The organism is Bifidobacterium sp. M3-N-101 (assembly GCF_023656805.1).
Taxonomy (GTDB): domain Bacteria; phylum Actinomycetota; class Actinomycetes; order Actinomycetales; family Bifidobacteriaceae; genus Bifidobacterium; species Bifidobacterium breve.
In genome coordinates, this window is record NZ_JAMOKQ010000007.1 from 115,344 (window position 1) to 171,852 (window position 56,509).

Here is a 56,509-nt window from a genome sequence, read left to right on the forward strand (position 1 = left end):
CATCGACCAGAAGGAACGCCAGATCGACAAGCTCCGCAGAGAGGTGGACGGACTCAGGAAGATTCTTCAGGAAAAGAGCTGACTGAAACGGACCGCAGCAGGAAACCGGAACCGGTATATACCGGGACACCGGTTTACCGAGATACAGAAAAACCGGAATATTGAAAAACCAAAACCGGTAAAGACCGGCATCAAACGGGACAGGCCCCACACGTCTAAGTGTTGCGACAGCTACAGCCACAACGCTTAGACGCGTGAGGCACCCGCGGTCATAGCGCGAGGCAATGCCTGCAACCGACTGGATACCGCGATACCGGAACCGGTAGATACCGAAAAAACGAGATAACGAAATCGGCTTCAGCCCTCGGAGTCCATCACGGCACGCCCCTTGCCGAAGAGATGGTCGAATAGCTTCTCCCCGGCCTCCTCTCGGTCGTACACGCCGCTCTCGTACATGTCCAGGATGAAATCGGCCCTGGCGAACCTCTCCTTCACATCATCGGGAAACATTGGCGCGTCGCCTGCGGCCACGCTCATGGTCACGTCATGGGAACGCACCTCGCTCACACCAGCCGCCTCGACGCCGGCCGAATCCAGCAGAGGCACCCACCGGTCGTCGTCACCCCGCGGATCCGGGCCGGCGATATGCGCCCACACGCTCCCGTCGTCCATGGTTCGGGCATCGCCCGACTCGGGCTCGCCGTGATGGTTGAAGTTCACCCCATCTGACCGCGCCCATGTAACCGGCCTGTTCGTCATCCATAGCTCTCATCCTTTTCCCCTAAAACGGCACCATCGTCGCCGACAACACCGATTATAGAAGCTACGGTGTTTCCCGCACCAAGAGCAGACTTGACCGAGAAGCAGAAAAAGGAACAATAATAGTTGAGGCACAAGAACAGGAAGAACCGCTAAACGAAGCCAAAGCGGGAAAGATCCTCGACACCATTTATGAAAAAGCCCTGAACGGCATCCCCATGGTGAGCCGCTCCGTAGATGAAATCGCCGACGACTACCTATCCCACCACGACACGCCGGAAGCCGCCGCGCGAAGCCTGGCTCGATGGCAGGTCGCCAAATGCGGCACGTCGGGGTTCCTCAGCGGGCTAGGCGGCATCATCACCCTCCCCGTCACCATACCGGCGAACATCGGCAGCGTCATGTATGTGCAGATGCGGATGATAGCGGCCATCGCGAAGATGGGTGGATACGATGTGAACTCGGACCAGGTGCAGACGATGGTGTACATGTGCCTCACCGGATCGACAATCGCCGATATCGTCAAAGAGACCGGCATCCAGATCGGCACGAAGTCCCTCACCGCGGCAATCAAGAAAATCCCCGGAGCCGCGTTCACGAAAATCAATCAGAAGATCGGCTTCCGTTTCCTCACCAAATTCGGCGAGAAAGGCGCGATCAACCTCGGCAAGCTGGTACCCATCGCCGGCGGCCTGATCGGCGGAGGCGTTGATGTCGCCTCGACCATCGTCATATCAAGAAACGCCATACGCATATTCATCGAGGACGAAACACTCGACATGTCCGAACCGACCGAAGAAGAAACTAGCGACACAGAGGATACAACGGTCAAAGCCACAGACTGAGCGGCTCGCCGTCATCCGCACTGCCACTATCACAGGCCAATGCCTGGCACGAACCGAATCCCTGACGAAGCCGGAAGTATGACGCATGCCAAAATACCGGAACCGGTAAATACCGAAACCAATACAGACTGGAACACCGGAACCAATGAACCAGTCCAGGCAATGCCGTCCAGGCGTTGCGACAACCATAGCGGCAACGCCTGGACGGGATTGATGGATACCGCGATACCGGAACCGGTGAATACCGAAAAAACGAGATAACGGAATCAGTTTCAGCCCTCGGAATCCATCACAGTACGCCCCTTGCCGAAGAGATGGTCGACAGTATTAGTGTTGTGCATGAAGTAGTTTTAGGATCAGACACATTACGGACAAGATAATGAATGGAATAAAAGAAACCTTCGGTTTAATTTCTGAAGCCATCAGCACTATGACGGAAAGCAGCAACGACTGGCCCTACACTTTGGTGGCAGCTCTTCTCCTTCTGACTGTTGTTGCTCATTGTGCCATCAAGATATCGACTTTGATTGGAGACAACGCATATTCAAGACAGCAGAAGCGTCTTTCAAGACTGTCATCTCTTCGCCAGGCAAAGGAGAATCATCCTGATGTGCTTCTTGAAGCTGAAATCGACGCAGAGACAGCAAAAGTGAACAGATACGATGCATGGTGCCGTTGGCGACAAGAGAAAACACAAAAACATCGGAATGAACTAATCGAGAAGAAAACGTCTCGAAGAAGAGCCAGCTTCTTTTTTACTCTTTTTTCTCTTCTGCTCCTTCTTATCCTATGGGCAATACCCTTCTTGCTCAAATTCTCGGGATTGCTTTCCCCTGAGAAAAGCAGCATTTTAAGCAATATTAAAAAGGAAGACTTACTAGGCGTGGGTTTCCTCCTCGCTTTTCTTATCCTGCCGATAATCTGGATTCCTGTATATATCGTTGCTTACCGTTCATACCGGGCCGTCAAAGAAGCAAATAACCCAATATCGATATGGGGTTTTTCCTGGATGTCGACATCCATGTTGTTCTCGGCAACGATTGCAGTGTCAATTGAGACAGCCACGAAATATACTGCCAAACTCTTAGCCAGGGAGCTAATGCTGGTGGCAATCGCTGCCCTGTTTGTTCCTTTGAGCCTTGCCGTGGGATATGCCATCGATTACATAATCGATAGATGGAGATTCGCCAATCGTCCAGACTCGGAAGATCATTATCATGATTCGTTCTGTTCTCCCACACTTTGCCGCATGTTGGCTGGCTCTAATTTTGTATTCTGGCTATGTATTTCCATCTTATTTGAAGTGGTTTATTTCGAATCGGCTATAGATAATATCTGCGTATTAGTGCTTGTCATTATCCTAAGCCTTGTGGTTTTCTTCTCAATCGTAGTTTCTCTCATTTGTATTATTTCTTTTATCCGCGAGGATGAGTTTGCACTGCACGGCCATCATGTGATCTTCCATGATGGACAGAAAAGCAAGCTCAAAATAATAAACGAGCACAGAATAATAAGCTATGGTCTTTCGGCGAAAAGCGCGTACTATCAGCCTTCAAGTCGGAAGAAGGGACTCATCTTTGAAGGATGGAATACGCAAGAAGACGGTCATGGCGTAAGCATAAGAAACGCGGATGATTTTGACGCGATGGTCCCAAAAGACAAATGCGGGGAAATCAAACTATATGCCCAGTGGAAGGAACCATCTTCTCCTGGTCCGACCAGCGGTATCAGATCAGCGGCGAAATAGGATAAGGACCGCCGCCGACACCCGTAGGGGCCAAGGGTGAGCATCTCACATCGTATACGGAGACCCTCACCCCTGCGTATGGCCGACCGTGTATCCCCGACCATGAATGTTGCAACACTTAGACACCATGGAACATGCACGATCGGATAGAGACTACGGACCGGCTACCGGAACCGGTAAAAGCCGAAAGAACGAAATCGATTCTGCTTTCATTCTTTTACGCCCTATGCACGCCAAGCGCCATAACAATGTTTGCGATGAACTTGTCATACGTCAGTGCCGACGAAGGCTCATAGGCCACACCGTCCTCGGGATTCGCGAACACGAGCCAGACGGCCTGGTACAAGCTCTTTCGACGGAGTCGGTCACAGAGCAACAAAAAACGATCGAGGTACGACGCCCCCTCGAAATCAGGGTCAATCGGAAAATGCGCTGACCGCACCCCACGTCCGACAATCCGACTGTCCGGACAATCGTGAACTATCATCACATAGCCCATGACCGGTGGAATACTGCTGGAACCAAGCAGATTCTCATCGAACGCCGTATGCGCGTCAAATGCCGAGCCGATTGATTCCTCCGCGCGGTTGTTGGCGTTGTTCCCGAAGGAACTGTTAATGCTCTTCAATTCGATAGCGCTTACGAGTTCGCCGTTGTCAAGCGCCAGCAAGTCCCAGTTCTTGGTGGGACGGAACCAGCCCGGTAATGTGCACATGCGTCCTTGGTCATAGACCTCATCAGGATGGAAACCCGCATTAATGAGATCGTCACGAATGATAGCTGCAATCGGATCCAGGTGCTTTCCAGACGTGATCCCCTGACGTGCTCCCTGATCGGAATGCCCTGCTGCAGCCTGTGCCTCGCGGGCACGTCGAGAATCAGGTTGACAACCCATTTTTTTCGTATAGACAACACCGTGGTGCACAGATGCCATAATCCTCCTCCTGAAATCAGATACTCCTCAGTATCACCTATTAGAAACCGACAAGGAGTATCGGCCCGGCCCGTGAAACGCTGTCCTCAGACGGCCAAACACCGGAATCCCCAGCATCCCTTCCGCGGGCGGGTGGTTGTCCCTCAGCATGGTGGCGCGGGCGGAGCAGAAAAGTTCTCCGCGCGGCGTCGCATCTCGAATTCAGATATAGCTTCAATTCCGAACATCACGCCACTCCCTTTCTCCCTGATTCTCATTTCGTGGCCCCGGGCCTTCGGCCTAATGGCCCATATGGCGCCCAGAACCTTTGTGACTCGTCGTTTCAGAAAATAAATTCTACAGGCGCGAATCGAACGTGGGGGCGGCGGCCCGGCTCATGGCGCGACGTTCGGCCCTGGTGGGCCGTTCGAGCACCCATTCGGCGAACGCGCGGATGATGACGGAGGCGACGATCACGCCGATGGATCCCCAGAAGCACGGGACGAAGTCCGGCTTTGCATGGTCGGTCCAGAACCAGACGACCAGAGCGAGGAGCAGCGCCAGGCCGGCGGCCAGAGCGGCGAGCTTGTGGAACACGAGGGCGATCGTGCGGATGGGATGCGTGACCAGTCCCACCGCCAACGCGACGACGACGAGCAGGGCGACGAAGCCGGTGACGATGATGGCGATGCCCAGGTATATCGCGAGCATATAGAGTCCGAACATGATCGACCTTCCTTCTCTCTTTTCTATTTCGTTTCTTCAGGCAAGTAGGTGTAGGCGACGGCCGCACCCTCCGCCTCAAGCAGCGCGGCGGCCTCGCGAACGGCGGCGGCACGGCGCTTCACGGACTCCTCGGCCCGGACCCAGTCGGGCAGTCCCTCGGGCAGGCCGGAGACGCGGGAGAACGAGAGCACGGCCCTTTTCTCCCCCCTGTGCCGTTCCACGATAGCCGCGACAGCGCGCCTGTGTTCGGCAAGATAGTATTCGAGCATGGTTCTCATCCCCTCCGAGGGTTGGATCCGGTATTTCTCCGACTCGTATTTCTTGACCATGTCCACGGTAAGGTTCGCAAGCACGGCCACGTCGTGCTGGGTCATGCCGATGCGTTCGCGCGTCGCGCGCATCCACGCCTTCGCCTCGCTCCAATCCTCTTCCGCCATGACCCCTCCTAGATATAAGAAAGCCGGATCCGCCTGCGCGAACCGTGATTATACCTTTAGTATAATCGAGGTTTTCTACAGGGCGGACCCGGCGTTTCCCGGAGCACGGTCGAAGCTGTGCCCCGTTCCGTCACTCGGCCGATGCCGATGGATTATCGTCGGTCATGGTCTGCTGTGTCTCCGTCATTTCTTTTTCCTTTCCTTGTTGTTATTGCCGAAGTCGAAGGCGATGCCCTTGTCCTTGTCGATGAGGAGCGCGGCGTCGAACGTACTGCCCTTCCTTGAGGTGAAGCCCTTGAGGCTGACCTTCCGGCCGTCGAGCAGCCTGCGCATGGTCATGTCGGTGATGGTCTTGCCGGCGATGGTCGTCCAGGCGCGCCAGCCGCATCCCTCCGTGGTATTCCATGTGCCGTCGGGTTGTTTCTCTCGCCGGTTGGTGGAGCATTGGAACACCTTGCCCGTTTTGACGACGGGCTTGCCGCAGCGTGGGCAGTCTCCGAACGATTCCGCGTTCCGTGTTTTCGTCTGCACGTGGTCCTGACGGACGGCGGTCTGCGCGTCGGCCGGGATGCGGGCGGCGAGGTCGCGGAACTCCGTTTCGACCTGCGAGGCCGCGGCCTGGCTGTGTTCGACCTCCGAGAGGCGTCGTTCCATGCCTGCGGTCAGTGCCACGTCCTTGAGCTTCGGGGCGACCACGTCGATCAGGGATCGGCCCTGTTCGGTGGAGCGGAGCTGCTTGCCCTTGCGTTCCACGTATCCGGTGCGGATCAGCTTCTCGATCACGTCGGCGCGTGTGGCCGGCGTGCCGATGCCTCCGGAATGAGATTCGTCGTCATCCAGTGCGGCTTTGAGATCCTTGTCCTCCACCCAGCGGCTCGCGTGTTCCATCGCGGCGAGCAGAGTCGCCTCGGTGAACGGCTTCGGAGGCTTCGTCTTTCCCTCGGACAGAGTCGCCCCGCCATGTGGAACGGGGGCGATTGAGACTCCGGCGGCGAGGTTGGCGGGGATGATGTTGCCCGCGGCCTCGTCCTCCTCGCCATGGTCCTCCTGCGGGGCGGCATGCTCGATGGCGTGCCAGCCGAGGGAGACGGGCTGGTCGGAACGGCTGGTGAAACGGCATTCGCCCTCGGGCAGAAGTCGGCCTTCGTCCGGATGTTTCTCGCACCAATGCGGGTCGATGTTCGCGACGACGTTCGTCACGTCGTGCACGTAGTCGTCGCCCACGGCCTCCCACATGCGTCGCACCACGCGCGTCAGCACGAGACGTTCGTCGTCGCCGAGCTCGTCGAGCGCCGCCTTGTCGGCCTGCATGGTGGGAAGGATGGCGGTGTGGCCGGCCACCTTCGCGTCGTTCACGGTCAGTTCGAGATGTGGCCGTTCAGGTTTCGCGTCCGGTTCGATGAAGCCGGCGGCGAGCCGGTCGCCTTCGGTGAGGCCGCGCAGCGTGTCCAGGTCGTCGTGCGTGATGTACTGCGAGTCGGTGCGCGGATACGTCGCCAGTTTTTTCTCATACAGGGATTGCAAGGCGGACAGGGTGCGGGCGGCGGTCAGGCCGTGCAGCCGGCTCATGTCCTTCTGCAATCCGGTCAGGTCGTACAGGCGGGGCGGCGCGTCGTGCTGCTGCTTGCGTTCGGCCTTGAAGATCGAGAAGGCGAAGTCGTCCGAGTTGACGATCCGCAGCAGCGTCTCGGCGTCCTCCCGCTTGTCCAGTCGTTCGCCGGCCAGTTTCCATCCGCCCATCGGGGCGACGACCTTCCAGTACGGTCGGGCCACGTGGCCGGCGATTTGCCGGTCGCGGTCCACGATCATCGCGAGTGTGGGCGTCTGCACACGTCCAACGGTGAACCGAGCGTTGTAGACGAGGCTGTAGGCGCGCGACGCGTTCATGCCGATCAGCCAGTCGGCCTTCGCACGGATCATCGCCGAATCGGCGAGCCCCTGGTATTCCGTCTCGTCCTTCATGGACGCGAGGGCGTCGCGGATGGCGTCCTCCTCCAGGCTCGCGACCCACAGGCGTCGCATCGGCTTGGAGACGCCGGCATGCTTCACGATCCGACGGAAGATGGCCTCGCCCTCACGGTCGGGATCGCATGCGTCGACAAGCATGTCGACGTCGCCGCGGCGCATCAGTCCCGCGACGACCTTGTACTGGCGGTCCGCGCCCTTGTCCCGGCTGACCTTCCATTGCCAGTCGGGTGTCGGGTCGATGGGCAGCGTGTCGAGGCTCCACCTGTCCCAGTCGTGGTCCTTATATTCGTCGGGCGCGGCCAGGTCGACGAGGTGGCCCTGCGCCCAGGTGACCAGGTCGTCGCCGACCTGCACATAGCCGTCATGCTTTTCCATGTGCCCGCCGACCGCCTGGGCGATGGCCTGGCCGACCGAATGCTTCTCGGCGATGATCAGTCGCATCCCGCATCACGTCCGATCATCAGTAGTTGCCGGACGCCCATGCGGGCCGTCCGTCGTCCGAGGTGTCGGGTTCGGCGGCGGGCTCCTGCGGGGCGGGCTCGTCGTCCGCCTCCTGGACGTCGGATCCGGTCGTCTCCGGATCCGTCACGGCGTCGGCCGCCGGCGCGGCGGTGGGTTCGGCGGAGACGGTTTTTCTTCCGGCCGGCGCGGCGACGAGCTCGCCCTTCGCATCGAACGCGACGTTCTTCTCCGTTCCGGTCATTGCCAGCTTGTCCGCGATCATCGTCCGGCTCATGCCGGGGAACGCCTCCTCGAATTGCCTCGCCGCGTCGCGCAGCGCCTGCGCGCTTTTGCGGAAATTGTCGAGGCGGTTGTCGAACTTCTTCGCCGCCGTCTCCTTGCGCTTGAACGACTCGCGTTCGTCGCGCAGGAAGTCGTCCACGTAATCGGATGCCATGGTCCGTTTCCTTTCCAGTCTTGTTTTCATCGGTTCCCGGTTTCGATCCGGCTGGAACCATGGTCGCGCGATTGGACACATGCCGGTTTGGACAGTCGGGCTCCGCCAGGATCACACGCTTGTGATCCTGGCTTCGCCGGAAACGGAGCGCGGCCCTGGGCCGCGCGCTATCTTCGCCGACCCTTCCGGGATTTCCAGGCGTCGACGCCTGGAAGGGAACGGTCGGCCGGCCATGGTTCATCATCGCAGCCCCGCGCCCGCGTCTTCGGAACTGCGTGTTCCATGCTCCGCTCCGGGAGGGCTTCGCCCGATTATCCCAAAGCGGGCACGGCCCACGCGTCCTCCACCGCGCGGCGGGGCCGCGAGGCTGCCCCATGTCCGGCGAAAGGAAAACAGGAACGCCGGCAGGACATTGAAGGAGCGAACCATGCGGATGGAATCGATGGAATTGCAGCACGCCGTCTTCGAGACCGAAGAGAAGGGACGCGTCGACGCGATGTGGAGCGACGTGCGTCTCCACGCGGGCGACATCCCCGACGGATGGCACTGCTACGCCGTCAGGGGCGGCGACGGTGGATGGCCGCCATGCAGCATCGAGAAAACAGTATGGGTCAACCACGCGGGCGACATCATCACGCCCGACGACCTCGACCCGCTGCTCGAAAGGAACGACTGGATGCTCGTCATCAGGGACTGGTGGTTCACCGACGAGCCGTTCAAGCGTGCGGAATGAAAGGAGACATGGACATGAAGGAGAAGAACAGGGCCGAGGAATGGTTCCGGGCCAAACACGACGAGCTCGCCGGGACGGCGCGGGCCAACCTCGCCGCACACGACTTGGAACCCGGACAGGAGGCCTACCATCTGGACAGCCTCCACTATGCGACCGCCGAACAGATGGAGGCCATATGCCCGACGGGCATCGACTTCGACCGGTACGCGACTCTGGCGAACGGCAGCGTCGGATACGACGAGGCCGACGCGCATTGGGCCGACGCGGCATGGTGGGACGAACAGGCGCGAGCCATGTGGGACGAGGTCGACGACATTCCCGACGACGGCCTCTACTGGACAAGCGTCGAAGACTAAAACGTCATCGCCGTTCCCGGCCAAGGGACGCCCCGGGACCGATGCCGCCCGCATGACGCGGGCGGCGCCTCCGGCGGCCAGAGGACGACTACCGTCCTCTGGACCCCACGCGCCGGGAACCGTTCCCGGACCCGACAGGGCGTCGCCGTGGCACGGAGGCCACGTCTCGCCGACGGGAAACGGAGCACGACACCAATGCCGCGCGCATCCCGAGGATTTTCTTTTGACCGGCCGGCTGACGCCTTGATCATAGCGGCACGCGGAACCCGTCAACGCCCGCGCAGCGAAACCCGTGGTTTCGACGCGTTCTCATGACGGAACCCGCTACCACCGCTAGCGCTTTCGCTTGACCATCCGGTCAAAAGAAAAATATCCTAGAATGGAAGACAACGAAAACAAGGAGGCGGACATGCCGGTCATCAGCATGTTCTTCGGAATCATCATCACCATGAACGCGGACGACCATGTTCCGCCGCACATCCACGCCAGATACCAAGGCCACGAAGCGTCCTTCACCTTCGATGGCAACCTGCTCAAGGGAGACCTCCCGCGCAAGCAGCGCAAACTGGTCGAGGCATGGGTGCTGCTGCATGCCGAAGAGCTGGAAGCCGACTGGGAGCTGGCCTTCAACCTCGAGCACCCATTCAGAATCGACCCGCTACGCTGACAAGGAGGCAACGGACATGACCATCGACTATTCAATCAAAGTGACCCAATGCGAGCCCATGCCCGGCTACAAGCTCAAGGTCACCTGCTCCGACGGCGCGACCGGAATCTTCGACATGTCCCGATACATCGACCGCGGCATGTTCAAACCGCTCAAGGACCCGCAGACGTTCGACCGCGTGCGCCTCGCGTTCGGCGTGCCCTCATGGCCCGGCGACATCGACATCGCCGCGGAACGCGTCCGCTCCGACATGCAAATCATCTAGAAGCCCACGCGCATCCGCCCCGACCGTCATCAAGACGGCCGGGGCCTTTTCATGCCCGTATGCATGACGGACATGACGCGCCACCAACGACCCACCGGCCCCGCGATTTTTTCGCGGGGCCTTCTCGCTTCCCTGCTCCAAGTGTCCAAACCCATCGCCGTTTCCACGACGGACGATTGGCGTAAGACACCGGCCGTCCCCTCAAGGCCATGGGCGAAAGGAGCAAGGAGTGAACGCGATCATCCTTCACGGCATTGCGCAATCATGCCGTGCGAAATCACTCCCAATCAATGAAATTGATATGGGAGTAGCAAGCGACGTGATTGTAGCTACAATCACTCGATTCGCGGTGCGAATCGGCTTGCCGGGAAGACCCGTACCCCATGGTCGGCAGAGCCTCCAGACCGCTCACACGGCATCACAGAAAACCCAACTCCGCACCTCCCAGAGAGGTGTGGAATGAGCTGGGCAGCAGGCAGAGATCGGAACATCTGCAAGCGAATCACGTTCACGCCGGACGAGTGGGAGCGGGTGCGGAAGCTGTATGAGGAGCTGACCAGATACGCTCCGGAACACCGTTCGTTCAGCTCATACGCACGCAGGATGCTGTCCGAACGGCGCATCCACGTCACCGAGATCAGGCCGTTGACGGACCCCGAGCCGATCGCCCGCGAGATCGACCGCATCGGCGTGAACGTCAACCAGATAGCCCACTGGGCCAACGCGAACGAGCACATAACGCCCGATCAGGTGGAGGAGATCCGCGCGTCGTTCGACCGCATCGAGCAGCTGCTCGGCGACCTGTTCGCCGACAGGCGCGAAGCCCGGAAGGACGCGTGAGCATGGCGGTGGTCAAGCTCGGCAAACCCGTGAAATCGAATCTCGGCGGCGACAACGGGGCGATGGCGTACATCATCAACCCCGCCAAGACCGATGGCGGAAGACTGGTCAGCTCGAACTACGAACGGACCAGGACGGACCACGACGCGCTGGCCGAAGGCATGCTCGACGACAACCGCAGGTCGCCGAAAGGCATCCGGAAGAACAGCCGGCTGGCCTACCACATCAAGCTCAGCTTCAGCCCCGACGACCCCGTGACGCCCGAGCGGGTGCACGAGCTCGGCGTGGAGTTCGCGCGTAGGATCACGGGCGGCGAATACAAGTTCGTGGTCGCCACGCACACCGACCGGCACCACCTGCACGACCACATCATGGTGTGCGCCGCCTCCCAGTACGGGAAGCATCTGAAGGCCGAGCTGCCCAAGGACATCATCGACCAGTGGCGGGCGGTCAGCGACGAGATATGCCGCCGCGAGGGACTGAGCGTCGTGTTCAACCCCGTCGTGGAGGAACAGACGCGCAAGATGCGTGGCGGTACGACAGCCGCCGGCGACGCCGAAACGCCGCCGGCGCGCGACCCCGAACGCGTCGATGAAGCACCCATGCGGAGCGCGAACGAACCGGAGGCGACGTCGCGGAAGGCCTCGGGCGGGGAGCCGTTGGAACGCCGGTACGGCATGTCGATGGAGGAGATCTACGCGTCCGCGAAAGGCCTGGGCGTCAAGGACAGGCTCCGCATGCTGATCGACCTGACCTCGTCCACGGCGGAGAACTTCGAGGACTGGAGGGACATGCTCGACATCCGAGGCGTCGGCGTCGAGGTCCGCGGCCGGCACCTCACGTACACGCTCAAGGACACCGGCTTCAAGGTCCGCGACGAGAAACTCGGCCAGGCGTACGACATGACGAACATCATGGCCGGACTCGCGCACACGCCCGTCATCCCCATCACGTTCAACCGCAGACTCGTCGCCAAACAGACCAGGAAGACGGTCACCGTGTGGCTGCCCGGCACCCACCGGAAGAAGAAGATCACGTTCGACGCGAAGCGTCTCGTGGACGACGGCGGCTCCACGCTGCGCGCGTTCCTTCCCCGCGACCGCGACCAGATCATCCTCGACCCGTCCAACCGGTACGCCGGCAAGACCCCGACGACCGGCCTCTACCAGTGGTTCGGCGAGCCCACGAGCCGGCTCGAACCGCAGACCACGCCCGAACGGCTGCCCTTGCGCTACGGGGTGAGCCCCGCACAGCAGCGCTGGTACCAGGCACAGGCGCGCCGCCTCGACCGGCTCGCCGGCGAGGCGAAGGCGCTGAACGCGGCGATCCGATGGACCCGCCTCGCGGGCGGCGACGCCGCCAAGGGACTCAGTCTGCTGCGCGGGAAGGTACGCGAATCGCACGACGAACTCCAGTCCGCCGTCATCGCATTGCACGACGCGATCCAACAGGGCGACCCCGACCTCGTGGCCGAGACGCGCGGCGAGATGGAACGCCGCGAGGCCCTGTGCGACCGGTACGAGGACGAGCTGTCCGCCATCGAACGGGAGATCCACACGACCCGCGACCGCGAGCAGACGGAGACCGAACAGCGCGAACGGCAGCAGCAGCACAAGCGTGGACGGTCCATCTGAACCGTCCCAGGAAACACCATCCAACAAACAGAAAGGAAACCGCAATGCCAATCGAGGAACAGGCGGAGGAGAAGATCCAGAACGTCGTCCAGACCATCATCACCGGAGGCGCGAGGCTCATGCTCAGAATTCCCAAAGGCGTGGCCATGGCGCTGCTCCGCTCCGGCATGAAGCTCGCCAAGACCGGCGTGCACGCCGCCGGCGAGACCGTCAAAAACAAAATCGACAGCGGCGAGATGTCCGAGAAGCGATTGCAGAGGAAGAAGGACGGCGACCTGCACGAGCTGCAACTCGACGACTCGACCATGCGCGAGGTGCAACGCAGCCTCAAGACCGCCGGCATCGACTATCACCTCGAACGCACCGACCAGGGCCAGTTCATCCTGCACTTCGCCGGCAGGGACGAGGACCACATCCGAGCCGCCGTGCAACGCGCTTTCAGGAACATGGGCCTGGACGTCGCCGACGAAGACTTCACCGTCGAACAACAAACGGAGCAGCAGGAACGGACGACGGAACAGACCCGAAGCGAACCGGAAACCCCGGCGCGGGATACGCCCGTCGAACCGGAGGCGAAGCCCATGCCGACGCAGCGCATCGCATGGGACTTCGTGGATCCGGAGGTCATGGAGATGGCCGCGAACAGCCTCGCTGCCCGCCACCCCGAACTCTCATGGGACAGGCTCATGGGCGACACGGCATGGAACGAGCAGGCCGGCCGCGACTTCGCGGACCGGATCATCGGCAAGGCCGCCGCCGACCCGACATTGCGCGACGAGCTCGACACCATCCTGCGCGACGACTACGGACAGGGCGCGCAAACCCAGGAGCAGACCCGCGGGCGGACGGCCGAGCCAAGCCGGGAGACGCCGGCAACGGAGCCGGAAAACCAACCGGAACCCACACCGGACGAAACCCAGTCGAAGGACCCGCAACAGCAGACGCAGCACAGAACCAACGCTCCCAAGCCGGACGGCAAAGAGCAGAAGCCGAAGCCGATCCGGTCGAAGAAGGCACTGCTCGAACGGTTCAAGACCCGGCTCAACGAGAACCTCACCGAACAGAAGAATCACATGCCACCCACCCAGAACAGGGACCGCACGCCCCGCAAGGGCCGCTGAAAGGAAACCACAATGAACCAGCAGGAACAGTCGACGAAACGCGCCGCGATCTTCCAGGACACCATCAACGGGACCAACGACCCGACCCCATGGCCCGTGACCATGTGGGCCTCGTCCGGCGACACGATATGGACGGCCGGCACGGCGAGGACGGCCGGCGAGGACTCGGTGGGCATGATCTACGGTCCTGGCGAAACCATCGTTCACCGGAACACAATCGCCGGCGACACCACCCGCGCCACCGAATCCTTCGCCATCAGACCGGCGGACGGGCAAAGCCCGATGGACGCGATGCTCGCGGGCATCGAACAGTGGAACCACCGCCATCCCGACCGGTGGGACACCGTGACCACGCCGGGCGAGTACCGCATGATGGATCCGACGACGGGCAGGCCGCTCCCGATGGGATGGAGCGCCAGTCTCGCCGTGGCCGCGTCCGCGGCGGGCCGGCTCGACCCCAACCTGCTCCAGGCCAGCCTCATGCAGAACGCGGTCGAGCACGAGCCACGCCCCTGCGTGTTCTTCCTGGAGGACAACGGATACGACCTCATGGTCTTCTCCTGGCATCGAAACCAGCAGGGACTGTTCGACGCGATGAGCTTCAAGCACCTGCAATACGACGACCTGAGCATGCAGGTCACCTGCATCAGCCACAGCGAGGACATGAGGGAATCCTTCCCCGCCAAGACCATGAGCGACGGCGAACTGCTCACCCAAAGCCGTGTCTACCGGGACGAATACCAGTACTGGCGCGAACGCGACGGCGGCCCCGTCGTCCAGGGCATGACCGGCCGCGTCATGCGCAGCGGACTGCTCAAACCGGGACTGGAGCAGAAGCCGCTGCTGACCCTGAACGACGGACGCCGCGCACCGGACTGGAACGAGTTCATCGACCGGGCCGCCATCTCGATCCTCCAGGGCCGACCCGTCTCGCCGACGCCCACGCTCCCCCAGCAGGAACAACCGGAGCGGACCGCCGAACCCACGGCCGCGACACAGACGCCAGCCCGGACGGACGCGGCGACGAAACAGGTCTGGCCGAACGCATGGGTGGCGAACAGGCTCGCGCACACCTATATATTGCACGCGAAGGACGGCCGCGACTGGCCGAAGATGATCGTCGGCCTCCCCCGCGGCACCGCCATCGACGGACAGGACCTGACCGGCTGGGCCACCGACATGTTCATGAGCGCGAAGAACCGGAGGCAGAAGAGCGAGGGACGGGCCGTCAACCTCAGATTCAGACCCGGCACCCCGGTCGAACTGTTCACCGGCCGCGGCACGGAACGCCGCACCATGCAGGTCGACCCGCAGACGCTCGTCCAGGCGATCGCCGCCGCGCAGAAACGCAGCCGCGACGCCGAGCAGACGCTCGACACGGCATCGGTGGAACTCGCCTCGAAGACCGTAGAGGAATCCTGGCCCCAGATCGAACGCATGCAGGGCCGGTTCGCCGAATACCAGCGCGACGGCGCGTACAAGCCGGCCGTCGCAATGAAATGGGCGCGCCGCCTCGTCGACCGGACCGCCGGACCGGACAAGGACCGGTGGACCAGCCGCCAACGCCGCCAGGCCGCCAGACTGCTCATCCAGGAACTCGCCGGCACACAGGATCCAACGCGATCCACGGACGAGACACGGGACCGGCCGGCCGTCGGGCAAGCCGCGCCGGAAGCCGGCAGGACGTCCACCCCCACGAGCGCGAAACCGGACAAGACGACGGAACAGGCACGAGCCACCGGCACGACCGGATCGCCATCCCCGGCCGCCGACCAGGAAACGGAATCCGAAACGCCGGAACCGGCGCGCCATGACGGCCCGGAACGACGGCACGCGGACCTGAAGTCAACGCTCGACCGGTTCCGGACCAGGCTCAAGGAGAACCTCGACGGACTCAACACCACCCCGCCCGCCAGCGGCCCCGACCGGAACCGCGGACAGCGGAAAACCCTATAGGAAAGAAAGGAGCAGACCATGGCGAGAAGACGCCTATACGCGAAACGGACCGCCTCGGCCGAATACGAACAGCTCGACCTGTTCGGCATTCTCGAGGAGGAGCGGAAGCAGGCCGACAGGACGGCGGAACAGGTGCGCGGATACGAGATAACGGTGGGCCACACCGCGGTGCAACGGCTCCGCGCACGCGGAGCGGACGACGAGACGATAGCCGCCGTCGCGGCCGAATACCGGGAGAACCGGCTCCGCGGACTCGGCCGACGGGATGCGAGGATCGCCGCCGAGAACAGTCTCGGAGTCGGCGCCGCCACGCCCGACGAAACCACGCCGCAACCTGTGGTAAAACGTTTCACACAATCCTCCGGCATGGAAAACAACACTAAGGAAAGGAACGACGATGGACGAGATGACATGGACCGACCCGCAGCTCAAGGCACGCTACGAGAAGAACCTCAAGGCGATGGAGCAGCGCCGGGCGGCGCATCCGGAACTGTTCAACAAGTGGGCGCTGCCGTACAAGGTGTTCACCCGCAGCAGCCTGCACGGAATCCAGAACATGCGCATCAACTGGCTGATGGACAACCATCCGCAGCAGTTCAGGGAGATGATGATGGCCAACGTGCTCGAGGAGCATCTGCGGGACATCGAGGAGCGAACGAGGGAACGCCAGGCGCAGATCATGGACCGGCTGATGGAGTCCAGGCACCTGCTCAACCGGACGGACTGCCTGAAGGCGGCACCCCAGATGACCGACCTGGACCGGCTCAACGGGATGAACGAGGCGCAGGCGGAGTCGATGAGCATGGCGATCCACGAGATCGTGGAGAGCTTCTAGCATCCCTCGACGCGCAGCGCGCGCGTTCGCCCCGCGAACGCGCCGAGGCGAACATCCGCGCGATCCGGACGCTCAAGGCGCTCGACGGGAACGGCGACGAGCCGCTCTCCGCGGAGCAGCTGGACGCGCTGCGCGGATACTCGGGATGGGGCGGATGCGCGGACGCGTTCTCCGACAAGCCCGAATGGGCCGGGCTGAACGCCGAGATCCGCGACCTGCTCGACGACGACGAGTACGCGCAGGCGCGCGCCTCCACACTGACCGCCTACTACACGCCCGGCCCCGTGGTCAGGGCCATGTGGGACGCGCTCGACATCGGAAGCACACCGATCCAGGTGCTGGAGCCCGGGTGCGGCACCGGCAATTTCATGGCCGGCATCCCGGACGACGCCCACGCGCACGTGTCCGGCGTGGAACTCGATCCGATCAGCGCGCGCATCGCGGCCGCGCTGAACCCGGACGCCACCATCCTCAACGCGGACCTCGCGGACTGCACCATCCACCCGGGATTCGACCTGGCCATCGGCAACGTGCCCTATTCGGGCGACATCAGCCTCGACTACCGGACCATGGACGGCGGCACGTCCCGTCTTCCCCTGCACGACTACTTCATCGAACGCTCGGTGGACGCGCTGCGCCCGGGCGGCGTCGCCATGCTGCTGACCAGCAGGTACACGCTCGACAAACGCTCCGAGACCATGCGCGCCGACCTCGCGAGGAAGGCCGAGCTCGTCGGCGTGGTGCGCCTGCCTTCCTCGACGTTCGCCCGTCAGGCCGGCACCGAGGCCGTCACCGACGTGCTCGTGCTGCGCAGACGCGAACGGACGCTCGACCGCACGCCCGACGAGGCATGGATCCACTCCACGCCGATCGCCGTGCCCGGATACCAGGACGTCACCGTCAACGTCAACCAGGCGGTCGCCGGCGACATGGCCGCGCACGCGGTGGGCGACATCAGACCGGTGATCGGACGGTTCGGCGGCGACTCCGACGTCGTCTTCCAGGGCGACGCGGAACAGGTCGGCGACCGGCTCCGCGAACTGCTCACCACGCAGATCGCCCACGGAAGACCGCTGACGCTGGGCGGGACGGAACCGGACGGACGGGCGGAGATCACGGTCCGGCCGGACCACGTGGCACCGTTCGAATACTCCGTCGACCAGCGCGGCGTGGTCTGGTACGGCGACGGCACCACCGTCACCGAGATAGCCCACGGCCAGGGCGACGAGGCGCGCCGACTGCGCGGCATGATCCGCCTGCGCGACCTGGCGCGCGAGCTCCAACGTCTCGAACTCGACCCCGCCCGCGTGGACGACCCTCTCGTGGAGGACAAGCGCGCCGAGCTCGACCGGGCATACGACCGGTTCGCCGGCAAGTTCGGCCGACTGTGCGACCGCGCCAACCGGCGCGCCTACAGCGGCGAGGAATCCGGCTGCCATCTCGTCATGGCATTGGAGGAGACCGACGAAAAGGGAAGGTTCGCCGGCAAGGCGAAATGCCTCTCGCAGCGGACCATCAGTCCGGTGCCGCCCATGCCCGACCACGCCGACAGCCTGGACAACGCGCAGATCACCGTCACCAAGGACTCCCCCACGGAGACCACGGCGTCCGGCAAGCCCAAACGGGTCAAGGACCAGAAGGCCACGATGGCCGCCATCGAGAAGGCCAACGCGATCCGCGACGCGTGGAACCAATGGGTGTTCAAGGACCCCGACCGCGCGCAAAGGCTCACCGCCCTGTACAACCGCAGATTCAACGGCATGCGGCCCCGCCACGTCGACGGATCCTACCTGACCACGCCCGGCATCGCCCACGGCGTCGCCCTGCGTCCGCATCAGAAGGACGCGGTGGCCCGCGCCCTGCGCAGCGACGAGGGGACCCTCATCGCGCACGTCGTCGGAGCCGGCAAGACGTTCGAGGGCGTCGCCCTCTCCCACGAGGCGAAACGTCTCGGCAAGGCGTCCAAGCCGATGCTCGTGGTCCCCAACCACCTCGTGGACCAGTGGGCCGGCGACGTGCTCAGGCTCTATCCGGCCGGACGGGTCCTCGTCATGGACAAGGACGCGCAACGCAACCCCGAATCGGTGAGACGCTTCTGGGGCCGGGTCGCCACCGGCGACTGGGATGCGGTGATCGTGCCGGAGAGCCGGTTCAGCCAGCTGCACGTCAGCAAGGAACGACGGCTGAGGAACATGCGCGCCCGCGTCGACGAGTTCGCCCAGGCCGTCGAGGCCGCCGCCAAGGCCAGAGGCGACAAGGACCCCACCGTCAAACGGCTGGAGGCGGCGCGCAAAAGCGCCGAGACCGCCATGCAGCGCCTGCGAGACGGCAAGGAGTCGCGCGACGACAAGGCACTGGCGGGCATCGAGTTCGAATCTCTTGGCGTGGACATGCTCATCGTCGACGAGGCCCACCACTTCAAGAACCTCGGCGTGCCCGTCGCATCCGCCGACCTGGGCATGCAACTGTCGTCCGCCGCGAAATGCGAGGACCTGCTCGACAAATGCGAATGGCTGCGCGAGGCCAGGCACGGAGGCAACATCGCGTTCATGACCGGCACGCCGGTCTCCAACTCCATGAGCGAGCTGTACAACATGCAGCGCTACCTCGCGCCCGGAACCCTCAAGGCCCAGGGCCTCGACACGTTCGCCGCATGGGCTGGCGCCTACGGCCAGGTAGTACCCACCGTGGAACTGAAGCCCGAAGGCAACGGATTCCAGGTCAAGCAAAGGTTCGCGCGCTTCCAGAACCTGCCCGAACTGATGAACGCGGTGAAGCAGTTCACCGACATGATCACCAACGACGACATCCAGCTGCCGCTGCCCGAACTGGAGCAGGTGCCCGTCCCCGTGCCCATCACCGACCGCCAGAAGAAGGAGATGGAGGAACTGTCCGACAGGGCGGACCGCGTGCGCGACGGCGACGTGCCGCCGGAGGTCGACAACCTCCTGCGGATCACTGGCGACGGGCGAAAGATCGCCCTCGACCCCAAGCTCCTCAAAGGCCACGAGAACGACCGCCCCCTGGAGAACGGCAAGATCCAGGCATGCGCCGAGAACGTCGTCCGGATCTGGCAGGAGGAGACGCCACGCCTGGGCACGCAGCTCGTCTTCTGCGACTCGAGCACGCCCGCGTCGGGCGGATGGAACGCCTACCAGGACCTCAAGGACCGCCTCATCCAATTGGGCGTGCCCGCCGAGCAGATAGCGTTCGTGCACGACGCCGGCGACAACCCCGCCAGACGCGAGCAACTGTTCGCCAAAGTCAGATCCGGCGAGATCCGCGTGCTGATGGGAAGCACCCAGAAGCTCGGCACCGGCACCAACGTGCAGGAACGCCTCGCCGCGATCCACGACCTCGACTGCCCATGGAGGCCCGCCGACCTGGAACAGCGCCTCGGCCGAATCCAGCGCCAGGGCAACACGTACGACCACGTGCGCGACTACCGGTACGTGACCAAGGGCACGTTCGACGCGTACAGCTACCAGACCGTGGAACGCAAGCAGCGGTTCATCAGCCAGCTCATGAGCTCGAAGAGCCCCGCCCGCGAGGCCGTGGACCTCGACGCCGACGTGGTGACCCTCGCCAACATCAAGGCGCTGGCCACCGGCGACCCCGACATCCAACGCCGCATGACATTGGAGAACGAGATCAACCAGCTGAAGCTCCTGCGCGCCTCATGGGCGCAGCAGAAGGCCGACACCCGCAGGGACATCAACCAGCAGCTCCAGCCACGCATCGAGGGGATCCGCCAGGCGATCCGCGAGAAGACCGACGACAAGCCGCTCGCGTCCAAGGCCCTGAGCATCCACCAGACCGCACGCATGAACGGCAAGTGGGAGGGCATGACCATCAACGGCCGGCCGGTCGGCGACCGGCAGACCGCATGCAGGCTCCTCCACCAGGCCGCCCACCAGGCGCACGACGGGGACACGATCGCCGAATACGACGGACTGCCCGTCATCGCACGCAGGGCGGCCACCACCGGACGGATCACCCTGGCCGTCAAGGCCGTCCACGAGCACGAATCCGGTACCGAGATGCCCGGACCCTACCTGACCGGACCTTCCAGCATCGTCAGCCAGCTCGACCGGATCGTCAAGAACATGGCCACCGACCCCGGCAAGCTCACGGAACGGCTGGCGGACGCCGAAAGGGAACTCGCCGCCGCGCAGGAGACGCTGGCCGAACCATTCGCCCAAGAGGACGAGTACCGGCAAAAACAGGCAGAACTCGAACGGCTGACGTCCAAACCCGACGAACCCCGGGAGACGGAAAGTAGAGACCAGGAAACCAAGGAAAGGAGCGCAGGAATGCCATTGACAACGGAAAACGCCAGACGACTGCTCGAACAGGACCACGACGTCACTGAAGTCACCCAGGGCGGCAACGCCATGGGCCACTACCTCGAAGCGAGGCTCACGGACGGACGCGCCGTGCAGATCGACTTCCACGACAACCCCGCATGGAAAGACACGGACCGTCTGGCCGGCCGGATCGAGGTGTCCTACGCCAACCGGCCACAGGCGGAATGGCAATACGACGACAACGACATGGCCGACCGCGAACACACCGTCATCGACCCGGCCGACCCAGCCGCCGAGAAAACACTCGCCAAGGCGGTGGAGGGCTGGGAACGCGCGGGCGGCCTACACACGGCCCGCGCAGCCGGGACGAGCCATCTGGCCGCGAACCAGCCGCCGGAGGAATACGCCTACCGGTGGCGGAAACCCGGGGACCCCGACAGGCACATCGCATACCTGAGCACCGCCTTCGACCGCGACCAGGCGATGAAGGCGAGGGAGGACGCCGGATACGTCGTGACGAAGGTCGAGGAGGACCCGGCCATACTCTACGAGCAGCACCGCAAGGCGTCCTGCATGCGCGCGAGACACATTCTGGAACGATACGATTCCCCCGACCCGGCCGCGGTCGGGATCCTGCACGGAATCGTGGGCGAGGTCAACGCACACGACCCCGAGAACGACATCGCCGCATACCTCACCTACCCGTCAGACAAGGCGGTCCAGCTCGCCGGCGACGGCCTCACCGCCGCGGACATCGCGGAGAAACGCAAGATGGGCGGATGGAACCCGCAGACAGATCCGCTCATGCTCATCAACGAGCAGGGCGACTGGACGGGCGTCACCCAGCAGCAGGGCGACTGGACGGGCGTCACCCAGCAGCAGGCCGACCAGATCGTCTGGGACAACCGCGAGGAGATCCTCGAGCGCGCATCGGACGACAACGAACTGTCAACCTGGACGCTGAGCCGGCTCGACCAGCTGAAGGAGCACGAGCCGGACCATGCCCTGGACCGCGACCAGCCGGAACCGGAACACCAGGCGCCCGCACGGGAGCAACCCGCGCCCAGGCGCCACGGACTGGGACTGTAGTCCCACACCCACCGCAGGGGGCGGCGCGCGGCTTCGCACGCCGCCCCTCACCTTATGCAAACGACAGGAGGAACGCATGACAACGGAGGAACATCCCACCATGGAGCCCGTCATCTGGTTCGAAGGCACTCTCATCAGGGACCCGCAGCCGCACGGAGGACAGTACGACTGGCTGCTCGAAACACTGGCCGACGCCGACGGCGACGCGCCGAAGATCACCATCCGGGCCAGAGGCGCAGAGCACTCGGCGAACATCCGCGACAACGCGCACAAGGGATCCCGCCTCATGGTCAAAGGCGGCGCGGGCGACGAAGGATCCGGCATCGACATCGAGGCCACGAGCCTCGCGTTCGACCCCAGCCACGACGAGCCGGACGGGAAGCGATGACACGGACCACCGTCAGCGGCATCAGACCGGACAAGACCGGTACCGGCGAATGGATCGACATCAACAGTCACGTCGGCCGGCTCATGTCCACGCTCATGGCAGACGGCCGACCATTCAGCATCGACGCCGACCCGGCCGGCATGACCATCGTCACGCCCCTCCCACCCCCGGCAGCCGGCCCGGACGAAGGGCGGATCACCAGCAGGAAGACGCTGTACGAGCGGTTCAAGACCCGACTCAACGAGAACCTCGACGAAAGAAAACAATAGAAAGGAACAACCATGGAACGAATAAGAGGAATCGCCATCAAGACACTGACCATCCTCGCGGGATTCTGGATCGCCGACCTCGCGGCCGCACGCATCCAGGCCGGCATCGCCGCCGGTGAAAGCATGGAACGAATCATGGACGGCATGACGACCATGCTCCAGCACCCGACCGCCCTGGGATTCGACCGGACCAGCCTCCTATGCGGACTGGGCGGCGCGTGTGCAGTCGGCCTGTTCCACCTCTACCGGTGGAGCATAAGCCAACGCAACTGGCGAGAAGGCGAGGAATACGGCTCCGCACGCTGGTCCACCAGCCGGGAGATGGCCCCATACACCGACGGCGACACCAGGCAGAACCTCCAGATGACGGCCACCGAGGGCCTCAGCCTCGACGCCCCGGCCACGCGCCGAAACCTCAACACCACCGTGATCGGCGGATCCGGTTCGGGCAAGACCGCCACGCACGTCATCCCCAACATCCTCAAGGGCAGCATGAACTACGCCTGCACCGACCCGAAGGGCGAGCTCTACGCGAAGACCGGCGGAGACTTGGAGAAAATGGGCTACACGGTCAAACAGCTCGACCTGGTGGACCTGACCAGCGAGACGAAATTCAACCCCATGCGCTACATCGACCCCACGAAACCCGACGTGGCGATCATGCGCCTGGTCACCAACATCATGGACAACACCAACGGCTCCACACCCAAGGAGCACCAGACCGACGACTTCTGGACCAAATCCGAACGCAGCCTCCTGACCGCGCTCACCGCGTTCGTCTACTACCTGCCCGACGACATCCTCAAGGACTGCCTGAACATCGACTCCGGCCAGACCCTCAACGCCGTGGCCGACATGCGCGACCTGCTCGAAGCCAGCGAACAGGACGAGACCAAGGAAAGCCAGGTCGACGCCGTCGCCCGGACCGCCACGGAGATCTACGACGAGACCCGCGCCGAATGGGAACGCGAGGGCGCAAACCACGACGACCCGGACCTGCAGGAGGCATGGCGGCTCGCCCAGGGCCTGAAGTTCGCCGCCCGCCAGTACCGGCCCTTCACCCAGGGCGCCGGAGAGACCAAGAAGGGCATCATCATCAGCCTCGGCGTGCGCCTCGCCCCACTGACCGTCGGACCGGTCCGCGAGATCCTCTCCGACGACAACCTCGGCATCGACCGGATCGGCGGATACCAGGACGAGCACAAGGGCGGATACAAGCATCCCAACGGGAAGACGGCCATCTTCCTCGCCCTGCCCGACGAGGACCCGACCTTCAACTTCCTCGCCGCGATCTTCTACCAATGCCTCTTCGACAGCATCATCCGCCGCTGCCGCACCTACCCCGGCGAATGCCTCGCCACGCCACTGCACTGCTTCCTCGACGAGTTCGCCAACGTGGGACGCATCCCCAACTTCGACAAGCTCGTCGCCACGATCCGCTCGCGCAAGGTCAGCGTCAGCATCATCCTCCAGACCATCGCCCAATTGAAGACCATGTACAAGGACTCGTGGGAGACCATCGTCGGCAACTGCGACAGCGTGCTCTTCCTCGGCGGCAACGAGCAGTCCACCACCGAATGGCTCAGCAAGCTGCTCGGCAAGGAAACCATAGACATCCGCACCACCAGCGACTCTAAGGGCGTGTCCGGCAGCCACACCACCAACTACCAGCGCACCGGACGCGAACTGCTCACGCCCGACGAGCTCGCGCAGTTGGACAACGACAAATGCATCTACAACCTGCGCGGACTCCACCCGTTCCTCAGCCGCAAGGCATGGCCCGGAACCACCATCGCCAAACCGAAATCCACGCTCAAACACTCCGAGGGATGGAGGAAGGCCGCATGACCAGCGAACCATCCGCCACCGAAACGGCGTCAACCGGGCAACTAAGCGCACTCAACATCAACGTCGGGGCAAACGTCACAGAGCTTCGCGAGAACAAGCACCTAAGCATGTACGACGTCGCGAAAGCCATGAAGAAGCTCGACCACAGCTGGAGCAAGACCACGTTGTTCAACATCGAACACAACTCGCGTCGACTCCAAGCCGTGGAAGCCTTCGATCTGCTGAGGTGCATGGGCTACCGTCCGGAAACAGACCTCATGTTGCTGTACCGCGACTCCCCCTCACAAGTCGACCTTTCCATTGAAGATTGCGCATTCGCTGGCCACAAATGCGAAGTCTGCTGGAGCGAATACCGGAAATCACGCGAACTTGCGGAAGCCAGCCTCGATGAAGCCACCCAAGCCGGCACCATTACCAAAGAGCGTGCCGATAATTTGAGAATCAACTTACGAACATGGGAACAATCGTTCCAAGAGCTCATACAAGAAAATCGAGAGGCAGACGGCTCCGACTGCCATCCTCTGACCGCGGATCCGGAAGCCGGCAGCTTCATAAAAAAGGTTGACGCCATTGCACCAGCGCCAACCCGATGAATATCCCGTCTCCTACGCGTCTCTCAAAAAACTCATTGAAGGCTAAGCATCCGTACTTGGAAAGTATGAGGTCGCGTCAATGGGAGTTGACGCGACCTCAAAGAACCCATATCCATACGCGCTGCTGCTGGAAAACCGGCGCGAGACAAAAGGAACCTTACAATGATTGATTGTAACAAATAAAGAACAGTAATGGAAGCCCAATTTGGTGGCGGAAGCTCCTCAAATCGTTGGAATTATCCATTTTTACAGTATTTGCATTCTTCGCTCCATTTCGGTCATGCCGACCATCGCCAGCAGTTGCCTGTCGCGTTCGCTGAAATCGCTCATGGTTTTCCCCCCCATCGATATGCGGGCGCGCGAACCTTGAAGGCGGAGCCCGCCCCGCCTTCAAGGCCAGCCTGGATCCATCCCGATACGGAAAGAGCCCCCTGGTTTGAGCACTGTGAGTAGGCTTAGAAGGCTGCTGTTATCCACCATGCTATGCATGTCCTCATATTTTGAAAAGCCCGCGGCGCGTCCCGACCATGCTATGCATCCCAGGGCGATGCGGGTCTGTCGCACTCAGCCGACGGGAATGCGCTCCCGTTCCATGCCATGACGGACACGGTCGCTGGCGACCGATTCGATTCGGTCCTCGACGAAGCCGAATTCCATGCCCTCTTCAACCAGGCCGTCGGACCAGCAGTCAAGATAGCGGAACGGGATGGCGAGCTTGCCGGCCGCGTCGAAGGAACTGATCGCCTGCTCTCCGCCGATGCTTGAGCCGACTCCGAAAACGGCCTGGATCATCTGCTTGAGCAGCAGCGGATGCTCCTCCCCCACATTGACGGGTTCCTGTTTGCGCCATCCACGGCTGGACAATTGGATCTGCAAGGAACGATACCGTTCGGCGCTGATGATGTCCAACGTACGGGCCCGACTGATTGAAGCGGCAATTGATACTCCCCAACCCGATTTGACTTTGAGGAAGTCGCTTAACGTAGCGTTCCTCCGGATGGAGCGCGACATGTCTTCGGCGGACAGCAGCAACGCCCCCGCGAACAGATGCGCCTCACGCTCCATCTGCTGCGGTGTATCGGGCCTGCGGAACCGATGCAGTATGAGATGTCCCAGCTCATGCGCCTTGGTGAAGCGCTGCCGGTCGCCGCCGATGCGTTTGCCGGCGGAGTATCCGATGCACGGCATTCCCTCATACTGCGGATATGTGATGCCCTCGCTCGTCAGCCTTGTCTTCCCGTCATCGCTTCCGCCTGTGGTTTTCATCGGAGCCACCACGATGCCCTGCCTCTCCAGGCTACGGGTCAGATTTCCGACCGGGCCGATGGGGTCCAGTCCCATGCATGTCCTCGCCCGATTGGCGATGGAATCGATTTCGGAACCGGAAAGGTCTGTCTTGTGCGGGGCGATGTCCCGGATCCATGCGGGTTTGCCGGCAGGCATGCCCAGAAGACCAGCCAGTCGCGACACCGTGGCACATAGCTCGGAGTACTCAATCGAGACGGCAGCCAGCTCTCCCATGCTGGATTTGCTGGTCTTGCGGTACGTGACCGCCGTCATGGGCAATATGGGATCCTCACGTGTGAAATACGCCATTGGGAAACCCAGCGCCGCGGCAATCGCTCTGGCTTCGTTTTCCTTGAAGACGATAAAGCCGTTCTGCAGCTTGCTGAGTTTCGATTGGGAGATGTGAGAACGCTCGGACAATTCCCTTTGAGTCATGCCTTCCAGATGACGCGCCTGAACGATTCTTTCAGCGTTGTATTCCGTCATGGCTTTCATCTCCCATCAGTGGCGGAGCAATGAGGGAAGCCCATTCTATTGTTCCGTCCGAATCTCAATGTTCTCATTCTCGCTTGCGTCGTCGAAAACGAGGTTGGGCAGCAGGTTGTCGTCGTTGTCCTCTATAGGGGTGAAGTCCTTTACCTCCACCGGCTTGTCAAGCAGATCCAGACTGAAATCGTATTTCTTGGCCGGTCCCGCGTACGCGTACGGCATGACGTCCAACGGCCGGTATGCCGTGACCGAAATGGCCTTATCCGTTTCCTGCCACGCCAGGATCAGTTTGGTGTCGCTCAGATCCGGAGACACCTTGCCGTCGGGCGCGAACAGATCGTCCTGCGAAACCCTTTTGAGGGCCCCGGCCCCTTTGCAGGTTGCCTGCATGTAGTATGCGCGGGACGCTTTGGTGGCATTCGTCTTAGGCAGCTTGCCCGTCACCGGATCCACGCGGCGCAGAATCGCGCGCAGACCGGACGAGCCTTCTCTTAGGTGAAGGTATCCGCATTTGTCGGAAAGCACCCAGCTTTCGTCGTTCCAGATTCTCGCGCAGCGCTGGTTGATCAGACGCGGCATATTCGCATTGTTCTGATTGTCCCAGAACAGATCCGACGGATAGCGATCCAGTAGATCGGCCCTTGCCGCGTTCAGGGTTTCGTACAGCTTCGGGGCGAGGTCCTGCAACGAGTCGGTGAGGGCATGGGCCTCGTCCAGCTTCTTGAACTGTTCCGGCAGATAATACACAACCGCTCCTTTTTCCGCGCCGTAAGTTCCTAATGGAATATTTTACACCCTTATGTAACATTTCGGTATATCGGCATTTCGGTATATACCGATAGCAGCCATCGCCGTCAAAACGAAAAAACGGCTAAACGTGGCCGGCAATACGAACCAGCCGCGTTTAGCCGCGTAACTGTCGCCAATGCGACGATTGAGCGGTCTACAATGGCTCGGAAACAATGATACGCGGATCAGGGAGCATCCGCCAAAGGAAGCTCGTCCATCACCTATTCTTTCGTTCTCAGCCGACGGTCGCGCCGTCGGTGCCTGATGGCTTCGACGGGGTCGACGGCGCAGGCTGCGGGGTCGGTGTGGATGGCGTCGATGGGGCCGATGGCGCGGGCGTGGTGGTTCTTCCGGTGGTTCCCCCGTAGGTCCGGCCGGTGGTGCCGCCATACGTGGAGCCGCCGCTGCGGCGCGTGGTCTGGCCACCCGTGGACGGCACGGACTGCTGGGATTGCCGCGCCTGCTGCTGCGCGGCCTGTGCCTGGGCCTCTTCTTCCTTGGCTTTGTCGTCGTCCTGCTTGGCCTTGATGGACCGGTTCACCTTGTCCATGGCTTTGCGGATGGCGTCCGCGTCGCGGCTCTCCATCGCCTTGGCGAGGTCCGTGCGGGTGCTCTCGTCGGCGACCTTCCCAGCGGATTCGTCGTGGAGTTTTTTCGCGTCCTTCACGGTTTTGTCGAGGATGGACCGGTTCATCTTGTCCATCGCGTCGCGCAGCGCCTGGGTGCGGCGTTTGTATTCCTTGCCGGCCGTGGAGACGCGGCCGGTATCCGGGTCCGAGACGGGGCATGAGGGAAGCTTCGGGATGGCCTTGCCGGCGAGTTTGTCGAGGGCGTCGAGGGTGGATTGGTCCGTGACCTGGTCCTTGCCTGTGGCGGATGTGAGCCGGCGGGCCTTTTCCACCGCCTGTTCCAATGCGTCCCGCTGCCGGCCGGCCGTGTCGTGCGCCTGCCGGCAGTCGGCCGTCGCTTGGGCGAGCGTCCGCCGGGCCGTCTCCTCGCCGTGGTGGCGGGCGAGCATGACTCCCCCGCCGGCCATGAGTCCGACGGCGAGGAGTGCGGCGACGGTGATGCCGATGGCCTTCCATGGGATCGCGCGGCGCACCCTGACGTCGGCGAAGGGGTCGGTGTCCGTTCCGTCGTCCATCGGTGGTTCGGTTTCCGCCGGTTCCGGCAGGGGCGGGATGTCCATGGTGGACGGCTCGGTGTCGGCGACCCGTTCGAGCGCGGCGAAGTCGTCGTCGGCGTCGTCCAGGGCCTCCCGCATGGTCTCCGGTTCCGGCTCCTCGCGACGGTCGGGGTCCGGGGATTGCCGCCCGGCGTCCTCTTCCGGCTCGGGCGGGGACGGTGCCGGATCGGCGGCGAGACCCTCCTCCGATGCGAGGGGCACGGATTCCCATCCGTCGGTGGATCCGACGGGGTCGGCCGCTTCCGGCTCGGCCCCGTTCTCCGGCGGCAGCGGAGCGGCCGGTATGGCGACGCGGCGGCGGCCGCGCATGGATTCGGGCGGTTCCGGCGCGGCACCGGCCGTGTCGAAGCCCTGCTCCTGCGCGGTGCGCCACCAGTCAACGAGTCCGGGCCACGCGTTTGGATGTTCGGCGATTAGGCGCATCCATGGACGCCAACCGGGCTCGTTGGCCATGGCGTACAGCTGGTCGACCGTAAGCTTGGGGCTGAGAATCGGCTCACCCGTCTTCCTGTCGATCCTGGTCATTCCTCTCCGCCCTCGTCTTTGATGAGGACTGGCTGATCCTGTTCGTTTGCCTTCATCACTTTTGTTCCTCTGGTTTGCCTTCATGCACCCGGTATCCGCCTTCCAATGGGCCCTTGACCGCCGCGCATCGCCAGCCGTCGTCAGTGAGCGTGTAGTCAAGCACCCAGGATGCCTCCAGCCCGGTGGATACGGCGCATGTCGCCACCCGCCGCCCCGTGGACACGGGGAAGCCGGTGAACTCGGTCTCGGGCAATGGCTGCGGGGCTATGGATGATGCCGGTATGTCGAGGCCGGCGGCATCCGGCGTGAAGTATTCGCCTTCGAGTTGGCCTCGTTCGTCGCCCATGTAGACGCCGAGCGCTTTCGGCGCGAGGTCGGCGCACGGATCATCCTCCGTCGGCGTCGCCGGCTCGGTCTCTTCGTCTCCAGCCGTTTTTTGTCCGGGTTCGGTTTTCGTTCGCGGCCGGGCGACGGTGCTTTGCGTGTCCTCCGCGGTTCCGTTGCCGGCGCATATCACCGCGACGTTTCCTCCCAGGATGAGGAGCGCGACCGCAAATCCCGTCGCGGCGATGATCCTGTTCCTCTTTGGTTCCATGCTTGGTTTTCCTTTCAGTGGATGTAGCGGACGCCATTTCCGGCTGCGGCCAGTTGGGAGGCGCTGATTTCGCGTGTGGATACGACGCCGAGGCCAAGCGCGTTGGACTCGCTGATCAGGATCGACCCGTCCCCGCGGACCTCCTCGACCATGGCGACATGCCCGTAGTCGGCGGACGCGCCCAATACTCCCGGTTGGAACACGATGACGCTGCCGGCGGATGGGGAGCCGTCCACCGTGTAGCCGGCCGACGCCGCGGAACCTGCCCATGTGGCGGCGTTGCCCCACCCTGGTATCGGTTTTCCTATGTCGGCTCTTCTGGTCGCGGCCCACCAGGTGCACTGCCCCCATGGGTATCTCGTGTCCGGCGTGATGCCGGCCGTGGACACGATGCCGCCGGAGACCGTCAGTTTCGGTTCGAGGGAGCCGACCGTGCCACCCTCGGCGGTCCCCGTTGCGGTGTATTTGGTCGCTGCGAGTTCCTTGATCCGCCGCACATAGTTGATGGTTTCCTCGAAGGGCGGCACCATGCCGTATCTGAGCACGCTGCCGAGGCCGGCGTTGTACGCCGCGAGGGTCAGCTCCAACGTGTCGCCGGTCAGTTTCCCGGACTTCTTGGCCGTCTCGACCTGCGAGGCGAGGCCGCACATGTAGTTGCCCTGGCTCCAGATCGCGTCGTGCGGGTTCCAGATGTCGGCCTTGCCGTCTCCGTCGCCGTCCTTGCCTGCGGACGCCCAGGTGGACGGCATGAACTGTGCGATGCCCTGCGCTCCGGCGGAGCTGCCGGCCTTCGGGTTCCAGTTGGATTCCTGTTCGATCTGGGCGGCGATGATGCTCGGCGTGACGGTCGGGCAGATGGATCCGGCGCGGACCACGTCGGCCTCGTATTCGGCGGGCACGTTCGCGACGCCGGTGGATTCGCTGGCGCTGGATCCCAGGAACGCGCCCATGACGGCCAGGAGCACGCCGAGCACCGCGATCATGGCCGCGATGATCGGCAGGACGGGGAGGCTGATGGAGGCGGCCCCGGCGGCAATGCGGGACGCGGCCGCACGGACGAGGTTCGCGGCGGCGCGGGCCACGCGCGCGCCCGTCGAGGCGGCGGCTCTGACGCCGCGCACGGCCCTGGAGGGCGCGTGGCGGTGACGCCAGATGAACCGGGCGGACGAGGTGACTCCCCTGACGCCCTTCCGGACGGCCTTGAAGGTCAGGTCGCGTGTGGCGTCGCCCAGCTGCGACGCGGGGTCGTCGTCCGCGGCGGTGATCCGCGCGGATGCCTCGTCCATCCAGTCCAGGCCGGTCGAGCCGAGGCGTTTGACGCCCCTGCCGGCCTTTTTCAGTCCCCCGCCGACATGTTTTCCGATGCGCCGGCTCGCCTTGCCCTTGGCGGCGAACCCGCCGATGCGGGCGCTGGGCTTCGCGTCGGACAATACGATTGGTTTGCCGGCGCGTTTCCTCGCGTCGGCGACGCGTTTGGCCCTGGCCGCGCCCGGTTTGCCTTTCCGCAGCGCCCTGTCCAGCTGCCTCGCTGTCTTTTCCTCGGCCTTGTATACGGCGACCATGGCTCGTTGGGGACGGGTCATGACGTCGCGGGTCCGTCCGGCCGCATGGCCGACGGCGTACGCGCCCGTCGCGCCGGCGGCCATTGAGGCCCTGGCGGTCAGTTCCATGGCGGTGTGCCCCATGGTGTCGGCGATGTCGGTCCGGTCGACGCCGGCCTGCGCCGCGTTGGACACCGTCATGGTGGTGGCCCGGCCCAGCCGGTCGCGCAGGCCAGTCCCGCGACGGACGCGGATGCTGTCCGGGTGCGGGGCGACGGCATGGGCGCGGGCCGTGGCCGTCGTGTATCGTGTCGGCGCGACGCCTCGGAAGGCCCTCCGTCCTCCCGCCGTCCCGGTCCGGGTCGTCCGGTCTGTTCCCGCGGCGTGGGCGGTCCTTCGCCCGTATCCGCCGTGCAGGTGGTATGGGCTTCCGGTCCGGGCGTATGCGGTGTGCCGCGCGCCTGTCCGGGTGGCCGGCACGCGGGTCCGGCTACCGGTGATCCGGTATCGGTTCGACGTGTGGTCGTGCCGCCGTATCGGTGTCGTCGCGGCATGCGATTGCGTCTGGACGGTGTACCGGCGATGGCGGTGGGACTGGCCCGCGCCGTCGTATGACGCCCGGACCGGCTGCCGTTGCTGACGGCGTTGGGTGTATTCCGATCGGTATGGGGCCGCGGTGGCAGGCGACGGCTCATACCCGTGCCACGGGCCCGCCGCCTGTGGTCGGCGGCGGGCGGTCTGCCGCCACGCGCCGGCCGTGTCGACGCGGCGCGTGGCCCGGTAGGCGGAGCGTGCGCCCGCGTGGCGGGCATGGGCCTTGCTCATGATGCGCTACTTTCCTTCCTGGAAGCTGGTGGAGTACAGCCGGTAGAGGTCGCCTCCCGATGGGATGCGTCCGTCGAACGGGACGAAGGCGCTGCCGATCTTCATGAGTCCCTGGCCGGGCAGTACGCCGGTGAAGTACTGGCGTTGCTCCTCGCTCAGGTTCAGCAGCTCGCACAATGCGTCCGCGTCGGTGCTGTTCTGGCTCAGGAGCATGAGGAAATCGCTGTTGGACAGCATCTCGCGCGCGTCCTGCAGGTCGAGGATCTCCTCGACGTTCTGGGTGATGCCTGTGACGCCGAGCCCGTATTTGCGGGCACGCTTGTAGATGTCCTTGAACTGGGCGGCTGAGTACTGGTTGGAGAAGAAGCGGTGGAACTCGTCGACGTACAGCCAGGTGCGGCGGCCTGCGGCCTTGTTGCGGATCACGCGGTTCCACACCTGGTCGATGACGACCATCATGCCGAACGTGCGCAGCTCGCCGGACAGGCCGGACACGTCGAACACGGTGAACCGGTTGGAAAGGTCGACGTTGGTCTGCCCGTTGAAGCCGCTCATGCTTCCGGTGATGTACGGGTTGAGCGCGTCGGCGAGGTACCGGCCCTCGTCGTTGCCGCATGCCTGGAGCTCGTCGTGCAGGTCCTGCAATGTGGGCTGGGTGACGCCGCCGCCCTGGTTGCGGTAGCGCGTGTACAGGTTGCTGACGCACTGGTCCACCAGGCCCTTCTGGAGCGGGTCGAGTCCATCGATGCCTCCGATGAGCGCGCCGACCATGCTCACCACGTTGTTGGTCTTGTCCTTGACGGGGTCGGAGGCCGCGTCGTCGTCCAGGACGATGTCCATCGGGTTGACGCGCGTGCCGGTGCCGGCGCTGATCTGGATGATCTGCCCGCCGAACGCGGCCGCGAGGGCGAGGTATTCGCGTTCCGGATCGATGACGATCACCTCGTCGTCCCTGTTGAGGAACATGCCGGCGATCTCCTGTTTGACGGTGAAGGACTTGCCGCCGCCGGACGTACCGAGCACGAACCCGTTGGAGTTCATGTGGCTGCGCCGGTCCGCGAGGATCGGGTTGCCGGAGCGGGCGTTGCTGCCATAGAACAGACCGTGCGGCTCGAAGACCTCCTGCGTGGTGAACGGGATGAGGATGGCCGCGGAATTCGTGGTCAGGGTGCGTTTCATCGGCAGCGGGTTGTTGCCCAGCGGCAGTTCCGCCGTCAGCCCCTCCATCTGCATGAACTTGAGGCTCTCGGCCGTGCACGACTGGGCGTTGACCTTGGCCTTCACGTTCCTGCACGCGACCTCCAGCTCCTCCTGGCTCGCGGCGGACACGCCGATCACGATGATCGAGTCCACGAGCCTCTGGTTGGTGGTGCGCAGCTCGTCGCGCAGCTGGCCGAGCTGCTCCTGCTGGTCGGCGAGGTCGTCGGGCAGGTCGTCGGGGTCGAGGCCCTGCTTGCGGTTCTTGCGCCGCTGGTCCATGACCTGCATCTTGATCTCCGCGTTCTTGCGGCGCACGAGCGTCATGCTTTCGCCGCGGTCCATGGGCGCGAGGTGGATGCTCACGTCGACGCGGGCGCGCAGGCCGGTCAGGTCGTTGACCAGCTGGTCGCTCAGTTCCGGCGGCAGACCGGACACCCACATGGTGCGGTGCAGGAACTTCGACTCCAATGATTCGATGTCCAGTTGGATGGGGTTCCTCGCGTCGATGCTCCACGGGCATACGAGGTCCTTGGTGTCGGGCTTGCCGGGCGCGTGCTCGAACCGGCGTTCGTTGAACCGGAACTCCTCGCCGGGGCGGAGCACCTCGGCCATGAGCCTCAGACGGTGCTCGCGGTCGAGGCGCGTGGCCTTGCACGCGTCGATGGAGCGCATCTGGCTGACGAGGTTGTTGCACAGGGCGTTCAGGCTCGCGACGGCGGCCTGCTCGTCGCTTTCGCGGACGGTGACGGTGAGGGTCTTCACTGTGCTGGTGTCGCGGCTGACGGATTCGAGCTTGCCCTGGGCGAGCCGGTTGTAGTCGAGCCGGTAGTGGTCGAGGCTGTCGCCCTGTTCGTCCATCATCACGTCGGCGAGGATCTCCCGCACGCCGCGGGATCGCGTGTAGGAGGCGATCTGCACGCTCTGGCCGGCCTCGAAGCTGTTGATGAGCTTGGCCCACCGGTCGATGATCTCCATCTGGTGGGATTCCGGGCTCAGTTGGTAGTTGATGTCCTGGAAGAGGATGGTGGCGCTCCACCGGTCGTCGCCCAGGCTGGCGATTCCGCTGCGCAGCATCGCGTCGTAGCCGATGAGCTGCTTGACGCCCTTCGGCAGGTGCGTCGCCTTCTTCCTGCGTTCCCTCGTCCTGGCCTCGGCCGCGGCCGGGTCGCGGGTCTTCTTCTTGCCGAACATTCCTCACCTTTCCTTGATCGTTGGTTTCGCGCCGGTGCGGTAGGGCCCGCCCGGACCGTCGAGCAGGTATACCTCGCGCTGTGTGTAGTGGCGCAGGATGTATTTCAGGTATTTCTCGGGCATGAGCCCCTTGGGCCTCACCCATCCCCATACGGCCACGGGCAGGCCGGGCGGGAAGATCAGGTACATGGCGAGGTTGGGGTCGACGTCCAGGCCGAGCCACAGGCCGACGTATCCTCCCCCGCACACGACGGCGAGGATGACGGCGGCGAGGCACTGCCGCCAGCTCATCCCCATGAACACCTTGCTTTCGATGGTGGTCAGCTCCCTGTAGACGGGCATCTGCAACGCCATGATGATTGCTCCCCTTCCGTGGATTGCGTTGTGCTTTATTCGCCGCCGAAGAGCTTCTTGGCGACGGAGTTGGCCGCCATGACGATGCCGATGAGCATGACGCTCGCCAGGAGCAGGCCGGTGAAGTTGTCGAGCACCCAGCCGGAGAGGCTGTCGCCGTCCTTGTACTTGCTCGGGCTCAGCGTGCCGCCGACGAACGTGCGGTACATGAGTATCGCCAGGTAGAGGGTGGCGCACTGGAACACCAGCGACGCGTACTGCTTGAAGTAGTTGACGCCCCATTGGCGGGTCTCTTCCTGGGCGATGAAAGCGATCGGCAGCGGGTTGAACGCGGTGAGCATGTAGATCTGCACGAACCGCAGGAGGATCACGACGGTGACGACGATGGTCGCTCCCTTGGAGACGAGGAACGGGATGATCAGCAGGATCAGGCACGGGATCTGGCCGAACGTGCCGGCGGAGTCGATGGCGTCGCGCATGCTGTCGCCCAGGCCGAGGCCCGATGCGGACCCCGCGGTGGGGGCGGCGGTGTGGATGCCGCCCAGCACGCCCTCGCCGATCTCGTCGATGGCCTTGAGCATGAGTTCGCTGTGCTGTGCGGCGGTGAACACGAGCACGAGCTTGAACATCGCCATGGCGACGAGCTTGACGCCCAGCTCGCGGTCGCCGTCCGCCCTGGTGCTGACCCTGGCGAGCTCCAGGACGCACAGGATCGCGAGGATCGTGCTGGCGATGGGTTTGACGGCCGTGCCGGCGATGGTCAGGCTCAGCCTGTACATGCCGGCGTTGTATTCGGCCGGGGTCTTCAGCAGGTCGGCCACGAGGTCGTCGCCGACGCCGGACCCTATCGAGTTGAGGATGCCGACGATGAAATCGACCATGCGTGGCCTCCCGTCTACAGGGCGAGGGTGGAGAACAGGGCCGCGGCGGCGATGATCAGGCCGCCGCCGACGACCTGCCAGACGCCGGACTGGGTGGCCGGGCCGTTCTGGTCCTTCAGGCCGCCGGCCAGGGTGATGACGCCCCATACGGCCCACAGGCCACCGCCGATGATGGCGAACTGGCTGAACAGCTGCAGGGCGCTGGTGACCACGCCGCTGGATCCGGCGGCGAGGGTGATTGTCTCGGACATGATGGTTCCTTTCGACTAGGTTTCCGATGACATGCCCACGGTACGGCCGTGAACGGCGGCCCGGTTTGGACAAAAGCGAGGGTCCCGGCCGGCGCGGTTGGGCGTCGGCCGGGACCCCGGTGTGTAAGACGGTCGGGAATGCTCGTCTATCGTCTATTCGGCGACCTGTCCGCCGGCTTCGCCGGCGTCGCCGTCGGACGGGGCGTCGTCGGACGGGGCGTCGTCGCGTTTGCCGCGACGCAGACTGCGGGTCAGGCCCGCAGCCAGGCATGCGACACCGGCGGCGAGGAGCACGGCGACGACGCTGATCAGGCTGGACGTGTTCACGCCCGTGCTGGCGAGCCCTTCCACGGTCGCGCCGTCGGTGCCGGAGCGGTTGAGCGCCAGGGGCTTCTCGCCGACCTTGAGCGCGTACGTGGCCGTGGCGAGGCCGTCGGCGCTGGTGGCGGTAATCGTGGCCTTGGCGCGGTCCTTGTGGATGATGACGCCCATGCCGGTCGATTTGTCGAAGTCGGCGGACGCGGTCCAGTGGTCGATGTTGTCGACCTGCGTCTCGTACTCGTGTTTCGCCGGGTCGAAGCCGCCGATGGCCCTGCCGTCCACGATGATGGCCGTGATGGCGGCCTCGTGCGTCGCCTGGGTGAGGTAGGTGACGGTGAACGTGGGCGCGGGGCTGGCGAGGGTCACGCCGTCAGGTGCGAGGATGTTGAGCGTGTATTTCCAGGTCATGCCCTTGACCTTCGATTCGGAGACCTGCACGGTCTGGCCCTGCCTGCTCGCGTAGGCGAACGTGCCGCCCTCGGGGATGGTGTAGTCCGTGTCCTTCACGGCGCGGTATTCGCCATTCAGAATGTAGCCGTGGCTCACGAGCGTGGTGTCGTCGCGGCTCGCGGCGGGCGTGTGCCCGTCGGGGTCCTTGGCGGCTCCAGGTTTGAACGCCTCCTCGGCGGTCGGCGTCTCGTGGTCGCGGATCACGGTCACGCTGTATGTGCGGGACTGGCCGTCGGCCGAGCTTGTGGTCCAGTATTGGGTGGTGGCGTAGCCGGCGCGTCGCACGTCGCCGGCCTTGACGGTCACGTCGTCGGATGCTTCGGGCAGGATGTACGCGCCGGGGTCGTTCGCGCCGATGCGGATCGTGTAGTCGAGCACGTCGGGGTCCCATCCGTCGATCAGCGTGCCTTTGCCGGTCTTGCCTGTGAGGTTCACGTACAGGCCGGTCAGGCGCGCGTGCGGGTTGGAGGCCGTGGGCTTGGCCGTCTCGAAGTTCACGGTCACGGTGTAGGTCACGCCGTTCAGGGTGGTTTTGAGGATGCGGCTCGCGTTCGCGCCGAGGGTCGGGGCGATCGGCGTGCCCTCGCTGACGTCGGCCTTGTCGCCGGCGGCGCTGGTGTGGCCGAGGGTGTACTGGTCGGCGACGGCGTCGGCGGGCATGGTGATCGTGTACTCGTGCTTCGACGGGTCGAAGCCGCCGATGTCGTGGCGGCTGGTGGTGCCGTCCGGTTTGCGTTGGATCAGGCTCAGTCCGGCGACGTGGCCTTCGGTGCGCGAGGCGGTCACGTATACGATCCAGTGCTGGGTCCGGTCGGTGCCCGCGACCTTGACGTCGCCTTCGACGCGCCCCTGGCGGGTGTACGTGGTGGTGGTGTCGGTCGTGGTGGTGCGCACCTGGTCGCTCCAGGTGACCTGCACGCTCTGGCCGTCGATGGTCACGTCCGCGTCCTTGGGCTGGTTCGCATGGTCGAGGCTCACGGTGACGGTGGCGGACAGGTATCCGCTGCCTTTGGTGAAGCCGATGGCCTTGCCGTCGGGGCCGGTCGCCTTGACGCGCGTGCCGATCGTGTACGAGTAGTCCTGGCTCCAGGTGGCCGTGCGGTTCCCGTTCGGCACTGTGCCCTTGTAGTGGGCGGTGCCGGTGGCGCGGGCCACGCCCAGGTCCTCGTCCGTCAGCGTGGCCGGATCGTCGGTCTGGATCCTGGGGATGGTGGTGGATCCGAGTTTGCCCAGGGTCGGGTCGTTCGAAGTCAGCGCCACGGTGTCGCCGGGCGCGGTGTCGCTCGTGTCCGGGGCCTTGCCGTCGTAGCCCTGGCCCTTCTCGTGGGAGAGCGTCGTGCCGTCCGTCTTCCAGATGATCGTGTCCAGGTTGCCGACGGCTTCGGCGAGCCGGTCGCGCATGGCTTCCATGGCCTCGTCGGTCGCGCCGGTCCGGTCGAGCTCGCCGGCCTGGTCGATCGCGCCGGCCAGGTCTTCGAGGCTCTTGGCGGTGTATTCGCCGGCGCCCTGGTCGTATGCCTGGCGGGCCGCGCCGATGGCCTGCGTGAGGCCCGTGTGGTCGGTGTCTCGTTCGGCGGTCAGGGTGGCCTGCCATTTCTGGCCCTGGATCTCGCCGGAGGCGGTGCCCTCGCGCACGACCTTGCCGTCCTTGAGGGTGGGTTCGCCCCATGTGATCTCGTGTTTGGACCCGTCGGACAGGCCGATGTTCTTCACGGGCGGCTCGTTGTTGTCCTTCAGCGTGAGCGTGCGCCCGTAGGATGCCTGCCATACGCCGTCCTTCAGGGTGAACGGGGTGCCGTCGCTCAGCGTGGTCGCCGTGCCCGTGGTCCAGGTGGCGGGCACGTGGACGGCGGGGTGGCCGTCCTTCGCTTCGGCGGTCAGGATGCCGGTTCCCGTGGTCACGCCGAGGTTGGGATGCTCCTCGGCCGCGTCGGCGAGGGTCAGCGGGATGGTGGTGCCGTCGGATCCCTGCACGCTGGCATTGTCGGGGCGCTTGTCGAACGTGGGCAGGGACTGTCCGTCGGGCAGGGTGAGCGTGCCCTTGTCGTCGGCCGTGAGGACGGCGCCCATCAGCGTCCAGGTGGTGGTGTCACCGGCGTTTGTCTGGTCCTTGTCATCCGCGCCGTTGCCGGATGCGGATGAGGATGGGGCGGAGGCGGATCCGTCCGCGGCGAGGGCGGCCGGGGGCAGGCCCATGCCCGCCAGCAGCGTGGCCGCGGCGATCAGCGTCGCGGCGGGTTTTTCGAGACTATGTGGATTCTTCATCTGGATTTCTTCCTTTAAAGATTCGGTGGGAAAGGGAAAGAGCGGGTCCCGGCCGCGGTTCACATGGCCGGCCGGCCCCGCTCTTTCGTCAATCGGCCTATGTCAGGCGTGGCGTGCGTGGCGCTGCCGGCGCAGGATCATCAGGCATGCGCCCAGCAGGGTGGCCGCCGCCATGCCGATGGCGATCGGCGTGATGCCCGCGCCGGTCTTGCCGAGCTCCTGCAACGCGGCGGGGGCGGCTGGACAGCCGTCCTTGGCCTTCCACTGCGCGTACAGGATGGTGGTGCCGGTGAGCGGGTCGAGTTGGTCGCCCTTCTGGTAGGTCTTGCCCTTGCCGTCCTTCTGGGTGTTCCAGCCGGCGAACTCCTTGCACTCGTCCTTGTTGGTGAACTTGTTCTCGGAGGCTTCGGGAGTGTCGCCCACGTGGCCGTCGTAGCCTGGGGTCTGGCCCTCTCCGCCGTTGGGGTCGTAGGTGACCTTGGCGGGGGTCTTCGCGTTGCTCACGTCGCCGATGTTCACGGTGGTGTGCTTCGCGTCGATGGTGACGGTGATCGGCGCGCTGATGGGGTCGTGGCCTTCGGGGGCCTTGGTCTCCATGAGCTCGTATTCGCCCCAGTCGAGGCCGGTGAGCTTGAACGCGCCGTCCTCCCCTGCCTGGTCGAGTTCGCCGTTGTCGGTGATGGCGGTCGGCTGGCCGCCCTTCGGGGTGAGGGTCCATTCGCTGCCCGCGAGGACCTCGCCGGAATCCTTGTCGGTCTTCACCCAAGTCAGGGTGCCGGGGATCCGCTTCCATTGCGCGTACAGGACGGTGGTGCCGGCCGGCAGGGTCAGCTTGTCGCCCTTCTGGTAGGTCATGCCCTTGCCGTCGGCCTGGGTGTTCCAGCCCTGGAAGGTGTAGCCCTCGTTGGTGAAGCCGTTCGCCGCGATGGTCGCCTGGTCGCCCTTCCAGCCGGTGTGGCCGGCGGTCTCGCCGGTCGCGTCCGGCGAGTTCTTGTCATACACGAGGTCGGCCTTGCAGGCGGGGTCGCGCTTCCACTGCGCGTACAGGGTGATGTCGCCCTTCAGGGTGACCGCCTGCTTGTCGGTGTACTTGGTGCCCTTGCCGTCCTTCCGGGTGTTCCAGGAATCGAACAGCCAGCATTCCTTCGAGAAGCCGTTGGGCGTCAGGGTGGTGGTGTCGCCCTGGCCGCCCTTGGTGTCGTCGGTGGTGCCGGTGCCGCCGTTCGGGTCGTAGTGGATGGATGCGGGGATCCGCTTCCATTGCGCGTACAGGACGGTGGTGCCGGCCGGCAGGGTCAGCTTGTCGCCCTTCTGGTAGGTCATGCCCTTGCCGTCGGCCTGGGTGTTCCAGCCCTGGAAGGTGTAGTTGGCGTTGGCGAACTTGTTCGCGGCGATGGCCTGCTCGCTGCCGGCGGGCGCGGTTACCGCGTCCTTGCCCATATCGCCGGTCGCGGTCTCGGCATTCTTGTCGTATTGGAGTCTGGCGACCTGGACGGGGATGACGGGCTTGGGCAGGGTGCTTGTGCCGGTCGCGCCAGTGTTTGGGCTGGTGTGGGTGACGGTGTTGGTTCCGGTGTTGGAATACCAGCCGTGCTTGCCGGCGGACAGGCTGCCGGTGTCCGGGTCTCCCGTGTCGGGGCCGGGCTGTCCGGCGACGGCCTGCTGGAGGACCTTGTCAGTGGGTTTGACGGGGATCGTGACCGTGACGGTCTGGGAGCCCTTCAGCTGGTTCAGCAGTCTCACGCTGATGCGGTTGTTCGCGTACGTGTACTCGTAGTCCTTGCCCTCAACGAGGGTCGTCGCCTTGCCGCCGTCCGTGCTCACGCCCACGCTCAGGCCGGGACGGCCCTTCGTATCGGTGGAGACCGGTTTGACGTTGCCGCTCAGCTGGTCGGTCAGGGTCACGCCCTTGGCGAAACCGCCGGTCATCAGCTCATTTTCGACGTTGGATTCCAGGTCCTCGGAGACCTGGTCGCCGGTGGAGGAGAATTCGGTCTTCGCCTTCGCGCCGAACACGTCCTTGCTCAGATGCTCCAGCTTCGACAGGTCCTGGTTGTCGCGCTGCAAACCGATCGATGTGAAGTTCTGGATGTGGTCGCCGTACGAGGCGGCGAACTCCCTCACGCGGGACAGCGCGTGGGAATAGGCTTCTTCTTCTTTGTAGCCATCCGCGCCAGCCCATGTGTTGGGGTGTCCGTCGCTGAAGAAGAACACGTCCGTGGGCAGCTGCTCATGCGCCATCACGTTCGACGCACCGTCGAAAGCGGCCTCCCAGTTCGTGCCATACTCGGAGCCATAGAAGACGCCGTTATGAGTAGTAGTAGTAGTAGTAGAGACGGGCACCATGATCCTGTCCAGGTCCGCCGGGTTGGTGCTGTGGGTCACCACGTTCTCGTATCCGTCGTACCAGACCGATTCCTTCTCCTGCGCGCCGCCGGCGAACAGGACCACGCTCACCTGCACCTGGCCCGTCGCCATCAATCGTCTGCCCAGGCCGCGGACCATGTTCGCGATCTCGTCGTACTCGCTCTGGCCGACCGACCCGGTACGATCCAGGACGAACAGGGCGTGCTCCTTGTTCTTCGCGTAGTCACGGCCCGTGGCCGACAGGTTCACGTCGAACACGTTCGGCTTGTCAGTCGCGGTCACCGTCTTCGATGCCGTCAGGCCGGGCTCGTCGGTGTCGGCGGCCAACGCGGTGCCGGCGACGACGCCGCCGGTCAACAGGGTCGCCATGGCGGCCGCCGTCGCGGCCATCCGGCTCAACCATTTCCTCTGCTTCATAGGAATTCCTTTCAAGCGCCCGGATCCCTTCCGGGCATACAACTCCCATGAAACACGCTTCCGACACACCCCGGTTTGGACATCGGCGGAAACCCGAGGACAGGACCCTCCAATCGGTGTCCCAGTCCGCAAGCATCAGTTTGGACATAGAAAAATCCCCGTACCGGAGAAGCCATTACGGGGATCAGAAAGAAAACGAAAGAATCAGCCGATTGGATAGAAATACTTCCCGTCACAATTCGGATCGACGGTTAATGCGTCGACGGTATTCGCGCTCCTCAATCTCGAGGATCACGCCCGTGCGCGAGAGACAGGACCTCTCCCCCGGCTCCGGCGCAGCGTTCTTTTCGTTCATCTCATTCCTCGTTTCCGTCTTTCCATATCGTGCGGTCGCGCTCCCATTCCCAGTCGTGCCGCTCATCCTGATACCGCTTCCATTTCTCATGCTCGGCGTTCTGCCTTCTCTCGATGGCCTCTCGTTCCATGGCGCGGCGTTCGAGCATGCTCGGACGCACAATCAGCCACTCGCACAGTGCGCCGACCAGGGCGCAGCCGACCATGACTGCCACGGCGTCCCACTTCACGCCCTTGTTGTTGATGAGATCGGCGATCTGGAACATCGCGAGTATCACGAACAGTATGCCCGCGATCTTCAGCACGATCTTTGCCAGGAAACGTATCGGATGCGACAGGAACTCCAGAACCACGCTCAGGACCATCAACACGATGAACGCCATCAACACGATTCCGACTACAGTCAGCGGATTGCTCATGTCCATAGCCAACCCCCTTTAATATCTCTTCTCTGGATCGATTTTACGCGGTCGCGCCGTGTGCATAGCATTTCCCGGGTTCTAAATAGAAGTGCAACACCTTGTCTAGGGTTGGAAGTGTTCGAAGTTTCTAACTTAAGAAGGTGTCGCACTCATGGGTCAACAGTATTCGCACCTGTCGTCCGAGGAGAGGATCCTGATCGAGAAGCTGCATTGCGAACAGCATCCGGGCATCCGTCGGACCGCGGAGAGGATCGGCCGGGACAAGTCCACCGTGAGCCGCGAGCTGAGGCGCGGCCTGTGGTTCGCGTCCAACGAGAACGGGTCGTACCGCCCCTACCGGCCGAAACGGCTGAAGACCGGGCCGTGGACCTCGGGTCCGTTCTATTCGGCGCTGGCCGCGCAGAGGAAGGCGGACCTGCGCCGGCGCGGATCCCGCAAGCCGCGCCGCATGGACTCGGGCCCGTTGCGCGCCTGGGTGCTGGACGCGCTGCGCAGGGGGTGGAGCCCGGAACTGATCGAGGGACGGTTGAAGGCCCGGTACGCCGGCGACCCGTCGATGCGGATCAGCCACGAGTGCCTCTACCAGTGGATCTACGCCAAGCCGCAGCGGGCGCTGGACCTGCGCCATTACCTGGCGCGCGGCAGGAAACGCCGGACGAGGAAAAAGGGCAGGAAGGCGAAGGGGCCGCGCATCCCGATGCGCGTGCCCATCGCGGACCGGCCCGAGGCGGTCGGATCCAGGAAAGGGTTCGGCCATTTCGAGTCGGACACGGTGGTCGGCGCCGCGCCGTCGAGGCGCTGCATGAACACGCAGGTGGAGCGCAGGAGCCGCGGGCTGTTCGCCCGGCTCGTCGACGACAAGAGCGCGTCCGCCACGGCCAGGGCCGAATACGAGATCTTCAAGGACATGCCGCCGGCCGCGCGCGTCGACCGCACGTGGGACAACGGCACGGAGGCGTCCCTGCACATGCTGGTGGACGAGGCGCTGGGCATGCTCACGTACTTCGCCGACCCGTACAGCTCCTGGCAGCGCGGCAGCAACGAGAACAGGAACGGCAGGATCCGCCGCTACCTGCCCAAGGGAACCAGTTTCGAGGATCTCACGCAGGACGAGCTCGACGCGATCGTCGGGGAGATCAACGACACCCCCATGAAACTCCTCGGATACAAAACGCCCAACGAGGTATGGGACGAGGAGATGGCCAAGCTACAATCAAAACAAGCCGACCCGAAACCAGCCGTTGCACTTACAAGTTGAATCCGGGTTTGCATTCAACGATGGACATGACGCCGTCCCGGCCCCGCAGCAGGATGTCGTATCCACCGTCCCTGGAGGCAGGGGTCACCTCGGTCGTGTATCCGAGCGAACGGAACATGTCCGCGCAGAAACCCTCGAAACCAGCCGGATGGTCGGCGAAAGCGGCGATGATGCCATCGATATTCGCGGCACGCCGCCGCTGTCTGACCCGGAAACGTGAATCCCCGTGGCGGGGATCGTCACGGGGATCGATGGGTCAGGACAGATACGAGTCCAGAGCGTCCTCCAATACCTCCTGGATGCGCATGTCGTGCGCGGCGGCCCAGGTCTTGAGCCGGCGTCGGGTCGAGGCGCGAAGGCTCACGCTGGTCTTCACCCAGCCCTCCCCGGATTCCGGTTTTTCGTCCTTCCGGTTTTTCGTTTTTTCGGTATTCGGCATTGCGGTATTCGGTTTTTCGGTATCTACCGGTTCCGGTATCGCGGTATCCGTCCGGTCGCTGTTGAGCAGCGCGGTCAGGTCGCGCGGCCGGGGCGTCAGGTTCATGTTCCTCACAGGTCCTCCTCCTTGTCCTTGAGCTGTCGCATGGTCTGCTTGAGTTCGCCGGCCAGGTCCCGGTATTCGTGCAGGCGGGACCCGCGGGGCCGGGTGGATTTCGCGTTGAGGATGTCCTGGCGCTTCGGGATCAGCGTCTCGAAGCACGCGATGCCCGCGGCGTCGATCCATTCCAGCGCGTCGCGCAGGGCCGTCGTGTTGGCCTCGGTGCGGCACAGGAGGATCGCGGAGGGGACGCCGCGCCGGTCGCACAGGTTCTTCACCCCGACCGCCTGGTCGAGATCGATGCGGCTGGGGCTCGACGGGATGACCACGAGGTCCGCGTTGTTCACCGATTCGTCCAATGCGCGCCCGTATGGGGCGGAGTCGATCAGCACCCAGTCGACGGGGTCGTCGAGCCTGTCGTTGATCCCGCGCAGGTGCGTGATGTCGGCCGGCGCGGCGGACATCACGTCGAACGGCAACGGATCACCCAGCTCGTCGGCCCTGTACCACCAGTCCTTCGCGTCGCCCTGCACGTCCGCGTCGACGACGAGCACGTGCTGCTCGCCCCGGGACTGGTCCACGAGGGCGCAGGCCAGAAACACGGCGCTTGTGGTCTTCATGCTGCCGCCCTTGCCTGTCGCCAATGCGATGACCATCGGCTCGCGGTTCTTCTTGTCGTTCATCGGTTTCTCCTTATTTTGGTTTTACGGTTTTTCGGTATTTACCGGTTCCGGTATCGCGGTATCCAGTCGGTTGAAGGCATTACCTTGCGCTTCGACCTGAATACCTCACATAAGCGTTGTGGTTATATGCGCCGCAACGCTTAAATGGGATTGCCTGTGGCATGGTTCGTTGGTTCCGGTATTCCGGCCTGTACTGTTTTCGGTAAATCGGTTAATTGGTTTTTCGGTATCGTGGCCTGTGCCGCAGTCCACTCGGACTGCGGTGGCGGCGGTCAGAAGAGGCTGCCCTGGACCAGGCCGTCCGGCACGGGTTCGGTCGGGAGGAAGAGCGGGTCGTCGTGCGTGTATTCGCGGCGGGAGCGTTGGCGGCGTTTGACGGACCGCCAGTAGTCCCTGCCGTCCCGGCGCATGCGTTCGCCCCAGTCCGGGTTGGCGGCCAGCCATTCGCGGATCCGGTGCGGCGTGATCCGGTGCAGGCCGGACATGTCGATGTGCAGGTCGCGGGCGATCAGTCGGGCGAGGATCCAGCGGCTCGCATAGTCGAGCCCGCCGTACACGGCCTTGTCCTTCCAGCCGTTGACGAGAGCGCGGCTGATGCAGTCGAGGCGCATGGGGCACGCGGCACACAGCATGCGGCCCTTGCCCCGCATCCGTTCGTCGATCAGGTCCCGGCCGTCCGGGTCCGTCACGGTGTTCCACATTCGGTCGGCGAGGTCCGGGTCGACCGCGGCGATCCTCGCGCATGCCGGCATCACGTCCCGCCCGTTCATGGCCGACGCCCCGGCAAGGGCTCCTGTGCATGTGGCCGGAGCCGCCCTATGGCCGTTTCGCCGGGATTGCGGGCGGCCCATGCCCGGGCGTATTGGATCAGCAGACCGACGGCCTTGGGATGGCCGAGGCGCTTGTTGCGCCAGTAGACGGCGTGCAGCTGCCAGATCAGGTCCGCGTGCCCGTCGAGCTGCGGGTTGGCGAGGAGGAATTCGCTGAAGCCCGCCTCGGAACAGTCGATGCTCGTGGTCATGCCGTCGCCTCCCCTCCGGCCGTCGCGTCCTGGCCGTCCAATTCGGCCAGCGTCTCCACGGCCCAGTCGGGCAGCCATGGCGCAGCATCCGGCTCCGGCACGGCCGCCGGAACCGTCTGCGCGTGTGCGTCGCCGTCTGTGCGGCCGGCTGCGAGGATCATGTCGTCGTTGAGTTCGTCCCAGTGTCTGGCGAGGGCCCGGCCGGTGCGGATGCGTTTGGGCCACCAATCGCCGTTCATGGCGAAGCCGATCGCGTCGACCATCACGAGGGTGGGCCATTGCGCTCCCTGGTCGACGAGCCTGCGGTACAGGCCGATGATGGCCTTGCGGTCGGCTTTGGTCGGTGAGGGCGTGGCCAGGCCGAGCATCGAGCGCTGCGCACCGAGCGAGGCGAGGACCCGTCCGGCCGCTTCGGCGATCTCGGTGTCGTCCTCGTCGAGTTGTTCGGTTTTATTTTTTTCGGCGGCGGTCGCCCCGCTTGCGGGGAGATGCCCCGTAGGGGCAGAGGGGAAGGAGGGTTTACTCGGAGGGTTTACCTGGAGGGTTTTATCCTTATATAGCAGCCCTGCGGCATTTGCAGTGCTGGGGGTGCAGCTCTCGCAGTGCTGGAGGTGCGAGATTTGCAGTGCCGGTTCCGGGTCGTTTTCCAGCCCTGCGAGATTTGCAGTGCTGGGAATCGGCTTCGTTCCAGCGTTTTCCGGAGTCACGTCCTTGGATTCGCCGTTTTCCATGATGGTGGAGGCGGCGGGGTCCACGGTATTGCCCATGGTCTTCGGGTCGTGTTCCGCCGTGTGCGTCTCCTTGATCCATTCAAGGGTCGACGGGTCGGATTCGACCGCGAGGTCCCACACGATCTGGCAGTACTGGGGCAGACGGTTCCTGCCGCCCTTGCCGAGGCGCGCGTACCGTTGGTCGCCACGGCGGATGAAGCCGCGTTCCTGGAGAGTCTTCAACGCGGTGCGCACGGTCCGTTCCGAGAGTTCGGTGATGTTGACGATGGTCGCGATCTTCGGATAGGCTGCGGTGCCGTCGTCGTCCGCGCGGTCCGCGAGGTAGACGAGCACGGCCTTCGCGCTGGCGTTGCCCACATGGCATTTGAAGGCCCATGACAGTGCGATGTTGCTCACGGTCGGTCCTCCTCACGCTGCTGGGCGGCACGGCGTTCGTCGGCCAATCTGGCGGCCATCTCGTCGCCGAGACGTGCCGCCCGGCACAGGGCCAACGTCATCAGCCACGAGAACGCGACGAACACGATCAATACGATTGCAAGCCAGTTCACGCGAGTTTCCCTTCCATGGACGGGTGCGCCATCATCGACGCCAGGCGACGGGAATCGACGGAGCCCGGACCGTTGTGGCGGGCGAATGCCACCACGACCGGGAACGTCCAAACCGGCGCCTGGAAATCCCGGTTACACTCGGGAAACACAGAGCAAGACATGCGGAATGCTTTAGTAAAGTCGTTCATGTGTGATCACTACTCCAAGACAATGCATTGGGCGGCCACGGACCGGGATCCGGCAAGATACGGGATCCGCGGCCGCTCGGAATATTGGTTGCACCGCCCGTCCCCCGACGTTCCAGCATCGGGAACGGGCGTTTTTTTAGTTGCAGAGAAAGAGAGAAAATCGAATGGGATCAGACCATCGCACCACCTCCCTCGCCGTCGACGGGCCACGCGCCGCCGCAACGGATGGCGAGGCAAAGGCAATCAAGAGCCTGCTCATCAGGGACATCAAAGACTTCGATCAAAGCGTCCCAGCAGTCGTCAGACACGACGATGGAACGATCAGGCCTACGTACATAGGCGTATGGGGACAGGACCGTCTGATAGGCGCGGCCCTCATCCAGCCAGCCCTTTGCGTAGCCGAGACGCTCATATACCGCACCGGGACGAGCGGGGTCCATGCCGCACAGATACGAGAGGCTTTCGCCGAGCATGCAGCCATCATCGAAGGGATCGCGGTCGTCAGGAAGCATCGGCGCGAAGGCTTCGGATCGCAGATCAAGGCGTTCTGCGACTCCTGGGCGGCAGACCACGGCGCTGAACTGATACTCAGCATCCCCACCAACGAGGGCGCGCGCCTGCTCAACGAGAAAGCCGGATACACGGTCGTACCGCCCGACGGATATCTCACCATCAAGGTATTTGACGCTCAGGGACAGCCTCTTCACATTCCCTACGCCGACCAGCGGACCCAGGACAGAGGCACTAGCATGTGGGTGTACAAGCTCGTAGGGCAACGCACACAGCACTTCGAGATTGGCGTTCTCACCGCCTCCTGAAGTTCCGAAGACCATACCGTCGATGAATGTTCCCGACGGGTCGCGGGAGAAGACGAGTCTTCCGGCTTCGTCGCTCATGCCGTCCTCCCCTCGGTCAGCAGCAGGTTCGCCACCACCCGTTCGCGGACGGAGAGCTGTGCATCGACCTCCCGGAAGGCATGCGTGTAGGCATGCGTGGGGCGGAGCCAGGTGTCGGCCAGACCGCGGGTCTCGCCGCGGCGCAGGGCGCGCACGGCGCAGGCCGGGCAGAGCTCCAAAATCTCCGTGTCGCCCGGGACGCAGTAGTTGCGCCAGCCGTTACGGGCGAAATAAGCGTCGCGGGCGGCCGAATCGTAGTCGTCCCAGAACGTGCTCCAGACCACTGTGTGGCAGCCATCGCACACCGTGACGCAATCCCACCGGCTGTCCGGCCATTCGGACTGTTCGTAGATTCCACCAGCCATCACGCCACCTCCTCATGATCAGCATCAAACCCCAGCAAATAGTCGGTAGACACATGGAAGTGCTCGGACAACACAACGATGTCTGAAGTCGTCCAGCCAATGCGTCCCAAGAGTTTTCCATTCGCCGAAGTTTTCGATAAACCAAGCAATGAACCGAGTTGGGCACAAGTAAGTCCCTCATCCTTTACCAGAGCACTTATTCTTTGGGTCACTACATTCATAGTTCTTTCTTCCTGACTTGGTTCATTTTTACTGTACTTCAGCATAGCGTACAGTTTGACTGAACGCAAATCGTATGAGACACTTAATTAAGAAATTCTGAACCATTTTGGGAAGTGATCATATGTCCACATCGGAAGTCTCACCAGAAACACCTTTGGATAAAGGACAACGTGCTGAAGCGGCGATCCCGACCAACGTGAGAGTCTATCTAGGACTAAGCGGAAAAACACAAAAAGCACTTGGAGAAGCTTTGGGCATTACCAAAAGTGCTATGTCCATGAAGATGTGCGGCAAAGTTGGATGGTCAGTAAGCGATCTTGTAACGACCGCCGATTTTCTAGGTGTCACGCCGAGCGCCCTAATGGATGACACAATTCTCAGCAAAGCCGAGGCTGGATATGCAAAATCGGCCGAGTATGGAGTTTTTGCCGAGAAGCCAGGTGCTTTGGTAGGTGCTGGCTCCCCCAGGTTCCTTGTCAGTCCCTTCAACCCCGACGCCCCGATCGAGGGCAGAATCTCGGGTGCTGCTAAAGGCGCCTTGGCTGGTTTCGTGCCATCCGGGGTCCCGTCCGGCTCGAGTTTCCCGTCCATGCCCTCAAAGCATGACGGGATTGGGGTTCCCGGCCGGTCTCAAGCCCATGAGACACTTAAGACCATGACTACCGTAATCATGCGCACCTCTGAGGGCGATATCACCATCAACCTGTTCGACGACAAGGCCCCGAACACCGTGGCCAACTTCCTGGGCCTCGCCACCGGCGAGAAGGAATGGGCCGACCCGTACACCGGTCAGCCTTCCCACGGCAAGTTCTACAACGGTCTGACCTTCCACCGCATCATCAAGCAGTTCATGATTCAGGGTGGTTGCCCGCTCGGCACCGGCACCGGCGGCCCTGGCTACGAGTTCGACGATGAGATCGATCCGAGCCTGAAGTTCGACAAGCCGTATCTGCTGGCCATGGCCAACGCTGGTCTACGCCGCGGTATGGACGGCAAGGTGCACGGCACCAACGGCTCCCAGTTCTTCATCACCACCGTGCCGACCCCGTGGTTGGATGGCCACCACACTATCTTCGGTGAAGTTGCTGATGACGCTTCCAAGAAGGTTGTCGACAAGCTCGAGGCCGTCGAAACCGATCCGATGGATCGCCCGCTCGAGCCGGCCGTGATCCTCTCCGTGGACGTGGCTGAGTAAGACCCACCACAACCGACAACAAAGCTCTCTGATCGATTCCAATCAGAGGGCTTACTCGTTCTTGGCTCCCCTCTGGAGGGGAGCCAGAGTACGGTACGGACTACTTCATCTTGCGCATACGCGGCTCAGCGGACTCCTTGGCACCGGTCAGACGGTACACGTCAAACACGCCATCGATTTTGCGCACGGCGGCCAGCAGCGTGTTGAGATGCTGCGGATCGGCCATTTCGAAGCTGAACTGGCTGGTGGCCACACGGTCGGAACCGGTGGCAATCGTTCCGGAGATGATATTCACGCCATGATCGGACAGCACGCGTGTCACGTCGGACAACAGGTTGCGACGATCCAAAGCCTCGACCTGGATCTTGACCATGAACAGACCTTTGGTGCTGGTCCATTCGACCTCGACCACGCGCTCGGGCTGCTTGTTCTTCAGATCGATCATGTTCTGGCAATCGGTACGATGCACGGACACGCCCTGATTACGGGTGATGAAGCCGATGATCTGATCTCCCGGCACCGGCATGCAGCAACGAGCCAATTTGACCCACACGTCGCCCACGCCCTTGACGGACACTCCGGTAGAGCTGCTGGAGCTCTTACGCTCAACAGGCTTCAGAGGCAGGGCTTCCTGCTCAACTTCCTCATCGACCTCGTCGGCCCCGGCATCCTTGACCAGATGCGAGATGACGTTCTGCGTGGAGATCTGCCCATCACCGATGGCGGCGAACACAGCGTCGGCGTTCGGGAAATTGAGGTCGTCGGCCACACCGATCAGTGCCTCGGTGGTCAGCAGCGCATTGACCGGCAGGTTACGCTTGCGCATAGCGCGGGTCAGTTCGTCGCGGCCTTCCTCAATGGCCTCGGTACGACGTTCCTTCGAGAACCACTGGCGGATCTTGTTTCGTGCCTTCGGGCTCTTGACGAAGCTCAGCCAGTCGCGCGAAGGACCGGCAGTATCGGACTTGGAAGTCAGGATCTCCACCGTATCGCCGTTATCAAGCGTGGTGTCGAGCGGCACCAAACGCCCGTTGACACGCGCGCCCATGGTGCGGTGGCCCACTTCGGTATGCACGGCATAGGCGAAATCAACCGGTGTGGCATGAGCCGGCAAAGAGACGATCTTGCCCTTCGGCGTGAACACATAGACCTCGGACGAGCCAAGATCCTCTTTCAAAGAGCCCAAGAATTCGTTGGAATCCGGGGTTTCGCTGGTCCAATCGGCGAGCTGCTGAATCCACTTGAGGTTATCGGCCTCGGACAGCTCCTGATTGTTCACATCGCGCTTGCGGTCGGACTTGTCTGGCGAGCTCAGGGCACGACCGGCCTGGCCGTTCTCCTTGTACTTCCAGTGCGCGGCGATACCGAATTCGGCACGACGGTGCATGTCCCACGTACGGATCTGGATTTCGACCGGCTTACCGCCGGGGCCGGCCACCGTGGTGTGCAACGACTGGTACATGTTGAGCTTCGGCATGGCGATGTAATCCTTGAACCGGCCGGGAACCGGATTCCACCGCGCATGCACGGCACCAAGCGCCGCATAGCAGTCCTGAATGGTATCGACGATGATACGTACACCTACCAGATCGTAGATGTTCGCGAAATCATGGCCACGCACGATCATCTTCTGGTAGATGGAGAAGTAGTCCTTCGGGCGTCCGGTGACGTATGCCTTGATGTTCTGCTCGTCCAGATCCTCATTGATCTCGGCCAGAATCTGCTTCAAATACACATCGCGTTGACCGGCCCGACGAGCCACCAACACCACGATCTCGTTGTAAATCTTCGGGTAGAGCACCTTGAAGCTCAGTTCCTCGAGCTCCGTCTTGATGGCGTTCATACCCAGACGGTTGGCCAGCGGCGCATACACGTCGAGGGTTTCGCGCGCCTTCTTCTGGGCGGAGGTGGTCTTCACGTATCGCCAAGTGCGGGCGTTGTGCACACGATCGGCGAGCTTGACCACCAAGGTGCGCACGTCACGGCTCATGGCCACCACAAGCTTGCGGATGGTTTCGGCCTGGGCCGAATCACCCACTTCGAGCTGGCTCAACTTGGTGACGCCGTCAACCAGACCTGCCACAGTATCGCCGAACTCGGCACGGCACTGATCCAGTGTGTAGTCCGTGTCCTCCACAGTGTCATGCAGCAGACCGGCCGCCACCACGATCGGACCCATGCCCAGATCGGCAAGAATCTGGGAAACGGCCAGCGGATGGATGATGTACGGCTCGCCGGACTTGCGGCGCTGAACGGAATGCTGGATAACGGCACGCTGATAGGCGCGATCGAGGATGGACAAATCCTCTCCAGGGTGATGAGCCTTGCACACCTGCTTGATTGGTTCAAGCGGATTAAGCGGATCAGCACTGATCTCGCATCCCAGCTTACGGGCGGCATACTGCTCGCCATCGATCTCCGACATGCCAGTCACCTCCCTCATATGACACTCATTGTAGCCGTGTATCGGGGTTGACTGCGTGTTGGCAATCGCATCCAGACCCCGCCTACGGTTAAATCAGGACGCCACTCCCGTGGATCCGAATCCCCGTTCCGCCCTGTCTGAGCCGGGCAAGGTCTCGGCGGGGATGAATCGGGCTTCGACATAGCGCTGGATGACCATCTGGGCGATGCGGTCGCCCGGGTGGAAGACGGCGGTATGCTCCGGGTCGAGATTGATCAGCGGCACTTTGATCTCGCCACGATATCCGGCATCGACGGTGCCGGGCGCGTTGAGCACGGTGACGCCTTGCTTGGCGGCAAGGCCGGAGCGCGGATGGACCAGTGCCACATATCCTGCGGGCAGGGCTATAGCCACACCGGTGGGAACCAGTGCACGCTCAAACGGTTTCAGGGTCACGTCAACGGTGGTGATCAGGTCGGCGCCGGCGTCGCCCGCATGGGCGTAATATAGCCGGGCCGGGTGCTCGGGGTCAAGGCTTTTGACCAGGACCTCGGTGGACTCAGGCTCGTTGTAGGTCTCGTCAAACGCCATCAGGCGGCGCACTCCTCACACACCGGCTGGCCATCCTCATCGGTGTAGGCGAGCTGGCTGCGGTGCTTGACCAGGAAGCACTGGGAGCAGATGAACTCGTCACCCTGCATGGGGATAACGGTCACCGAGGAGTCCTCGTTGCTCAGATCGGCACCCGGCAGTTCGTAATCCTCGGCAATGGCGTTCTCATCATCGTCGATGTCGCTCGAGGTATTCTGCGCGGACTTTCCCAGAGCCTGCAGCGATTCCTCGTCCTCGTCCTTGTTACGGGGGGAATCATAATCCTGAGCCATTATGGTCCTTTCGTCGTCTACCGTTGGCGTTCGCGCGGTTTCGCCGCGTTGTACTCGCCCATAGGATACATGATTTGAAATACTTGTAAAGTTCGACACGTGGGGCATACTGGGAATAAGTAATGTCTTTGCGACGGAAAGTGGTGTGCATATGCCTAAGGATCGGCTCGAGAAGGCCCGTTTCGAGCGCGTAAGCGAAACGGGGGACCTCGTATTCTCCTTGGGAGGCCGTCAGTTCGCCGTCAGCTTGGACGACACGCTCGAACGGGCGATTCTCGAGGCCAAGCAGATTCGCAGCGAACAGCAGCAGCCGGAACAGCCCCATGAGCAGTCCACACTTCCCATCTCGCAGATCCAGTCGCTGATTCGTGCGGGCGCCGACCCGTCCCGCGTGGCGGAACGCTACGGACTGAGCACAACGCTGGTACGGCGTTTCTCCGCCGCGGTGGAAACCGAAAAACAGTATGCGATCGAACAGTTCCTGACGGTGCCCGCTCCGAAGGACAGCAAGGTGCGCACCATCAATGAGCTGGTCGAACGCACTTTGGCGGCGGCGTCCATCGGCATGGAGTCGGTGACCTGGAAATCCACCCGCCGTGGGCTGGAACCATGGCATATCGTGGCGATTTTCACTTCCGCCGGACGTGAGATCCACGCCGAATGGACCTGGAACATGCACGACAATTCCGTGGTCTGCCTGAACAATGCCGCACGCAAGCTGCTCGGCGAGCAGAATCCGAGGACCGAGAACGCAGGCGGCGCAAAGGCTTCGCCGGAACCTGCGCTGCCGGGCGATTCCGTCCGTTCGGCGCGTATCGAGCGTGCCGTGTCTGCATGGGCCGCGCCAAAGCCGTCTGCTCCGCAGACCCGTCCGGCGTCCTCGAATCCGGTGACCTCCACCGGCTCGATGCCTCCGATCGATCTCTCCGCCTCCGGGTCCATGCCGCCGGTCAAGCTTTCCGCACCGGTTTCGACCGGTGCCGCGAGTACGCAGACGCCGCCCGATGACGGCCGGATTCCGGCTGCCCAATCCGATGCCCCGGTCCATGACGAAGTCACCTCCGATTCCGGTGCGGCGCCAGCGGAAACCGGCAAAGCCGCAAAAAAGGAACAGACCGCAGCACCCGCCAAAGCAGCTCCGGCGGAACCCGCTGCGAAGCCGTCCAGAAGGAAGTCGGGACGCTCGGCGGTGCCCAGCTGGGATGAGATTCTGTTCGGCGACTGATTATTCGCTATATCTGGTATAGCCGGATATAGCCGCCTGACGATACGACTCTTTTCCCCGGAATCATATGACTATGCCATGTCGATATCGGTCAGACGATATCGGTCAGGCGACGTCAATCAAACAGGGAATATCCATCTCCATCATCGTCTGCGACCCATGCACGCTAGGCAAATGGGTGGCCTTATCCCCCTGAGTACGCGAATCCACGAATGTGGCCGCGCCGGCAGCCTGTACCATCACGTCGCCGAGGATCGGCCGAATACGTTCCGATACAGGGCCGAACAGCCCATCGGCACATGCCTGTTCCTTGGTACGCACCAACGCCGCGTCCCCCAAGCGGTCACGCCAGCGATCGGCTATGGCGTCCGGTGATTCGCCGGGTTCGGCGTACAGCATCAGAGAGCGCGGCTCTCCCCCCACCAGTTCCACGCCATGGATCAGCGAAGGCTCCGTCGCGATGTCGAGCCGCTGATCCATGTCGGTCTGCACCATGCCATGGTCGGCGATGATGACGATCAAGGTGCCGGCTGACGCGCTACGTTTCAATAATGCAAGCTGTGCGTCGATGTGTTCGAAAGCCGCCACCCAATGCTCGGAATCCCAGCCGTAATTGTGCCCCACCTTGTCCGCGTCACGGATATACAGATAGGTCAGGCCGGGCCTCCTGGCGGCGCGTGCTGCGGCGAGCACGCGATCACGCGGGGTGACATTGGCCTGATAATCAGTGCCGCGCAAGGCCGCCTCGGTCAGTGGAGAGCCGGCAAATTTGGGCAGTCCGGAACTGGTGACGCGCACCTCCTGACGGCGAAGCTTCTCGAACACGGTCTGTTCACGTTGCAAATCATGAGGATCGACCATGGGAGGGGTGGTGATTCTTGGATTGACGGGTTTGGGCGCCAGTGCATCCTTGAATTGGATGAGTTGGATGAGCTTGTGGTTGTTCGGCTCCAGCTGCGTGTATCCGGCCATACCGGTCAATCCCGGGCAGGTGCCGGTGCCGAACGTGGCCATGGCGGCCACGGTGGTGCTGGGTGCGCAGGTCGCGATGGGACGCTGGTTGGCGCTCTCGTTCATCAGCGAGCGCAGGTAGGGTGCATGGCCGAGGCGCATGGCGAGATTCCAGTAGCCAAGTCCGTCCACGAGCACCACGATGGCCGATGTGGCGTCAGGCAGTCCGAGGGCTTTTTTGCAGGCTTGAGGATCGGTGTGGACCTTGGTCGAGATCGGATGACCAATGGCGGCGGAAAGAGCCGGCAATACGGCGGAAAGGTGCAGCGCTCCCCCACGGCCCGCAGCTGTGTCCCCATAAGTCACTGTGGGCACCAACCGCAGCAATTCGTCCATATCCGGCGTCTCAACACTCATAATTGCTCATTATAAGGCTCACAGAAAACCGTGCCCCATTGCAAAAGTGTGAGCCAAACGCACAATATCAATCAATCGC

General features: G+C 63.3%; 54 protein-coding genes (1 of these 54 running past the window's edge). 22 read left to right on the forward strand and 32 right to left on the reverse strand.

The features are described from left to right. A protein-coding gene (locus tag NBH12_RS07150) for a tyrosine-type recombinase/integrase (RefSeq protein WP_003831770.1) crosses the window boundary here: on the forward strand, positions 1-82 show its 3' portion. The gene continues 1,235 nt to the left of window position 1, outside the view; only the last 82 of its 1,317 coding nucleotides appear in the window; its start codon lies off the left edge, out of view; it ends in the stop codon at positions 80-82. A 275-nt stretch (positions 83-357) separates the two neighbouring features. Here the strand turns inward: NBH12_RS07150 and NBH12_RS07155 are convergent, their stop codons facing one another. Further along, a complete protein-coding gene (locus NBH12_RS07155) occupies positions 358-759 on the reverse strand; it encodes a hypothetical protein (RefSeq protein WP_236716386.1) in 402 nt (133 codons plus the stop codon). Positions 760-977: 218 nt separating this feature from the next. On the opposite strand from NBH12_RS07155, the gene NBH12_RS07160 reads away from it, so the two are divergent. Together NBH12_RS07160 and NBH12_RS07165 are read left to right on the forward strand one after the other, a co-directional pair. After that, positions 978-1,604: an EcsC family protein gene (locus NBH12_RS07160; RefSeq protein WP_015713666.1), complete on the forward strand. Its 627-nt coding sequence runs from the start codon at positions 978-980 to the stop codon at positions 1,602-1,604. Positions 1,605-1,983: 379 nt separating this feature from the next. Beyond that, entirely contained in the window at positions 1,984-3,351 is a 1,368-nt protein-coding gene (locus tag NBH12_RS07165) for a hypothetical protein (protein ID WP_015713667.1), read from the forward strand. A 217-nt stretch (positions 3,352-3,568) separates the two neighbouring features. On the opposite strand, the gene NBH12_RS07170 is transcribed toward NBH12_RS07165, so the two are convergent. The 5 genes from NBH12_RS07170 to NBH12_RS07190 all read right to left on the reverse strand — a co-directional run bounded on the left by NBH12_RS07170 (position 3,569) and on the right by NBH12_RS07190 (position 8,293). Further along, positions 3,569-4,285, reverse strand: a complete 717-nt coding sequence (locus NBH12_RS07170) for a PaeR7I family type II restriction endonuclease (RefSeq protein ID WP_250819319.1) — start codon at positions 4,283-4,285, stop codon at positions 3,569-3,571. Between the two features lie 336 nt (positions 4,286-4,621). Then, positions 4,622-4,990 carry a hypothetical protein gene (locus NBH12_RS07175; RefSeq protein WP_003831769.1) on the reverse strand — a complete coding sequence of 123 codons (369 nt, stop codon included), beginning with the start codon at positions 4,988-4,990 and terminating at the stop codon, positions 4,622-4,624. Between the two features lie 23 nt (positions 4,991-5,013). Next, positions 5,014-5,427: a helix-turn-helix domain-containing protein gene (locus NBH12_RS07180; RefSeq protein ID WP_003831768.1), complete on the reverse strand. Its 414-nt coding sequence runs from the start codon at positions 5,425-5,427 to the stop codon at positions 5,014-5,016. Between the two features lie 183 nt (positions 5,428-5,610). Beyond that, complete coding sequence (locus NBH12_RS07185; RefSeq protein ID WP_052829007.1) at positions 5,611-7,836, reverse strand: type IA DNA topoisomerase; 2,226 nt, start codon at positions 7,834-7,836, stop codon at positions 5,611-5,613. A gap of 19 nt (positions 7,837-7,855) precedes the next feature. Continuing rightward, positions 7,856-8,293 carry a hypothetical protein gene (locus NBH12_RS07190; RefSeq protein WP_052790814.1) on the reverse strand — a complete coding sequence of 146 codons (438 nt, stop codon included), beginning with the start codon at positions 8,291-8,293 and terminating at the stop codon, positions 7,856-7,858. A gap of 427 nt (positions 8,294-8,720) precedes the next feature. Between NBH12_RS07190 and NBH12_RS07195 the strand changes: the two genes are divergently transcribed. The 14 genes from NBH12_RS07195 (at position 8,721) to NBH12_RS07260 (ending at position 25,194) form a co-directional block, all read left to right on the forward strand. After that, positions 8,721-9,026 carry an LPD28 domain-containing protein gene (locus tag NBH12_RS07195; protein ID WP_052790815.1) on the forward strand — a complete coding sequence of 102 codons (306 nt, stop codon included), beginning with the start codon at positions 8,721-8,723 and terminating at the stop codon, positions 9,024-9,026. A gap of 14 nt (positions 9,027-9,040) precedes the next feature. Next, the gene (locus tag NBH12_RS07200) at positions 9,041-9,382 is read left to right on the forward strand and encodes a hypothetical protein (RefSeq protein WP_209164187.1); all 342 of its coding nucleotides are present in this window, start codon (positions 9,041-9,043) and stop codon (positions 9,380-9,382) included. A gap of 379 nt (positions 9,383-9,761) precedes the next feature. Then, the gene (locus tag NBH12_RS07205) at positions 9,762-10,049 is read left to right on the forward strand and encodes a DUF4160 domain-containing protein (protein WP_003830718.1); all 288 of its coding nucleotides are present in this window, start codon (positions 9,762-9,764) and stop codon (positions 10,047-10,049) included. A 16-nt stretch (positions 10,050-10,065) separates the two neighbouring features. Further along, positions 10,066-10,314: a DUF2442 domain-containing protein gene (locus NBH12_RS07210; protein ID WP_008783351.1), complete on the forward strand. Its 249-nt coding sequence runs from the start codon at positions 10,066-10,068 to the stop codon at positions 10,312-10,314. Positions 10,315-10,773: 459 nt separating this feature from the next. Then, on the forward strand, positions 10,774-11,154 hold the full coding sequence (locus tag NBH12_RS07215; RefSeq protein ID WP_042991353.1) for a MobC family plasmid mobilization relaxosome protein: 381 nt from the start codon (positions 10,774-10,776) through the stop codon (positions 11,152-11,154). Between the two features lie 2 nt (positions 11,155-11,156). Beyond that, on the forward strand, positions 11,157-12,788 hold the full coding sequence (locus tag NBH12_RS07220; protein ID WP_052790817.1) for a relaxase/mobilization nuclease domain-containing protein: 1,632 nt from the start codon (positions 11,157-11,159) through the stop codon (positions 12,786-12,788). A gap of 44 nt (positions 12,789-12,832) precedes the next feature. Next, complete coding sequence (locus NBH12_RS07225) at positions 12,833-13,909, forward strand: PcfB family protein (protein ID WP_052790818.1); 1,077 nt, start codon at positions 12,833-12,835, stop codon at positions 13,907-13,909. Positions 13,910-13,921: 12 nt separating this feature from the next. Continuing rightward, positions 13,922-15,865, forward strand: coding sequence for a hypothetical protein (locus tag NBH12_RS07230; RefSeq protein ID WP_052790819.1), 1,944 nt, complete (start codon positions 13,922-13,924; stop codon positions 15,863-15,865). A gap of 397 nt (positions 15,866-16,262) precedes the next feature. Further along, on the forward strand, positions 16,263-16,700 hold the full coding sequence (locus NBH12_RS07235) for a TnpV protein (RefSeq protein WP_015713677.1): 438 nt from the start codon (positions 16,263-16,265) through the stop codon (positions 16,698-16,700). A 296-nt stretch (positions 16,701-16,996) separates the two neighbouring features. Continuing rightward, positions 16,997-22,096, forward strand: a complete 5,100-nt coding sequence (locus tag NBH12_RS07240; RefSeq protein ID WP_250819320.1) for a helicase-like domain-containing protein — start codon at positions 16,997-16,999, stop codon at positions 22,094-22,096. A gap of 76 nt (positions 22,097-22,172) precedes the next feature. Beyond that, positions 22,173-22,484 (forward strand): hypothetical protein, encoded by a 312-nt coding sequence (locus NBH12_RS07245; RefSeq protein WP_041473868.1) that lies wholly within the window; start codon positions 22,173-22,175, stop codon positions 22,482-22,484. Beyond that, positions 22,481-22,753 carry a hypothetical protein gene (locus NBH12_RS07250; protein WP_015713680.1) on the forward strand — a complete coding sequence of 91 codons (273 nt, stop codon included), beginning with the start codon at positions 22,481-22,483 and terminating at the stop codon, positions 22,751-22,753. Before NBH12_RS07245 ends, NBH12_RS07250 begins: the two co-directional genes overlap by 4 nt. Before the next feature lie 12 nt (positions 22,754-22,765). Then, positions 22,766-24,601, forward strand: coding sequence for a VirD4-like conjugal transfer protein, CD1115 family (locus NBH12_RS07255; protein ID WP_003831760.1), 1,836 nt, complete (start codon positions 22,766-22,768; stop codon positions 24,599-24,601). Beyond that, complete coding sequence (locus NBH12_RS07260) at positions 24,598-25,194, forward strand: helix-turn-helix domain-containing protein (protein WP_003831759.1); 597 nt, start codon at positions 24,598-24,600, stop codon at positions 25,192-25,194. The genes NBH12_RS07255 and NBH12_RS07260 overlap by 4 nt, the downstream gene beginning before the upstream one ends. Before the next feature lie 564 nt (positions 25,195-25,758). On the opposite strand, the gene NBH12_RS07265 is transcribed toward NBH12_RS07260, so the two are convergent. The 5 genes from NBH12_RS07265 to NBH12_RS07285 all read right to left on the reverse strand — a co-directional run bounded on the left by NBH12_RS07265 (position 25,759) and on the right by NBH12_RS07285 (position 31,807). Then, positions 25,759-26,976: a helix-turn-helix domain-containing protein gene (locus NBH12_RS07265; protein ID WP_269446235.1), complete on the reverse strand. Its 1,218-nt coding sequence runs from the start codon at positions 26,974-26,976 to the stop codon at positions 25,759-25,761. A gap of 36 nt (positions 26,977-27,012) precedes the next feature. After that, complete coding sequence (locus NBH12_RS07270) at positions 27,013-27,717, reverse strand: hypothetical protein (protein WP_015713682.1); 705 nt, start codon at positions 27,715-27,717, stop codon at positions 27,013-27,015. 277 nt (positions 27,718-27,994) lie between these two features. Next, a complete protein-coding gene (locus tag NBH12_RS07275; protein WP_052790821.1) occupies positions 27,995-29,470 on the reverse strand; it encodes a hypothetical protein in 1,476 nt (491 codons plus the stop codon). Between the two features lie 55 nt (positions 29,471-29,525). Beyond that, positions 29,526-30,065 (reverse strand): hypothetical protein, encoded by a 540-nt coding sequence (locus NBH12_RS07280; protein ID WP_003831755.1) that lies wholly within the window; start codon positions 30,063-30,065, stop codon positions 29,526-29,528. 14 nt (positions 30,066-30,079) lie between these two features. Continuing rightward, positions 30,080-31,807 (reverse strand): lytic transglycosylase domain-containing protein, encoded by a 1,728-nt coding sequence (locus NBH12_RS07285; protein WP_081293746.1) that lies wholly within the window; start codon positions 31,805-31,807, stop codon positions 30,080-30,082. A 183-nt stretch (positions 31,808-31,990) separates the two neighbouring features. Between NBH12_RS07285 and NBH12_RS07290 the strand changes: the two genes are divergently transcribed. Beyond that, complete coding sequence (locus tag NBH12_RS07290; protein ID WP_131221391.1) at positions 31,991-32,221, forward strand: hypothetical protein; 231 nt, start codon at positions 31,991-31,993, stop codon at positions 32,219-32,221. Positions 32,222-32,437: 216 nt separating this feature from the next. On the opposite strand, the gene NBH12_RS07295 is transcribed toward NBH12_RS07290, so the two are convergent. From NBH12_RS07295 to NBH12_RS07325, 7 genes are all read right to left on the reverse strand, one after another. Beyond that, positions 32,438-34,822 carry a VirB4-like conjugal transfer ATPase, CD1110 family gene (locus tag NBH12_RS07295; RefSeq protein WP_015713687.1) on the reverse strand — a complete coding sequence of 795 codons (2,385 nt, stop codon included), beginning with the start codon at positions 34,820-34,822 and terminating at the stop codon, positions 32,438-32,440. A 3-nt stretch (positions 34,823-34,825) separates the two neighbouring features. Then, complete coding sequence (locus NBH12_RS07300) at positions 34,826-35,176, reverse strand: PrgI family protein (protein WP_003831752.1); 351 nt, start codon at positions 35,174-35,176, stop codon at positions 34,826-34,828. A gap of 35 nt (positions 35,177-35,211) precedes the next feature. Then, entirely contained in the window at positions 35,212-36,057 is an 846-nt protein-coding gene (locus NBH12_RS07305) for a VirB6/TrbL-like conjugal transfer protein, CD1112 family (protein WP_003831751.1), read from the reverse strand. Between the two features lie 14 nt (positions 36,058-36,071). After that, positions 36,072-36,308: a hypothetical protein gene (locus NBH12_RS07310; RefSeq protein WP_015713690.1), complete on the reverse strand. Its 237-nt coding sequence runs from the start codon at positions 36,306-36,308 to the stop codon at positions 36,072-36,074. A gap of 153 nt (positions 36,309-36,461) precedes the next feature. Then, a complete protein-coding gene (locus tag NBH12_RS07315; protein WP_052789802.1) occupies positions 36,462-39,344 on the reverse strand; it encodes a hypothetical protein in 2,883 nt (960 codons plus the stop codon). Between the two features lie 102 nt (positions 39,345-39,446). Beyond that, positions 39,447-42,128, reverse strand: coding sequence for an InlB B-repeat-containing protein (locus NBH12_RS07320; RefSeq protein WP_052829006.1), 2,682 nt, complete (start codon positions 42,126-42,128; stop codon positions 39,447-39,449). Between the two features lie 356 nt (positions 42,129-42,484). Further along, positions 42,485-42,907, reverse strand: a complete 423-nt coding sequence (locus NBH12_RS07325; protein ID WP_052789804.1) for a hypothetical protein — start codon at positions 42,905-42,907, stop codon at positions 42,485-42,487. A gap of 148 nt (positions 42,908-43,055) precedes the next feature. Between NBH12_RS07325 and NBH12_RS07330 the strand changes: the two genes are divergently transcribed. Next, a complete protein-coding gene (locus NBH12_RS07330; protein ID WP_250819321.1) occupies positions 43,056-44,162 on the forward strand; it encodes an IS30 family transposase in 1,107 nt (368 codons plus the stop codon). Here NBH12_RS07330 and NBH12_RS10990 read toward each other — a convergent pair. From NBH12_RS10990 to NBH12_RS07365, 8 genes are all read right to left on the reverse strand, one after another. Further along, positions 44,152-44,415, reverse strand: a complete 264-nt coding sequence (locus NBH12_RS10990; protein WP_350448321.1) for a restriction endonuclease — start codon at positions 44,413-44,415, stop codon at positions 44,152-44,154. The genes NBH12_RS07330 and NBH12_RS10990 overlap by 11 nt on opposite strands. Positions 44,416-44,418: 3 nt before the next feature. After that, positions 44,419-44,706, reverse strand: coding sequence for a chromosome partitioning protein ParA (locus NBH12_RS07335; protein ID WP_041473869.1), 288 nt, complete (start codon positions 44,704-44,706; stop codon positions 44,419-44,421). 5 nt (positions 44,707-44,711) lie between these two features. Next, positions 44,712-45,383 (reverse strand): AAA family ATPase, encoded by a 672-nt coding sequence (locus NBH12_RS07340; RefSeq protein ID WP_015713697.1) that lies wholly within the window; start codon positions 45,381-45,383, stop codon positions 44,712-44,714. 272 nt (positions 45,384-45,655) lie between these two features. Then, a complete protein-coding gene (locus tag NBH12_RS07345) occupies positions 45,656-46,153 on the reverse strand; it encodes a WhiB family transcriptional regulator (RefSeq protein ID WP_003831747.1) in 498 nt (165 codons plus the stop codon). Further along, on the reverse strand, positions 46,150-46,404 hold the full coding sequence (locus tag NBH12_RS07350; RefSeq protein WP_015713699.1) for a hypothetical protein: 255 nt from the start codon (positions 46,402-46,404) through the stop codon (positions 46,150-46,152). The genes NBH12_RS07345 and NBH12_RS07350 overlap by 4 nt, the downstream gene beginning before the upstream one ends. Continuing rightward, positions 46,401-47,531, reverse strand: coding sequence for a helix-turn-helix domain-containing protein (locus NBH12_RS07355; RefSeq protein WP_003831746.1), 1,131 nt, complete (start codon positions 47,529-47,531; stop codon positions 46,401-46,403). The genes NBH12_RS07350 and NBH12_RS07355 overlap by 4 nt, the downstream gene beginning before the upstream one ends. Next, complete coding sequence (locus tag NBH12_RS07360; protein WP_015713700.1) at positions 47,528-47,683, reverse strand: hypothetical protein; 156 nt, start codon at positions 47,681-47,683, stop codon at positions 47,528-47,530. Before NBH12_RS07360 ends, NBH12_RS07355 begins: the two co-directional genes overlap by 4 nt. Next, positions 47,680-47,871, reverse strand: a complete 192-nt coding sequence (locus NBH12_RS07365; protein ID WP_250819322.1) for a hypothetical protein — start codon at positions 47,869-47,871, stop codon at positions 47,680-47,682. The genes NBH12_RS07360 and NBH12_RS07365 overlap by 4 nt, the downstream gene beginning before the upstream one ends. 164 nt (positions 47,872-48,035) lie before the next feature. Here NBH12_RS07365 and NBH12_RS07370 point away from each other — a divergent pair, with 164 nt between their 5' ends. After that, positions 48,036-48,689: a GNAT family N-acetyltransferase gene (locus tag NBH12_RS07370; RefSeq protein ID WP_250819323.1), complete on the forward strand. Its 654-nt coding sequence runs from the start codon at positions 48,036-48,038 to the stop codon at positions 48,687-48,689. A 74-nt stretch (positions 48,690-48,763) separates the two neighbouring features. Here NBH12_RS07370 and NBH12_RS07375 read toward each other — a convergent pair whose 3' ends face one another. Together NBH12_RS07375 and NBH12_RS07380 are read right to left on the reverse strand one after the other, a co-directional pair. After that, complete coding sequence (locus NBH12_RS07375) at positions 48,764-49,132, reverse strand: hypothetical protein (protein WP_015713702.1); 369 nt, start codon at positions 49,130-49,132, stop codon at positions 48,764-48,766. Beyond that, positions 49,132-49,398 (reverse strand): helix-turn-helix domain-containing protein, encoded by a 267-nt coding sequence (locus NBH12_RS07380; RefSeq protein ID WP_003830682.1) that lies wholly within the window; start codon positions 49,396-49,398, stop codon positions 49,132-49,134. Before NBH12_RS07380 ends, NBH12_RS07375 begins: the two co-directional genes overlap by 1 nt. A gap of 611 nt (positions 49,399-50,009) precedes the next feature. On the opposite strand from NBH12_RS07380, the gene NBH12_RS07385 reads away from it, so the two are divergent. Next, positions 50,010-50,549: a peptidylprolyl isomerase gene (locus tag NBH12_RS07385; protein WP_015438894.1), complete on the forward strand. Its 540-nt coding sequence runs from the start codon at positions 50,010-50,012 to the stop codon at positions 50,547-50,549. A gap of 100 nt (positions 50,550-50,649) precedes the next feature. On the opposite strand, the gene NBH12_RS07390 is transcribed toward NBH12_RS07385, so the two are convergent. The 3 genes from NBH12_RS07390 to NBH12_RS07400 form a co-directional block, all read right to left on the reverse strand. Further along, positions 50,650-52,974 carry a RelA/SpoT family protein gene (locus NBH12_RS07390; RefSeq protein WP_250819324.1) on the reverse strand — a complete coding sequence of 775 codons (2,325 nt, stop codon included), beginning with the start codon at positions 52,972-52,974 and terminating at the stop codon, positions 50,650-50,652. Positions 52,975-53,067: 93 nt separating this feature from the next. After that, positions 53,068-53,544, reverse strand: a complete 477-nt coding sequence (dut, locus tag NBH12_RS07395) for a dUTP diphosphatase (RefSeq protein WP_052790252.1) — start codon at positions 53,542-53,544, stop codon at positions 53,068-53,070. Continuing rightward, positions 53,544-53,837 (reverse strand): DUF4193 domain-containing protein, encoded by a 294-nt coding sequence (locus NBH12_RS07400; RefSeq protein ID WP_003830675.1) that lies wholly within the window; start codon positions 53,835-53,837, stop codon positions 53,544-53,546. Before NBH12_RS07400 ends, dut begins: the two co-directional genes overlap by 1 nt. 151 nt (positions 53,838-53,988) lie before the next feature. Here NBH12_RS07400 and sepH point away from each other — a divergent pair, with 151 nt between their 5' ends. After that, complete coding sequence (gene sepH, locus NBH12_RS07405) at positions 53,989-55,062, forward strand: septation protein SepH (RefSeq protein WP_015438895.1); 1,074 nt, start codon at positions 53,989-53,991, stop codon at positions 55,060-55,062. Between the two features lie 105 nt (positions 55,063-55,167). Here the strand turns inward: sepH and NBH12_RS07410 are convergent, their stop codons facing one another. After that, positions 55,168-56,430, reverse strand: a complete 1,263-nt coding sequence (locus tag NBH12_RS07410; protein WP_003831738.1) for an alkaline phosphatase family protein — start codon at positions 56,428-56,430, stop codon at positions 55,168-55,170. Positions 56,431-56,509: the final 79 nt, after the last annotated feature.

What these genes read in the sequence shown, in the direction of transcription:
- NBH12_RS07155 (WP_236716386.1), bottom strand. Translation starts at nt 759, where the DNA reads ATGACGAACAGGCCGGTTACATGGGCGCGGTCAGATGGGGTGAACTTC.
- NBH12_RS07160 (WP_015713666.1), top strand. Translation starts at nt 978, where the DNA reads ATGGTGAGCCGCTCCGTAGATGAAATCGCCGACGACTACCTATCCCAC.
- NBH12_RS07165 (WP_015713667.1), top strand. Translation starts at nt 1,984, where the DNA reads ATGAATGGAATAAAAGAAACCTTCGGTTTAATTTCTGAAGCCATCAGC.
- NBH12_RS07170 (WP_250819319.1), bottom strand. Translation starts at nt 4,285, where the DNA reads ATGGCATCTGTGCACCACGGTGTTGTCTATACGAAAAAAATGGGTTGT.
- NBH12_RS07175 (WP_003831769.1), bottom strand. Translation starts at nt 4,990, where the DNA reads ATGTTCGGACTCTATATGCTCGCGATATACCTGGGCATCGCCATCATC.
- NBH12_RS07180 (WP_003831768.1), bottom strand. Translation starts at nt 5,427, where the DNA reads ATGGCGGAAGAGGATTGGAGCGAGGCGAAGGCGTGGATGCGCGCGACG.
- NBH12_RS07185 (WP_052829007.1), bottom strand. Translation starts at nt 7,836, where the DNA reads ATGCGACTGATCATCGCCGAGAAGCATTCGGTCGGCCAGGCCATCGCC.
- NBH12_RS07190 (WP_052790814.1), bottom strand. Translation starts at nt 8,293, where the DNA reads ATGGCATCCGATTACGTGGACGACTTCCTGCGCGACGAACGCGAGTCG.
- NBH12_RS07195 (WP_052790815.1), top strand. Translation starts at nt 8,721, where the DNA reads ATGCGGATGGAATCGATGGAATTGCAGCACGCCGTCTTCGAGACCGAA.
- NBH12_RS07200 (WP_209164187.1), top strand. Translation starts at nt 9,041, where the DNA reads ATGAAGGAGAAGAACAGGGCCGAGGAATGGTTCCGGGCCAAACACGAC.
- NBH12_RS07205 (WP_003830718.1), top strand. Translation starts at nt 9,762, where the DNA reads ATGGAAGACAACGAAAACAAGGAGGCGGACATGCCGGTCATCAGCATG.
- NBH12_RS07210 (WP_008783351.1), top strand. Translation starts at nt 10,066, where the DNA reads ATGACCATCGACTATTCAATCAAAGTGACCCAATGCGAGCCCATGCCC.
- NBH12_RS07215 (WP_042991353.1), top strand. Translation starts at nt 10,774, where the DNA reads ATGAGCTGGGCAGCAGGCAGAGATCGGAACATCTGCAAGCGAATCACG.
- NBH12_RS07220 (WP_052790817.1), top strand. Translation starts at nt 11,157, where the DNA reads ATGGCGGTGGTCAAGCTCGGCAAACCCGTGAAATCGAATCTCGGCGGC.
- NBH12_RS07225 (WP_052790818.1), top strand. Translation starts at nt 12,833, where the DNA reads ATGCCAATCGAGGAACAGGCGGAGGAGAAGATCCAGAACGTCGTCCAG.
- NBH12_RS07230 (WP_052790819.1), top strand. Translation starts at nt 13,922, where the DNA reads ATGAACCAGCAGGAACAGTCGACGAAACGCGCCGCGATCTTCCAGGAC.
- NBH12_RS07235 (WP_015713677.1), top strand. Translation starts at nt 16,263, where the DNA reads ATGGACGAGATGACATGGACCGACCCGCAGCTCAAGGCACGCTACGAG.
- NBH12_RS07240 (WP_250819320.1), top strand. Translation starts at nt 16,997, where the DNA reads ATGTGGGACGCGCTCGACATCGGAAGCACACCGATCCAGGTGCTGGAG.
- NBH12_RS07245 (WP_041473868.1), top strand. Translation starts at nt 22,173, where the DNA reads ATGACAACGGAGGAACATCCCACCATGGAGCCCGTCATCTGGTTCGAA.
- NBH12_RS07250 (WP_015713680.1), top strand. Translation starts at nt 22,481, where the DNA reads ATGACACGGACCACCGTCAGCGGCATCAGACCGGACAAGACCGGTACC.
- NBH12_RS07255 (WP_003831760.1), top strand. Translation starts at nt 22,766, where the DNA reads ATGGAACGAATAAGAGGAATCGCCATCAAGACACTGACCATCCTCGCG.
- NBH12_RS07260 (WP_003831759.1), top strand. Translation starts at nt 24,598, where the DNA reads ATGACCAGCGAACCATCCGCCACCGAAACGGCGTCAACCGGGCAACTA.
- NBH12_RS07265 (WP_269446235.1), bottom strand. Translation starts at nt 26,976, where the DNA reads ATGAAAGCCATGACGGAATACAACGCTGAAAGAATCGTTCAGGCGCGT.
- NBH12_RS07275 (WP_052790821.1), bottom strand. Translation starts at nt 29,470, where the DNA reads ATGACCAGGATCGACAGGAAGACGGGTGAGCCGATTCTCAGCCCCAAG.
- NBH12_RS07280 (WP_003831755.1), bottom strand. Translation starts at nt 30,065, where the DNA reads ATGGAACCAAAGAGGAACAGGATCATCGCCGCGACGGGATTTGCGGTC.
- NBH12_RS07285 (WP_081293746.1), bottom strand. Translation starts at nt 31,807, where the DNA reads ATGACGGTGTCCAACGCGGCGCAGGCCGGCGTCGACCGGACCGACATC.
- NBH12_RS07295 (WP_015713687.1), bottom strand. Translation starts at nt 34,822, where the DNA reads ATGTTCGGCAAGAAGAAGACCCGCGACCCGGCCGCGGCCGAGGCCAGG.
- NBH12_RS07300 (WP_003831752.1), bottom strand. Translation starts at nt 35,176, where the DNA reads ATGGCGTTGCAGATGCCCGTCTACAGGGAGCTGACCACCATCGAAAGC.
- NBH12_RS07305 (WP_003831751.1), bottom strand. Translation starts at nt 36,057, where the DNA reads ATGGTCGATTTCATCGTCGGCATCCTCAACTCGATAGGGTCCGGCGTC.
- NBH12_RS07310 (WP_015713690.1), bottom strand. Translation starts at nt 36,308, where the DNA reads ATGTCCGAGACAATCACCCTCGCCGCCGGATCCAGCGGCGTGGTCACC.
- NBH12_RS07315 (WP_052789802.1), bottom strand. Translation starts at nt 39,344, where the DNA reads ATGAAGAATCCACATAGTCTCGAAAAACCCGCCGCGACGCTGATCGCC.
- NBH12_RS07320 (WP_052829006.1), bottom strand. Translation starts at nt 42,128, where the DNA reads ATGAAGCAGAGGAAATGGTTGAGCCGGATGGCCGCGACGGCGGCCGCC.
- NBH12_RS07325 (WP_052789804.1), bottom strand. Translation starts at nt 42,907, where the DNA reads ATGGACATGAGCAATCCGCTGACTGTAGTCGGAATCGTGTTGATGGCG.
- NBH12_RS07330 (WP_250819321.1), top strand. Translation starts at nt 43,056, where the DNA reads ATGGGTCAACAGTATTCGCACCTGTCGTCCGAGGAGAGGATCCTGATC.
- NBH12_RS07335 (WP_041473869.1), bottom strand. Translation starts at nt 44,706, where the DNA reads ATGAACCTGACGCCCCGGCCGCGCGACCTGACCGCGCTGCTCAACAGC.
- NBH12_RS07340 (WP_015713697.1), bottom strand. Translation starts at nt 45,383, where the DNA reads ATGAACGACAAGAAGAACCGCGAGCCGATGGTCATCGCATTGGCGACA.
- NBH12_RS07345 (WP_003831747.1), bottom strand. Translation starts at nt 46,153, where the DNA reads ATGAACGGGCGGGACGTGATGCCGGCATGCGCGAGGATCGCCGCGGTC.
- NBH12_RS07350 (WP_015713699.1), bottom strand. Translation starts at nt 46,404, where the DNA reads ATGACCACGAGCATCGACTGTTCCGAGGCGGGCTTCAGCGAATTCCTC.
- NBH12_RS07365 (WP_250819322.1), bottom strand. Translation starts at nt 47,871, where the DNA reads ATGAACGACTTTACTAAAGCATTCCGCATGTCTTGCTCTGTGTTTCCC.
- NBH12_RS07370 (WP_250819323.1), top strand. Translation starts at nt 48,036, where the DNA reads ATGGGATCAGACCATCGCACCACCTCCCTCGCCGTCGACGGGCCACGC.
- NBH12_RS07375 (WP_015713702.1), bottom strand. Translation starts at nt 49,132, where the DNA reads ATGGCTGGTGGAATCTACGAACAGTCCGAATGGCCGGACAGCCGGTGG.
- NBH12_RS07380 (WP_003830682.1), bottom strand. Translation starts at nt 49,398, where the DNA reads ATGCTGAAGTACAGTAAAAATGAACCAAGTCAGGAAGAAAGAACTATG.
- NBH12_RS07385 (WP_015438894.1), top strand. Translation starts at nt 50,010, where the DNA reads ATGACTACCGTAATCATGCGCACCTCTGAGGGCGATATCACCATCAAC.
- NBH12_RS07390 (WP_250819324.1), bottom strand. Translation starts at nt 52,974, where the DNA reads ATGTCGGAGATCGATGGCGAGCAGTATGCCGCCCGTAAGCTGGGATGC.
- dut (WP_052790252.1), bottom strand. Translation starts at nt 53,544, where the DNA reads ATGGCGTTTGACGAGACCTACAACGAGCCTGAGTCCACCGAGGTCCTG.
- NBH12_RS07400 (WP_003830675.1), bottom strand. Translation starts at nt 53,837, where the DNA reads ATGGCTCAGGATTATGATTCCCCCCGTAACAAGGACGAGGACGAGGAA.
- sepH (WP_015438895.1), top strand. Translation starts at nt 53,989, where the DNA reads ATGCCTAAGGATCGGCTCGAGAAGGCCCGTTTCGAGCGCGTAAGCGAA.
- NBH12_RS07410 (WP_003831738.1), bottom strand. Translation starts at nt 56,430, where the DNA reads ATGAGTGTTGAGACGCCGGATATGGACGAATTGCTGCGGTTGGTGCCC.